Here is a 56,292-nt window from a genome sequence, read left to right as displayed (position 1 = left end):
GAACAGCTCGTCTGCCCACTTTGGATCCGCGCCGACTGTCGCCACGCAACCATCCACGAATTTCTGACGCTGCTTCGCCATCTCTTCGGGCAGCTTCTTACCCATGATCTTGCGCAGCTTGTCAGCTTCGGGGCCGGTGTAACCCGCCACGCTCTGCGCCACCTTCATAACCTGCTCCTGGTAGACCAGAATGCCGTAGGTGGCCTCGGTGAAGTCCTTCGTGTTCGGGTGGATGTATTCGACCGTCTCGTCGCCGCGCTTGCGCTTTGCGAAGCTGTCCATCATCCCGGACTCCATCGGACCCGGCCGGTAGAGCGCGGTGCAGGCGGTAATATCCTCGAAGGTCACCGTGCCGGTCAGCGAGCCGAGGTCGCGCAGCAGCTTCTTCATGCCACCGCTCTCGAACTGGAAGATGCCGGTGGTCTTGCCTTCAGCGAACGCCTTCAGCACATCGGGATCATCGAGCGGGATCTGGTTGATCGCGAGCCGCTTGCCGGTGCCTTCTTCGACGTAATCGAGCGCCAGCTTGATCACGTCGAGCGTGGTCAGCCCCAGAAGGTCGATCTTGACCAGACCCTGATCCTCGATCACGCGCTTGTCCCAGTTGACCACCGCGTCCTCTTTGCGCTTCTCGACCACGGCGAAGTCGGTCAGCGGCTCAGCTGCGACCACGATGCCGGCGGCGTGCTGCGACAGGTTGCGGATCGAACCCTCGAGGCGCTCCATGATCGGCCAGATGTCCAGATACTTGCTGGCAAAGTCGGCAATCTCACTGACGTCCTCGCGCGCCTTCGGCAGATCGACCGACTGGCCGTGCAGCTTCGGGACAAATTTCGACACCGAGTAGTCACGTTCCGGGATGCCCATCACGCGGCCAACGTCACGCATCGCAGACGCGGCGCCGAGCGTGCCGAAGTTAGAGACACCGGCCACCTTGTCAGCTCCGAACTTGTTGATCAGGTAGGTCACAATCTCATGCCGGCGCTCCGACATGAAATCGAGGTCGGCATCAGGAAGGTCGAGGCGTTCGGGGTTGATGAAGCGCTCGAACAGCAGGCCGAACCGGATCGGGTCAATGTCGGTGATACCCATCAGATACGCGACCAGCGAGCCTCCGACCGAACCGCGGCCCGGGCCAACAAGGATGCCGTTCGACTTGGCATAGCGCACGATGTCCTGCACGGTCAGGAAGTAGGGCGAGAACCCGAGCTTCTCGAGGACACCCAGCTCATACTTGAGCCGCGGCAGGTAAACCTCCAGCTGCTCTTTCGGGCTCGGGATGTGGCCGAACATCGGCTCTTTGAACCGATCAGCGAAGCCCTTCTGGCACTCAGCCACAACAGCCTTGAACTCGTCGGCGGCCAGCTTCGGCAGCGACGGCGGTTTCTTCTCCCAGACATAGGTCGAGGCGTTGACGAAGGTCACCGTCTCCTGCAGTGCTTTCAGAATAAGCGCGCCAGCATCAGGGATGCCCCGCCGGACCAAATGCTCACCGCAGGCCTTTGCCTCGGTGATGAAGCTCTTGAGATCCATCGGATGCAGGTCGCGGTTATAACGCGAGCGGAACCAGCCATCGGAGGCTTTCGTGTTCTCACAGACCGCCGTCATAATCTCCTGCGCATCAGCCTCGCCCTCAGCGTAGAGGGTCGGCCGGATCGTCAGCAGAGGCAGCCCGCGCGTCTTATGCAGCTCCATCGAGAGCTTGTTGATCCGGCCATAGTAGGGCGTGTTGACTGCGACGATCGGCAAATACGCGGTGGCGCCGAAGGCGACTATCTCATCCAGAATCTGGTGAAAGTCGCGATGCTGGAAGATACCTTGCTCGTCGCCCAGAACCAGCGCGTAATCGTTATGGTTCAGGTTGGAAATTTCCGCGACCACATCAGCCCAGTCGAGCTTGGCGGTGTAGTAGAAGCGAGGCTCTTCGTTCGCCAGGGTCAGCAGCCGGTAGATCGCCTTCAGGCCATCCTCAGAACGCGCATACATGGTCAGGAAGTAGGCCTTCGGCATGTGCTTCTTGGTCTCCTTCAGATCCTTGTTCGGACGCCACTGAGCGTCTTCCGAGATCCGCAGGCGCACACCGATCAGTGGCTTGATGCCGGCGTCTTTGGCCTTGTTCGAGAAGTCCACCAGCCCGGTCACAGACATAGTGTCCGTGATCGCGACAGCCTTCTGACCGACCTTCTCGGCCTCGCTGATCAGGTTTTTCGCGGAGATGATGCTCTCACCCAGCGAAAAATCAGAGCGAGAGGCAAGCATGGTGAACATAGGTAAGCCCTTACTTAGCTAGTGGCGCAGACTAACCGCGCTGGAGTTTGACGTGATCACCCTCGATCAGAACCGCGCCGCAATGACTCAGGATCTGAAGGGCGTAGCGAGTGTAGACGCCGGCGGTCTCGCCGTTCAGCTTGCGGTAAGCACCGAGCGCCTCAGAGAGCTTCGACCGGGTGATGTTGCCGGTCGCCAGGATCAGGTGACAGATGATCCCAAGAGTGCCATCTGACACGCGATATGGGTTCTGGCCTGTGGTCATGGCGTCACGGATCTCCATTTCGGTCTTACCGCTTTCGTCTAGCATCTTCTGCACTTTTACAGGTAATGCGTCACGGTTGCGGGTGGGAGTTTTCACATTGTAGAGGCTGCGCAGCTGTGCCAGTGCGCGCTCATGGACCGGCTGGCACTCGGCCGCGAACACACAGGCGCCGCAGATGTCATCCTTGGCGAAGGAGAGCGCAGACCCAAAGCAGCCAGGGGCATAGGCGGGCTTTTCAATCATGGGTCGTCAACTCCTTCACTTCATCGACCAGGCGGTATCTGGAGCACCGGCTGAGCCCGAACATTTCCGTTAGCATCGTCAGCGTCAGTCGCCTCGGAGGCAGTGTCTTGATGCCCATTCCAGCACCGTGCGCGGCCTTGGCGTTTGCAGCCTCGACCTCCACCGCCAGCGGCTCTGGCGTATCCTTCAGCAGATCGACCATCAGTCTCATGCGCTCATCCATGTGATCGAGGATGTATTGCGCGGTCTGAGACCGGATAATCTCACTCTCGACCGAGGGATCCTCGGACGCGAAACAGCCAATCAGCTCGTCGCCTTCGGCGTTGACCTCATTCAAAGACTTCTGGCTCAATGCCGTTCTGGGGCCATGAAACCGAGCGAGTTTCACAGCCCTGTTTCGGATCGAGACATAGAGGACGGTCTTGAAATCGGCGCCTCGGTTCGGATCGTATTTCTCGACAACTCGCATCCAGACCAACCAGAACTCCTGTTCGAGATCCTGCACAGATAGGGAGGCGCCGAAGACGTAGTAAAATCGCCGGTGATAGACCCGGGCAAGCCTTTCGACTTGCCCGGACACCGCTTTATGATCGCGGTAATTCATGCTGCAGCGCTACCCGCAGCGCCGAAGACGCGGCTCGAGTATTCCTGGACGACCTTCTTATCGACACGCGGCAGACGGTTCGCAAAGGCCAGCTCGATACCCTGGGTCCAGTCTGCACCGAAGGCGACACCAACCTCCGCGGCCGAGATCATTTCGCGCGGCGAGATCGTCATGCTGATCTTGCCTTCCTTGAAGGCCTTGCGCACGTCGCCGGCGAACTTGACGATCTTCTTGGCGGCCGGGGCAGGGATGCGAACCTTCGACTTGAGGATGTTCTCCTCGATGGTCGGATCCATATACTCGACCTCCTCGGTGATCCCGAAGCGCGAGTAGTTGGCGGCGTTCTGCATCAGCGTGCCTTGATAGAGGCCGGTTTCGTCGCCGCAACCGTTGGTGTTGCCGGTCGCGAAGAAGCGAAAGTCCGGGTGCGGGATGATCTTGCGCAGGTGCGGCGGCGCGTCTTTGATCAGGAGCGCCTGGCCTTCCATCACCGGCTGGTAGACCGCGGTCACCGACGGCATGGCGAAGTCATATTCGTCGGCGATGTAGACCCAGCCGTTGATCATTGCCATCGGCAGCGGCCCGAGCTGGAACTCGGTGGCGCCATCTTTCACGATCCACTGGCCGAGAACGTGGCTCTCTTCCATGTTGATCGTGTGCTGGACGCGCATGACCGGCCGGCGGGTGCGAGCCGCGACCTGCTGGATCACGGTCGTCTTACCCGTGCCGTGCATACCCCAGAGATAGGTCGGCTTTTTCAGCGCGATGCCGACCAGAACCTTTTTCAGGAGGTCGATATTAAACACATAGTCCTTGTCCACCTCGACCAGATAGTTGAGCGAGTCGCCCGAGTGACCCGAGAGCACCTGCACCGGGATCGGCTGGCCGGCCTTATTCATCGCGGCCGGCGCGGTGCCCAGCTCAAAGACCTCGTGCATCGGATGCAGCGCGACCGAATAGGCGGCCTGCAGCTGCGGGGCTGCGCTGGCAGTGTTTGCGGCTGCGGTGGCGCGATCCTTCAAGTCGGCTTGCTCCTTGTCACGACGGCTCTTTTCGAGCGTGTAGATCGCGAACGGGCTGAGCAGAGGAGCGTCAGGCCACTCTTCCTGATACCGCTCGATGGTCCATTCAGTCGCGTGGAACTGCTTGATGTGGCTCTGAACCGCGTGAACCATCACGCCATCAATCTCACACTTGATCTTGTCCTGAATGGTCGGGATGGTCTGTGCTTCGTTCGTCATTTCGTCCTCTTTTTGCTTTGTGCTTTGTTCGTCTAAGTAAGTGTTTACCTAACAGACGAACAGAGCGCTAGTGGGAATAGTATGTCCTTACTTACTTCCTCAGTTCGTAAGAATCCGCTTGAGCTCACCCATCACGGCGCCGGGCAGGTCTTCCACACGGTTCAGGACCAGGCTGCGCGGGTAGAAGTTCTGGACAGCGTTCGAGTTGATGCCGATGCCGACCGTCTCGACGCCGATCCGCGTCAGGTTCTTCACCGTGGCCTTGAGGTGCGGCCCGGAGTTGGTGCCGACCGGCTGACCATCCGACAGGACCAGCATCACCTTACGCTTCTCACGGCGCGGGATGAGCCGCAGGGCTGCATACTCGAGGCTCTCGCCATCGGTGTTGTTGTTCAGTCCATACTGCACGTTGACCTGATAGGCGATGCGGCGCTTGACGGCTGGGGTGACGCGCTCGGCGAACTGCTTATAGATCGGCATCACAATCGTGCTGTTGCGGCAGAAGTGAATGCCCTTGTTATACTCCTCGTGGAACTGCCGCGTTGCAGCCGACGACAGGTTGCCGGTCGTGAACCCGATGATCTCATTCGGGATGTTCACGCGCTCCAGCGTCTGAGCCAGAGCGTAAGCGGCCTGCATCGCAGTCGCCATCTTCGCACCGCCCATAGAGCCGGAGTTGTCGACCAGCAGCATAACGGCCGTGTCCTTCGACAGATGCTCCTCTTTGCGCTGGAACACGCGCGGGTCACCCTGCAGCACCCGGTAGAGCGATGCGGAATGCAGGCGGCCGGTGCGGTGACCAGGCGTGCGGACAGACAGCGACTGCGCTGCCATCAGACGCTCGATCTCCTTCTGCATCGGCCCGATCATACCGCCGACCTTCTCATCCAGCTCCGGCACCCAGTGGTCGCGCATATTGGCTTCGTTGGGCTCAAAGACCTCGATGCGGTCCTCATCCTTGGTGAACACCGAATAGGACGACTCACCGACCGACTTCTGAGCCATCTGCTCGATCTGCTGCGCCATCGCGTTGCTCAGGTCGAGCGGCGTGAACTGAGAGGGGTCCATGTCGAACATCGACTTGCCTGTTTCACCACCGGCGCCGTCATGGTCTTCCTGACCCGCGCTCTCATCGTCCGATCCAGCGTTGGTGTTGCCGGCGATGTCCTCGTATTCTTCCTCATCTTCGCCCTGACCCTCGCCAAGACCTTCGCCATCGTCCTCTTCGCCTTCTTCGTCCTCTTCGGGCTCACCTTCACCGGCAGAGCCTTCTTCCTCACCTTCCTCTTCTTCGCCTTCTTCCTCTTCACCAGCGCCCTCGCCAGCACTCTCTTCCTCTTTCTCCTCCTCTTCGGGCTCACCTTTACCAGCGCCTTCCTCGGCCTCAGGCTCACCCTCTTTCTCGCCTTCTTCCTCTTCGCCTTCCTCGCCGGCACCCGAGCCCTCTTCAGCCTCAGGCTCCTCTTCGGCCTTCTCGGGCTCTTTCTTGCCCTTGCCGGTCGAACCTTCTTCCTCGTCCTCAGCGCCCTCTTCGGCTTCACCTTCACCAGCGCCGGCGCTCTCGCTCTTTTGCGGCTCGCCTTCTTCCTCGGATTTGGTGTGGTCGCGCTCACCAGTGCCGTCACCAGCACCAGCTTCCTTCTCGGGCTTGTCCTCAGACTTGCCTTTCTGGGCCTTCTGCTGCTGTTGCTGCTGCTTTTTAGCCTGCTCCTGCTTCTTCTTCTCCTCCTCTTCCTCCTGACGCTTCTTCATGTGGAAGAGGATGTCGTGGATCTCCTGCGCAACCTCGAGGGTCTGGGTGGTCTTGTCGGCCGTCTTGATCAGCTCAAGCGCCTCGTCAGACATCGCCATGTGCAGGTTCTCGATCATCGGATGCTTCCAATAACCGTTCTTGTCCATGAACTCCTGGAAGATCTCCTGACCGGAGAGCGCACGCATCATCGGCACGATCAGATAGGAGAACTCCATATTCTGATTGCCTTTGGCGCTAACCACGGCCGGTGTGGTGATCTTCTCGAGGAAGTGCTTGTGCAGGCGATCGAGGTTCGCCTGCGAGCCAGGGAAGGTCTTGACGATCTGGCGCTCGATCATCGTGTCCTCGATGATGTTGTGGGACATCATCAGCGCCTGGCCTTCTGGGGAGAATTTGTCGAGCTTTTTGCCATCACCGCCGTAGTTTGCCCAGTCGGTGAACAGGACGTGCGCGACTTCGTGATCCACGAAGCCGGCCACAGCGGAGATGAAGTCAGACGACGCATTGTCAGGGATCGACGGAATGTTCACGATCTCTGGCTTGTTCGTCTTCGGGTTAGCGGTGACGTAAGCCTGAGTGCCGCGCTGCGTCACCTTCAGGCCGCGGCCCGTCAGCATCGGGACCAGCTTGGTAATCACTTCACGGAGCTCTTGGATTTCGCGGTTCATTGTCTTTCCTCTCTCAGCGTGTTCTGTCGTGTTTAACTAAGCACTTAGTTATCACGACACGCAAAAATAGTCGGGTGGAATGATAGCGGCGTGACCCGAGGACGTCAGGATCACCAGTTTGCGAGTTGTTGATCCGTGTTCAGTGACCAAATGAACACTTGCGGACCCAAGATCCAGATTGGACTCGATCATGTGGGTCGCAAGAACATCGTGCGCGACGTCCTGAGAGACGGCCGCGGTTTCGAGAGGGTTGTAGCTTTGATGGTCAAGCATCTTTATTCTCCAAGGAGATGAGTTGAAGATAAAGGCGAGCATCCGCTCGCCCTTCTTTTATACTGGCTACCAGAAGGTTAATCCGCGCGCTTATTTGCCGAGAAAACTTCCTTCAGTCGCTCGCGCGTTTCAAATGCCAACGGCGACTTTGTATTCATGTGCTGGCGCGCGATTGCAAGGATCTGACGCTCAGTTTCGGTCTCATGTGCTCCGAAAGTATCACGGATCGCTCCGATCACATCTTCGCTGTAATATTGGCGCAGTGCCGGCATCATCACAGCTGCAAGGTCAAGGTCCAGGGCTTTCGCCATAGCTTCGACACGATCAAGCGGAAGTTTCGTAGTCCCGTTCTTCAGAAACGTCATGACGTTCTTGGATGGAAAACCCACCTCTTCGGCTACGTCGCGCTGCGTCTTCCTATTGGAAATATCTTGCAACCTTGCAGCGATAAGTGTCGCGACTTCCGACAGGTTTACTTCTTTCATTTCATTCTCCACCGCTGTTTCTAAGATCCTCTGCTACTTTTCTGCTCTCTTGTTTATAAACCGAGTAGCGTAACAAGTCGCATGGGATGTGAAATAAGCGCTTACTTTCCGGTTATCGTTGCCACGTTCTACGAGTTGAAGGAAAGTTCACCAACTCAGTATTTTACATAATTATCATTATGGGTCTCTGAGTATCACTCATCAATAAGCCTAATGCGAGCCTCGCGTCGCGCATCCCGCGCCAAACTTCCGGCAGACTTTGACGGATCGAACACGGCATCCACCTGGCCTGACAGTCTAGCTTTACGACCGACCTTTGGTCTTTGCGCTTCCTTGAACGCCTCCTGCAGCTCTTCGTTGTTCTTCCGCCACCATCCGATCTTGACGCCGGTCACTCGGCGTCCGGTCTTAATAGGAACCATACTGACATTGAAAGGCGCAAGAGCGTTGATCTCTTGAGAGGAAGGCTTGAGAACATGGATATTGAGGTCGCCGAACGCTTCATATTTCCCAACCTCGACGCCCAGGATCGAACGAAGCTCTCCGAGGTCGAAATCTTGGGTGATCTTGTGGTGCAAGCCGGTCCACTGGCAAGCATTCTCGTAGAGGCTGACGGCGTATTTTGATGAGAATGCCATCAGAACAGGCAGTGCGATCTTACCCCAGATCGCCGAGTCTCGAAGGATCTCTACCAGCCTCTTATCGAAGCTGTATGTCAGCGTTCCAGCTGGCCTGTTTGGATCACTCATATCATTACCGCCGAGGAACTGGACACGACGAACAACACCATCCTTGAGTTTCACCGTTAGCACGGTCTGCATAAGCAGCAGAACCGCCTCGTCAACCTGAGCTAAGCCGCGATGTCCGTCTGAGCGAAGATCCGCCAACTCGATGGTGTAGTCTCTTCCCTCTTCGATGCCCTGTCGGTGCGCGTTATGCCAGAGGATCGTGATCGCCCGGCGGGCGTTCAGAGTGAGATTCTGGTGTCCAGTGATCTGTATAAGCTCGCTAGGCTTGATCGCCTCACCGAACTGAGGCTTGATGTCCATCACCCTGCGGGCCAGCGGCTTATCTGACATTCTGCACCTGTTCAGATCCCTCGTTTTTCACCTGGATAGCAGTTCAAGTTGCTCGTTTTTCAGCGAAAGAATTGTTCAAGTTCCTCGTTTTTCGCCATCATGGGACTCACGGATACTCATGAAACGAATCAATACCATCCGATTCGCTCGTTTCAAGCAAGTTTGGAGTGTCTGTGGATAAGAATCCAGCCACGTTCAAGGCTCTCGTTGCTCAGTTCAAACTCCTCGTTTTTCGGTTCAAACTCCTCGTTCTTCAGAGCAGGAACCTCGTCGCACAGCCCAGAAACCTCGTTTTAAGCAAGCTAACTAAATGATTTCAGGGCCAAAATCAGCCCTGAATCTTGAACATCTGAAAAGATGAATCCTGAAGGTTTAACGGTTTACCATAGATCCTCTGAAAAGAGGTCGCGGTCGGAGCGCTCGGCCTCAGAACGAAGCTGACGCTGGCCGGCGCGGTGAGCGATGTGCTTTGCCATCACGCGGTTGACGAACCGGCCTTCGCTGGTGAGGAAGCCCTGGCAGGCAGGGACGATCATGTGCCGGGGAAGCTGCATCGCATCCGCAGCCGCCATCACATGACCATGCCGCGCAGGCTGAGGAAGGGAGATGGTGACACCCTCGACCTGAATAGCGGCCGCGACGATCATTTCAGGCCACTCCACGGTCTTGTTCTGGAGCTGCACATGGTCGGCCGCCAGCTTCTCGACGCGCTCCTTCATGCCTTTCAGAGCACACTCCAGGCACGAGACCGAGCCCTTGGCGCCGCTGAACCGCTCCTCACAGACAACGCACGTGCAGGTATAGAACCCGGGCGCGAAGCCGCCGATCGGCCAGCACTTCATCTTGTCCAGCTCGGCTGTCTTGAAAAGCTCGTTCATTTGTCGACCTCGCCATTCTTGTCGTCGCGGAAGCGAACGAAGCGCGGGTGACGAAGCGAACCATCCTTGGTCACCTCATGGAACTCAACCTCGATCAGCCGGCCGAGAAGGATGCCCGGCTCTGCGATCGGGAAGAAGGTCTCGCCTTCATAACCCACATCAACAGACGTGTTCAGATCCTTGCAGGTCTCGACCCAGAGCTTCCAGATCTCCGCGCGAACATCGTCAGACAGACCAGAGACCCGAACTTTGACCCCGTTCCGATCAACAGTGAGGCCGCCAATGGTGTTGGCATATTTGCCGTCAGCCTGACCCTGGAAGACGCCGATCACGCGCAGATCCTCAGTGTCCTCGTTTTTCAGCTTCAGCCAGCTCCGCGACTTCTTCTTCTGGTAGAAGCCATTCGGGTCTTTGACCATCAGACCCTCCTGTCCCGCGCTGCGCCAGCGCGCATACGCCTCCTGGATCTCCTCGTGCGAGTTCAGGATCTCGAGCGGCGTCTGCTTGATCAGCTCAGCCATACCCATGCCGCTCGCGTGGACTGCGATGCTGTTCACGCGCTTCCGGCGATTGGCGTAGGTGACTTTCACATCACCCACCGCGTCGAACTCCTCCCAGGTGAGGCAGTCGAAGAAATTGAAGGAGAGCCCGGTAGTGCGGTCGTCTTTGGCGTTCAGCGCGCCGTTGACCGCGTCGAAGCCATCGACTGACATCATCTCGCCATCGAGCATAATGTTTGGCACGCCATTGACCGAGCTCAGCTCCATGCCGAAACCGTGCGAGGCTGCGAACCAATCGCGCAGAACCTCCAGCGCCGGCGCCACCATCTTATCGAGCGAGGCGATCACCTGCCCGGTGCGGGTGAAGAAACCACCAGAGCCGTCACGCGCGATGAAGCTCACCCGGTTGCCATCGAGCTTCGGCTCACCGACGACCGGGAACTTGGTCACCAGGCGCTCCTCGTAGGCGTGAGCGCGCATGACGGCGAAGATTGGGATCAGGGTCGGGTCGATGCTCTTGATCGACGCCTCGGCCACGCCGGCCTTCAGATCCTTGTTCAGACACAGCCAGAGGATCTTCGCCGCAGCCGGGTTCAGGCTCTCGAAGGCCGACTTGATCGCTTCCTTGGCTGCGTTGCCGCTCAGCTCGCGGGAGGCGAGGCGCGTCAGCAGGTTGTGAACTACCGGCATCTGGTGCCAGTGGTGCGTCTGGTCGGTCGGCGCGTAGACTGGCTCCTTCTTCTGCGTCACGCCGAAGGTGATGAAGGGGTTGTAGCACCAGTTGATGATACGCTTACCTTCCTCGGTGGCGGCCAGCTCAGCAAGCCGCTCCTCCTTCTCGTTGCGACCGCTGGCATCGGTGATCGCCTGGATCATCATGCCGGGGGCGAGGTCACCTTTCAGGCTGCTCAAAACGAGGTTCATGGTCTCTCCTTATGCTGCGTTCAGCGCTGCGGCGAGGTCGCCGGACGCTGCTGCTTTGTTGATGATGGGTTCGGCCTTGGCGGCTTTCGGCGCCTCGGTCATGTTGAAAGCCCGCTTGGTTTCGGCGCTCGCAGACGTGCGGATCGACTTCGCTTCGACCTTGGCGCGCGGTGCAGTCAGAGCCTGAGCTTCGATACGAGCGCGCGAGGATGCGATCAGGTCGCGCTCGGCCGCCGGGACGTTGTGGTCACGAAGATGCGTCTCCTGCACCAGCACAGCCGCCACACGGTCGAGAAGATCACCGGGCAGCCGGCCGACCTTTGGCTCATTCGAGGAACAATGATCCGATGCGTCATTCGATCCGAACGAAATGCGGCGAACCATCTCTGCAGCCGGGCACTTGCTCGACTGAATGCAAGCCTGACAACCGCGCCGGGACTCCACACGCTTTCCGGCATAGACTTTCTCGCGCAGCAAAACGCAGGACCGCATCTGCACCTCGGCGTCGAAGATCGGACACTTGAAGGAGAACTGGTTCTGCATCGAAAGGCAGCCAAATTGTGCTGTGGACATGTCAGAACATCCCGTAGAAGGGGTTGGATTTGAGAGCTTCGGCCTCGGCCTGAGCTTCGACTACCGCGGCGGCCTGGCGCGCCTCGTCGGTCGCCTTCTGAGCCTCACTGGCAGCCTTGCCGAACTTCGCATCACGCGCGGCCTTCATCGGGTCATAGGTGTCCCGGGACTCGCGATCATAGGAGAGATCGAGCTGCGCCAGCTGGCTGATGAAGAAACGATGGCGGTGAACCATCGGCAACGCCTGCAGCGCATGATCCAGGTCGTCATAGTCGCGACTGCCGTCATGACGCATGTCATAGCCGCTGCTCTTGCGCTCCTTGAGCGCCTTGTTCAGCGAGTTTTGACCAGCGCTTCCGACAGCCTCGATCTTCACCTGGCCGTCAGTGCCGGTCTTACCCCACCGCTTCACCAGCAGAGCGTTGCCGGTCTGCTTCGATTGGAAGAGGTAGAGATGATAGTCCTTCGTGCCACCTTGATGCACGCCGTAGTAATGTGTGACCTCGATCATGGCTGTGTGCTTCGTTTCTGGTTTCTAGGTATGTGCTTACTTATACGCTTGCAGCGCGAGACTGTCGGGTGGGACAGTCAGACCCCGTATCGTTTCCGCAGCGCAGGCGTGCTGTAGGGGCTCTCCAGACGCCAGAGCATGTCGAGCTGAGGGGTATACGCCCGAGCACCGTAGAAGGCCTTCCTGACGGCCTCTGCGGTGATCTCATTGGGGTCTTTCTCGTAGGGCAGCAGAGCAATGCGAACCTTGAGCCCGGCGCCGGTCAGCTTCTTGGCTGCGTCGAGGGCGGCCTTGAGCGCGTTGACCTCGCCATCCCACATGATCGTCACTTCCTTCAACCCGCGCTGCTTGAGCGAGTGGAAGCGGCCGAGCTGGTCGTTGCCGACCGGATCACCATAGGACAGGTGCTTGCCGAAGGAGCCGAGCGCGGTCACGTCCCGCAGCTGCACATCCTCGTCAAAGGCCATCTTGATCGCCGCAAGGTCGAAGATACCCTCGCCCATGCAGGCGCGCGTCGAGGCAACGCAGTTGTGTCCGTTCAGCAGGTAGCGGCCGGTGCCGGGCAGCTCCTTCGGAAAGAGGTATTTCCGGTCGCTGGTTCCGATGATGTCGCGCCCCTGGAAGGTCTTAAGCGTCCCGTCGATGTCGAAAACAGGAATGATCACCCGGTTCCCGAAATTCTGCATCTGGACCTTGCCGTCCTGATCCTTGAATTTCCACCAGCCGAACTCGCAGATCCGCAGCTCGAAGTATTTGGCGATCTCCGACGGGATGCCCCGCTGGGCGAGATATTCGATGTTGGCGCCATCTTCGTCCGGGATCGGTGTGCTGATCGGCAGCTGGATCTCACCGACCTCGACGCGCACCATCGCCTCACGCTTCGGCCGCCAGCCCTGCTCGCGCAGGATCTCCTCGATCGCCTTGAACGTGTCGCCCCAGTTGTCATGGTCGAGCTGGTCGTGGATGTAGCGCAGCTTGGAGAAGCCTTCGCCGCAGACGAAGCAGTTACCCCTGCCCGTCTCGACGCCGAAGTAGGTGCGCCAGCGGTTGTCGCGGCAGCTGGGGTTCGGGCAGTTCTGGATGTGCAGCTGGACGCCTGAGACGCCGCGGCCGACCCGAAACGGCACAGACTCGCGCTCGAGGAAGAACTCCATGTCGAGCTCTTCCAATTCGGCGTCGGTGATCTTAGCCATTCCGATGCACCGGAGTGGACTGGTCACGGAGAGCAGCTGCGGCCTCCCGAAGGATCGACCCTGTGCTGAAATGGTTGAAGACCTGTTTCGCATAGGCATCCTGACCCTCTGCGATAGAAAGCAGGCGCTCGATCAGGTCAGGCCGTCCCGCCTCTACCGACTTGGGGCGAGTGATCGAGCGGCGCTTGTGCGCGGCGGCCGTGAACTCTCTCATCCGCAGAGCCGCATGATCATCAATGCCGATAGCCTTCATCCAGTCTTCGGTGACCCTGCGAAGGAAGCAATCACCAATGATGCCCTCCCGATCAAACTCGTCACCATCGAGGCAGAGCTGCCAAACCTCAGCCTCGCTCAGCTGTGCCACGCGCTTATCCACTGCGCCGAGATAGAAGACGTGTTCAGATTCCTCGTTTTTCGCCTCTTTCGCTTTCAAAGCCAGAACGTGATCGGCGTGGCGCACATATTCGCCTTTCTCATCAGCCACAGGACTGATCGAATACGAAATCGAACCCCAGTCCTCTGACACATTCGCCTTGAAGGAAAAACGCTCAACTGAGGATGCGCTCGCACTCCGCACCAGCTGTTGAGCCATCTGGATTGCAACCTTCTCCAGCTCGCTCTTCCCGTGTGCCCGGGTGCCGGGGAAGTCGTCCACGAAGGCCTCTTCCAGGTGTTTCTTGATCTTCTCAATGTCGATGCTCATGGCTTACCTTTCGATGGCGATCACGTCTTTCAGGAACTGCATCTTCTCGCGGTCCTGCTTGATGCGGAGGCTGAAACCGTCCGCAGTGTTCCGGGAGATGGCCCAGAAGAGCCTTGCCTCGCCGGCGGCCTTCTCAGCCTCGGTCGCGTTGATCCCGATCAGGATGTCGACCGTGCGGACCTTGTTCCAGTCGTCACCCACATCGGTCGCCTTGGCGGTCACCGCTTTGGCGCCGTCACGGTTCGTCTGGGTTGCTGTCAGAAGCGCGATGTTCCAGATGTGCGCCAGAGCGCGCAGGTCGATGTAGATGCGCCGCAGACCCTCGCGCAGCTCGTCTGACGCCCGCTCGGGGTTCATGATGTCCGCATAGTCCACGACAACCAGATCGAACACGATGCCCTGGTCGCGATATTTCTCCAGCACCCGGTTCAGGTGACTGACCTTCAAGGTGCCTGACGGGAAGTCGATAACCTTGAAAACACCGGCGCCTGCCTGCAGACGCTTAACCTCGGCCTCGACCTTGGCGCGGTCATTGACCAGCTCGCGCATCAGGGTGTCGGTCAGCGCGGCGTCGATGCGCTCGGAGATGATCTCCTTTGCCACCTCGAGCGAGACATAGAGGACGTTGTAGCCGGCGAGGCTGGCGTTCTTTGCGAAGTCACCAAGACCCAGCGACTTACCGGACTTGGCCGGCCCCATCAGACACGACAGCTCCTTGCGACCCCAGCCGTTGTGGTAGAGGTGGCAATCGACCTTCGAGTAGCCGGAGGTGATGCCAGTGCGGATCACAGAGCCGGTCGCGATATCCTCGCGGCGGGCCGTCCGGGACTCGACCTCCTTGAAGTAGTCGTAATCTTCCCAGTCGTCCGTCAAACCAACCTGGGTCGCGGTGCCCATCAGTTCCCGGATCTTGTCAAAGTCACCCTTTTCCAGCAGCGGGATGGACTGCATCATCGCGTTCTGGATCGCCTGGTGCTTGGCGAAGGTCGCAACCTCCTCGGCGACGAAGGCCGAGTTGGTGATGTCCGCTTTGGTCGACTTGATGAACGCCTCTTTGACGCCATCAAGCAGATCGTCGCGCAGCTTCTTGGCGGCCACCAGATCCTTCAGGATCTTGACGAAAGTCACCTTGTCCGGGACGTTCCCGAACTTGCGCATGTGGTCCTGACAGATACGAATGAACTCGGCCGTGCCGGCGTTGCTGAAATACTCAGGCTTGACCAGATCGGTGACACGCTTCGCGAAGGAGGTATCGCGGGCGAAGATACCGGCGATCTTATCCTGAAAACCCTCATCGAAATCGTAGGTCGCTTCGACCTCGATCACTTCCTCATCACTCATGTGGTCCTCGTAGGTATGTGCTTACTTATCGTATAGCACAGAAGAAAAACGGTTACGTCAGGGACGTAAGCACCCGCTCGCAGATCCCTTGCTCTGCGTGAGCGGTCAGATATTCGATCGGCATACGGTCGTCGCGGATCATATCGACCAGCGTGGCCGTCCGGTCGGTGGTGCGCCCTGCCCTCTCAAACAGACTGTCGAAATACAGCTTCTGGATCGGGGCGCCGACATAGTTCTGAGCCAGATAGGCATGGTGGTCTGCGTAGAAGATCCGGGCCTCAGTCAGCTCGCTCCAGCGCTTCGACACATGCTCGACGTCCCGGTCGCGATAGACCTGATTGGGCGTCGGGAGATGGGTGCGCTGCCAGGCCCGCATCCGAGAGTTAAGAGCCTCAGCGAGGTAGATCGCATACGGCATCCCGAGAGCATCAGCGACCTGCCGGCCACGCCAGAAGCCGCTGAACGACTTCTTGGCCTTCTCCTCGTTTTCCAGCAGACCTTTCTTGATCGTTTCCGCGGTCACCACGCGAATATGCTTAGCCCGTTCATAGTCGATGTCCCGCGAATAGACCTTGCGCGCCTCGATACCGAAAGCGTCGATATAGACAAAGGTCGCCTCGGTCGGCGACATGAAGCGATAGTCCCACCACTTCACACCGAACAACTCCTTGTCATACTGACGCCATTTGTCCTGGATCGGGCTCATCAGGATGTCGTCGATGGACAAGTCGGGATGCTCCTCTTCAGAGGGTAACTTGATCAGAACTGCCATTATGTCTCTCGCTGCTTCTCTTGCTTATACCGCAGCAAGAGCGCTTGTTCTCATGGGAAGCGAGAGACCGTTTGATCTCCCGCTTCAACCGTTTCTCAGCCGTCGTAAGCCTCGAGGATCTCAGCAACGATGTCATCCCGGACCACATCCTCACGCGAGAAACAGACGACCTTGATGCCGTCGCGGCCGCGCAGGCGCTTGGTTGCATCCTCGAGCCCGGAGCTGGAAGGGCTGATGTCGCACTGTTTCGGATCGCCGTTCACGATGAAGCTGGAGTTCTTGCCGATCCGGGTCAGCAGCATCTTCATCTGACTCTTGGTGGCGTTCTGCATCTCGTCAGCCAGCATCCAGGCGTCCTTGATGGTCGAGCCGCGCAGGAAGCCCAGCGGGACGGGCTCAATCTTGCCCTTCCTGATCAGGTATTCCATGTGACCCTGCCCGAAGTGGTCGATCAGCGCGTCTTTGAACGGCCGCAGATAGGGCTCGTATTTCTCGCTCAAGTCACCGGGCAGGAAACCGAGGCTCTCGCCTGCCTCGACAGCCGGCCGGGTCAGGTAGATCTTCTCGATCTCGCCGCGGTCGAGAGCCTCAGCGGCAAGGCGCGTCGCGAAATAGGTCTTGCCGGTGCCCGCAGGACCGATGCCGAAGGTAATGCGGGACTCGTCGATGGCGTCACCATAGTCAGCCTGGCGCTCGGTCAGAGCCACCAGAGGCTCGCCTTTCGCTTTGGCCGGCGGCCGGGTGCTCAGGTCTTCAAAGGTGGGCTGAGGGCTGCGGGCAGACCGGCGTTCTTCACGGACCTGAGTGCGCGCCTGACGGCGGGCTTGACGTGCGGCTGTCTTGGGGGATTTGGGCATCGAGGGCTCCGGGACTTAGGTTGTGGTCGTAGAGAAACCCTAGCCTAAGTCCCGAAGATAAGTAAGGGATTACTTACCGCAGATCACACTTTATCCGCGAGCGAGATCCCGAGCGTCGCCAGCGCCATCGCGACATCATCACCGACCACGGCAGCAATCTTGTGCGGCGATGCAAAGGGCTCGCCCTCGAGGGACTCGACGTCCGTATCGAACACGACATCAACGAGAGCCTGAGCGCGGTTTGCGGCCTCCATGTCGGCACCCCACTCCGGCTCGGTCAGCGGCGAGATCGCGGCATTCACGAAACCCGGCGAGACGATACCCGAGGCCATCGAATACCTGTTGCCATCAGCATCGACAAAGGTTGCCTCGCCATAGGTCTCACCATCAGCTTCAGTGAAGCCTATGCAGAGCGCGAGCTGGTTTGCATCCCCGATATAAGCCTCGGGGCAGGCGATCGTGATACGGATCATGCCGCATACCTTTCTTTCCAGTATTGTGTAATCTTGGCGATCTCTGCTGCCGTGAAGGCGCCACGGCGAAGAACAGCGTCTGCTTGGCGTTCGGTGCGCAGAATATTGATCGGCGTAGTGCCGTCCGAGGTTGCGGTGGTGACGGTCACGCCGCCCAGGGCATCGGCATAAGCGAGGCCATAGGTGCCTGCCGGAAGCGGTGCCGCATTCAGGCTGTCGCCGCCGTCATTCCAGAGGTGCCAGATGTCGGGCTTACCGGCTTCGGTGATGTCGTTGGCGGTTGTGACGCGCTGGTAGCCCGGGAAAGCACCCACGAGCGGGGTATCGGCCACAATGAAGTTGTATTCGCTGACCAGAATACTCTTGCCGTTAAAGGCGAGATTTCCCCATGTGCCGAGCCACTGACGAACAGCACTACCACTAGCCGTAGCCCTCCTCCGTTCGTGATATACCCACTCGTTTGTAAGTGTTACCGTTTGCTGTTCCAGATTGCCGAACAGTGTCACGTTTTGTCCTACAGCATCCGGTGAACCCGCTTTAACCCAAAGACCAATGGAGCCATATCTTCCAACGATCTGAGCGGGCGCTGGAAATCCCCAATCCTGACCAACTGATCCCGCCGCAAAGGTAATCAGTGTTGCGTCAGAGCCATTCGGACCTGCACCTGGCTGAACGGCAGCTGTGGCAGCACCAGCGAAGTTTGCAGTCCAGCCACCAGAGGCGACATCAACACTACGAACAGCCAAGTTCCGCCGCCCGCCCTTCGGCCAGCGCGCCAGTGTCGGGCGTGACAGCGCGACAGCCTGCGAAGCGTCGACCGATCCCGCGAGGCGCTTTGCAAGTCCCACGGGCTGGTCGGGAAGGGTTACTGGGGTGGTGCCGGCGGTGTCCTGAAACATGATCGTCATTGCGTTACCTCGTAGCCTTTTGAGTAGTGTCCAGCTGTGCCTGCCGCAAACAGATCGCCGATCATCCACATTTTTATGACGTTACTGTTTCCACAGCGGATCGCCTTACCTTCGTAGTCGCGCGTCATCGTCCAATTTGTTCCGATTGCACCTGCGATCGCCACGTCATCGGCGAACCACTGCGCAGCCAATGTCGAATTATAGACAGAGCCTGCGTAACCAGAGCCGCTAGCGACGGCCAGTGTTGCGGCGGGATCAGCGAGATGACTCCAGTAAGACCGGATCTGAGCCTTCTCACCTTCAGAGAATGCGCCGGGACGGATAATCACGTCAGCCTGACGCTCAGTGCGCAAAGCGTTAATCGGGTTAACACCATCTGAAACCACAGTGCTAAATGAGACGAAGCCATAGTGATCGACAGAGGCGACACCGTAAGTGCCGGCCGGAAGCACGGTCGCGAGAGTATCGTTTCCGTCATTCCAGAGATGCCAGATATCTGGCTTTCCAACCTCGGTGATGTCGTTGGCGCTGACAACGCGCTGATATGTTGTCTTAACAGAGCCGATCTCAAGCTGTGGCATAGCAATGGCGAAAGTCGAGGCGCTCACGGAACCGCCGTAATTGCCCAGATAAATCACTCGGGCGCCAGGCTCAGAGCCACCACTTACAGCGGTGGTGAATTTGGCGGTCAGCTCATACCATCCGTCGCCGAGCGCGATAATATCACCGATGGCGCCAGCGCTGGCCTGCTCGATGGTTCCGGTCAGCATGTTGAACCTGACTGCGGAAGTTGCAGACCCCAACGACTGTTCAAGGGCAATAATGTTGGTTACCGAGCTGGCCGGAGCAGCGGCTATCAGTTTTGCGCGGATGCTCCGTATGTAAGTGGTTCCTCGAAGGAGATTATCTCCTCCTGGGGGCCTGAGAAAAGTCGACGTTCCGGCGGTGTTCGTAAAAAGGTATGCCGGTTCATCTCCCCAAGGAGACGCAGTGGCTCCACCTTGGATAGGATTACCATGCATCTGCCACCCTGCGGAAGTTGTCATGTTATTGGTCTGCAAATACAGGTTCCGCCGACCGCCGCGAGGCGAGCGCGCCAGCGTTGGGCGCGAGAGCGCCGTCGCCTGCTCCAGCGAGTATTGCGGCAGCAGCTCGAAGCGAACGCGAATGCGGCCGGTGAATGTTCCACTATCAACCCAAAGGCCGGTATTTGCGCCTGTATTACCAGTCCCGGAGTTCGCCAACACACGCGCAACCGTATCAAAAGACCCGACGACCGAAGAGGACCGGACAACCTCATTGGTGGCCGACTCCGCTCTGCGACGGTAGACCTGAATTGTTCCTGCGGTGCGCGTAACAACCTCAACCACAACGCGCATACAACTGCCAATAGCAGGCGACAGAAGTTCTGACTGACTCACGCCGCTAAACCCAGGCGTCGTCTTCTCGTAGAGACCCGGAGACACCTCGGTCCAGCCAGAGCTGAGAACAATAGAACCGAGTTGACGCGCCTGACCGGAGGCGGTGTTCAACACGAAACCAACAGGATCTCCAGCAGACAGAGCGAGCGCGGACACGCCACCAGTCGCCTCCTGATAAACACCATCGGCGCGCATTCCGCGCGCCCAGACAGATGCGCTCCCTTCCGGGAACAGACGGCCTGGAGACCAGCTATAAAGCATCGTCGAGGCGCGATAGATCGCCTCGACGGGACGCTTACCAATGAAGACGGACTGGAAGTGATCCATGCTTATCCCACAATCAGGTAGAGTTTGCGCGGATCGGGGTTAGCGATCGCGGCGTATTCAGCGCTCGAAAGCACCACGGTTTCAGAGATGCCAGGCAGCGGCGGCAGAGCCATCAGGTCGGAGAGACTCGCGCTCGCAATGTCAGGCACGGTCAGGTAGCCGATGAAGGTGTCGCCATAGACGATACCCGGCGAGGAATTGAGGGAGACGAAGACCTCGTAGCGCGTGCCGCGCATCCCGCGCGAGTTCGGCCAAAGTCCAGTCGTCATGACGCCATCGGCCACCGGCGCAACAACGACATGCGGTGGCACGATGATTCCGCCATCGCTGTCGATACCATTGAAGGCGAACTTCATGTGGCTCTGGGACGGAGTGCCGTTCGCTTTCGACAGCGTGGCGGTTACGGTGCAGGTCTTCAGGGCCATTGTCTTAGCCCATACGCTCGACTTCGGTGTAGAGCCGGGCGCCGCGCTTGTAATAGACGGTCTGGCCGGCGCGGAACGGGGCCGCCTGGAGCGGGCCGATGCGCGAACCGGAGCGCGTCTCCGCGGTATCGGTCGAAACCAACAGAACGCCAGCGTTCACGACCCAGATCTCATCCTTGGTAAGCGTGACGCTCGCCCAGGTGTCGGTCACATTCTTGATTGCCATGACAGCTTCCTATGCTAAGTAAGTCCATACTTACCATCCTGCATAGAGGCGGTCAACGTCCCGAGCCGGGTCTGGTAGTATATAATCAGCTATCTAGCTATAAACAAAGTATATACTACCAGAGACGGATCAGGATTGGTCACTTGTCCGGTGCGTTTGCCAGATCCTTACGCAGATCCTCGTAGAAACCGACAAGAGCATCACCGCGCCTGGCGCACTTCACCGCGACAGTCCGGTCCTGAGCCCACCAGGTCTTCATCTGGTCATCGCCGATCTCGACGGCACTCCCTGCCCGCTCGCTGATGCTCTGCAGGCGCGGACATTTCTTCAGCTCCGCCGGCAGCTCTGGCAGATCGACATTAGTTGGCGATGGCGTCGAGGCCCCGCAGGCGCTCAACAGAGACAGTGCAAACAGCACCGACAGCAGCCGCAGCATCTTCGATCTCCTTCAGTTTCGCGTCATCGTCGCGCTCAGCGACCGATACGGTTTCGGCGAGCTCAGAGAGCGCGTGAGAAGCGCGAGAAACCGCATCCTTCACAATCTGAGCAGCAAGGGTAGCTTGAGCTTCAAAGCGCGTCTCAGCGACCTTGTAGCCGGTCTTGTAGGAGGCGAACGCCACAGCCACGAGAACGATCACCGCGATCAGGAAGTCCTTCATTTCGCGTTCCCTTTCACGAGCTGGTCGATGGAGAGCTTGACGGCGTTGCGGAAGTCCAGATGCCCGACGCCCGCATAGACGCCGAACAGAGTCGCGATCAGCGCGAAGCCGGCCGCGATCACATGCTCCGCCTGCTGGAAGACGACCGAGAAGAACATCAGCAACCAGGCCAGTGCCACGTTGACGAAGACGAACCGCTTGGAAAAGGTGCGGTTCGATTTCTGAGGCATCGGGTCTTTCATCACATAGCCTCTTTCACGCGCCGGCGGAGATCGTCACCGCAAGCCTTGGCGTTAGTGAGCCCCGAGCCGAAAGTCAGCTTGGCGATGTCCCACTTCCCATTCTGCTTGATGCCCAGGTTTGTCTGAACCTCGGCATGGGTCAGCACAGTCTTGTCGGTCACCGGGATGCCGTAGCGCTTGCACAGCGAGGCCATAGCCTCAGCCATGCGCTGCCACTGCAGCTCACGGATCGGGAAATTGCCGGGATGGAAAGGCGCCTCGGTCGACCCCGCAGCCCCGCACATGGAGATGCCGATCGCGCCCGTGTTGGTGCCCTTGGTGTGAGCGGCGTATTCGTCCTGCGACTTCGAGCCGATCACCTCGTTGGCTTTGATCGAGTGCAGACCGCGGATCACTTCCGCGTCGCCATCGACGACGAAGTGGTAGTGCTCCTTGTCGAGCGAGGACGCGACATAGCTGCCGCCGGTCCAGTGACCAATGATCCGCTTCATTTTGGCGTCGGGCATCCACAGGGCCGGAAGCTCATAGCGGTTCTTTCGCACGCCGATTTTGGACAGAAAGCTCATGTCAGTTTCCTTTGTCCTGCCGCACCTGGATCTCGCGCAGCACGAGGTTGAGGTCGGTGATGGACTTGTTCAGGTTGCGCAGTTCGGAGGCGACATCCTTCTGAGTGCCCTCCATTTCAGTCCACCGCTCCTCGAGCCGGGAGATCCGGTGGTTGGTGTCGAGCAGGAATTTAGAGCCCTGGAATCCAAGCCCCAGAAGCGTCACAATGGAGAGCACCAGAGCAATCTTACTCTGGGTCACGAGAAATCCAGGTTTAGCCTCATCAGACATCGCAGCCCCCAAATAAGTAAGGACTTACGTATCACGTGCTAAGCCTAAATGGAAGTCAAATAATGACGGCAGTCATCAGGCAGTAAGTGGCGTCGATCGGGCCGAGGCTTATCGCTGGCCCGTTGGCTACTACAGCGCTATAGATCTGTATATTTGTCGCCGTGGTTCTTCTTATAGCAGGCATATGAACACGCCCAACGTTCTGTGGCATTACAGGCTGAATAGCTCGCAAGCTCGACGACCAAAAAACATGGGTCACATCTGCGGAGATTGGAATATCCATTGTTATACCTGATGCCGGGAAAACTCCGTTTACGGCCTGTCGAATAGCCAGAAGAGGAGCGCTGGAGCTAAATGTGATATCACCCGCTTCGTTCTTTACGACTATGCCATACCCGGTTGGAGGGCCGATTTGATCGAACCCCTTAATATATGCGATATTATTGGGTCTGCCGATGGTGTTTATGTAGTTGAAATAGTTCGGATCTGAGAGGCCATATGCCAATGAATCATTGATGTTAAGATCAATGAGCGGCAACCCATTCTCAGAAGGAATATTAACTCGGCCATTGCTATCCGTGATAACAGTCTGTCTGGATGCCAGTGCGAACCCCGGACGGTTGGAGTCTAATATTACTTCGCCAGAGTCATTTTTCACTTGGAATCCAAACATATCAAATCTCCACAATCAGTATTTCAAAGCTATTGGCGCCTGAATTCATAGTGCTCACCTTCCATTCAACTGTATTGTTGGAGGTATTAATTGATACCCTTGCGATGTTCATGTGACAGAAAACCCGGCATTTACTGGAATCAAATCCTGGCGGGAGTGATACACTTCCATCTGCTAATACTGTAACAGTGTGTCTCATCACAATACGCAAGCCTACAACCGTGGAGAGATCCGTATCTCCGCGACTGGTTTGCACACTGATTCCATATGACATTTTAAATTCCGACTTTCATTGTCAAAGAGCCATCAACACCTTCCTTACAAACTGGTAAAGGCAAAGATTGATCTGTTTTCGTCCACATAGATCATACCTCTTTCAAGATAAGTAATGGAATACTTATCATCACGTCCTCGCAAGGTTTCCGATTATCACAGCGATGGTTCCGTTTGCATGATAGACAATGATCGCATCGTCCTGGATTTTCACACGCGCTCCAGAGGTTGCACTTTGGAACGTCCCGATATTTGCAGAGACAGCAGAAAGGCTAGTCACGTTGATCTTGTCAGCGGTCACTGCGCCATCAGCGATATCAACCGTCCCTGTTACGCGCTGAGCGCGAACCTGACCGATGTAGAGGATCGTCGCAGTGGTCTGGTTGCTGTGGTTGATCACCCGAACTTCAGCGGTGGCAGCACCGACAGGAACAGTCACCTGACCTTCCCATTTCGTCCAGGCGGTCGTGATCGGCCGACTGTCAGGAACCACAGATGAAATCTGGTTCGGCGCGGGAAGAATGGTGCCGGCCGCGTTATACCAGTAGACACGCAGATAGAAGCCACCCGCAGCCGAGGCGTTACCCTTAACGACGGCGGAAACAGCGAACTTCTCACCCTCAACAACTGGAAAGCGCTTAGCTGGCGGAACGTAGACGCTATGCGAAGAGGAAGCTACTGTTTTGGTCGCCATGAGACTTGCAGACCCCATATAGGTCTCAGTCGTATTCCAGGCGACCGTTCCGGCGGCTGAAATCCAGTAGGTTCCAGGCAATACACTGGTGTCAGAAAAGTCACCATTCTGAACGAGGTTTTGAAGCAGACCAACCTTGATTGCGCGGGCGTTGATCGAGTCCGTCTCGATCTGCCCGCCATTGATCGCAGTTGTGTCGGTCGAGCCCCGCCAGTTCGACAGAGTAGCCGAGCCCGAGATCAGGATCTTACCCGGGTCAATGGTCGTGGTGCCCGAGTTGATGCGGGTCGCAGGGTTTTGCGCGCCCAGAGAAGCGTTGGAGTTGATCGTGGACAACGCAGTGCCAGAGACCGTGATCGTCGCGGCCAAAGCGCTGCCAGCCGTCAGCTTGGCAGCAGACAGGTTCGCAACATGGGCATCGGTGATGATTGCATTGCGGATCTGCGCGCTGACCGTAAGCAGCTCGCCCGTGGTGACGTGCGCCGAGGTGACCGCGCCATTGACCAGCAGCGAGCCTGTGGTGCGCCGCATCACGCGCATCGCGCCCATACGCACGGAGGTTGCAACCGTGCCGCCGGCGCCCGCAGCAACGAGCTTGAACCTGAAGCGGTCCTCATTGGCGCCAGCGGTGACGTTCACAGTAGCGACATTTGCAGCTGTCGTATTGGTCGCGGTGTGAACCTGAACCTGACGGGTGATAGTGACAGAGTTGCTCGAGCCGACATAGGTGCCAAACTCGATATAGAGCGTGCCAGTCCGACCGGCGGCGGCTGCATTGTTTCTGGTTGAGCCGGCAACCATCAGTTCCGCATCACCATCGACCGACACCCAGCCGGAATACAGCTCGCCGTTGCTGTTGATCCCGACATCGCGCGCGCCATAGGCGGCTGCGGTGGTGTTTACGAAGGAGATCGCAGGACCGTTCGATGTGTAGAACTCGGGATCCATGCAGTCATAGTCAGGGAAGAGGTTCGACAAATCGCCGATCGCCATCTTGGATGCGGTGATCAGACCAGCCGCGAGGTGCGGGGTCTTGATCGTGCCATCCATGATGAATTCGTCGGCGCTCATGCGAATGGCAGACGCCGAGCCGGTTGGACTCGACGTCGCAACCATTTCGAAGCCGGCCGACGCACCGCCAGCCTTAACCCTCATCAGGTAGGTCGAGGACATCAGACCGTCGAGCGAAGCCTTTGTGGAGAGCTGCTGGTCGATATAGGAGTCAGCCTTGATCTCCTGAGCGTCGAGCCTATGAATGATCGTGTTATTGACCGAGCGAACACCGCCTGCATTGTTGTAAGATGGCAGGATGCGAACCATCAGGTTCGTGATAGTGGCGCCCGCCAGAGAAGCCGGACGCTCAAAAACACCCTGATATGTTTGAATACCGCCACCTACCGTGAAGGTGGCGCCGATGTTCTTACTCGCAAAAGTCCAGGCGGTGCCATTATGCCAGCCGACTTCAGCAATCATGCCTGTCAGAGTGCCAGTCAACGGCTCTGCTTCCAGCGTGAAGAGAACCTTAGACGGATTAACAAGTCCATTCATATGAATGGACTGCATCTGGAGGTAAGGCCCAACGGCGGTATTTGCGGTGGTATCAAGCTGAACGCCATTGCCGTATTTGCCAGCAACCTTGGCAAAGGCGCCAACAGTGCCGGAAATAACTTGCCAGTTCGTCGGGGAGGTGTTGGCGGCGCCAGGCCATTCCGTAAAGGTAGGGTTTTTCGCCATACCTGAATTCATTGCAAGTGCAGCGAGGCTCACAGACGCAGCGGCGGCCGTAGCAGAGCCGGCCGCGTTCGTTTCCGAGGCTGCAGCGTTATTGGCGCGGGTCAGCGCAAGGCCGGCCTGAGTGCTCGCCGTGGTGGCGCTGCCAGAGGCCGCAGTTGCAGAGTTGCCCGCGTTGGTCGCGCTTGTCGATGCCTGACTAGCCGAGGTGCTGGCGGCGCTGGCGCTGTTGCCCGCGTTCGTGGCATTCGTCGCAGCCACGCCAGCCGAAGTGGCGGCCGCGTTGCGATGCCCTAAGGCGTCAGAAGCCGAGGTTGCAGCCTCGGTTGCCTTCGTCGAGGCGGTGCCGGCCGAAGTCGACGCCTCGCCGGCGCGTGTGGTCGCGATACCGGCCTGTTGACCCGCGGTGGTCGCCGATGCGGCGGCATTGGTCTCAGAGGTGCCAGCCGCGGTTGCTGAACCGGCAGCCTGCCCGGCAGCGGTCTGGGCATCGTTGCGCGCCGTGACGGCCAGTCCCGCCTGAGTGGTCGCGGTAGATGCGGCGCCGAGAGCATCAGTGCGAGAGCTGGCTGCCTGACCGGCCGAGGTTGCCGCTTCACCTGCCCTGGTCGTTGCGGTCGTCGCGGAGCTGGCAGCGGCATTGGCGCTTTGGCTTGCCTCGGTAGCCTTCGTGCTTGCCGTGGTGGCGGAGCCTGCCGCGGCGGTGACCTGAGCTGCCATCTGAAGCGCGAGCGTCACATCGCCCGCTTTGAACTCATCGACCTCAAACGAGGCAAGAATGTCGGTCTGCGTGATCTTCAGGATCGCCGAGGTGACGCCGGCCGGAATCAACACGTTGCCCTGCGTCTCGGTCCAGGATGTCGAGGTAATGATCTGTCCCGACTTCGCCCATACGGTGGTGCCGTTGGACAGCTCGAGGCCGATGCTGAATACCGGATCGCGCATCGACATAACGGAGCGAAGGCGCGCATAGACCGTATAGGTGCTGCCGGGAGTGACCTCGATCGGCTGCCCCCAGGTCAGAGTCTGCACGCCATAAGCGCTGTAGGCGCCGAGACCAGTGTAGACGGGCATAGTTCACTCCAGACAGTCGAATTTACGGGTGGACTATAAGTCCACCCCGGTCCTAAGTAAATACATACTTATCCACTACAAGGTGCCGGCAGGCCAGACCACAACGGAGAAGTAATCACCAAAAGCCGGCCACCATCCCGTCGCAAGACTGACCCCTTTCTGGGTTACCTTGGCGCCCGTGCGCGGCGTGATCTCAACATCGACCGTGCCCAGTGCAGAGGCGAGTCCCATCGTCTCTCCCGAAGAGGTGCGCAGGAAGCGACCTTCAGCTGTAACGAAGAAGCGCGGCCTGTTCGCCGGAACCGTGTGGCTCGCGCCGTTGATGGTCACGGTCGAGGTGCTGGCCCGGGCAAAGTTTACCGCGATACCCTGATGGACGTTTTTGTTCGGATCAAAGATGAACAGGGCGTCCACCGAACCGCGACGGTATTCGGAGAGCCTGGTCAGCCGGCCGCCAGTCATAGTCCAGCCCTCCAGCTCGAACTGGAAGCGCTCGTTGCCCGAGGCGAGCACACTCGTCGCCTTGGCAGCCGAGACCACCCCGGCAGTTTCCGTGATCTCAGAGGCGCGCTCCTCGACGGTATTCTTCAGGGTGATCGTCTGATCGCGATACCCCTCCGCAGCGGTAGCCGCGGTCTGAGCCGCAAGACGTGCCGCGGCGGCGGCGGCAGCGTCAGCAGCAGCGCTCACACCCTGCGTCTCGATCAGCGAGCGCAGATCCGTGGCTATCTTTTCGGCCGTGATCAGCCCGTTCGGGATCTGGCTCAGATTAAGAGAGCCAGAGACCACATCAAAGGTCAGATCCTCGAACCCGCTCGCAGATACATACGCAGTGCCGTTCCACGAATAGAGCTTGTTGTTCCAGGTGATCGTCTTGCCGATATAGCTCGCCGGCAGGTTCGCGCCCTCCCACGGGATGATGAACCCCAGCTCGCTCGCCCAGCTGGCATTGTCGATCTCTTCGAGGATCCGCTCAGAAACATCGGTTGAGCGACCGCTGCGCACGTCACTCCAGGCACTCTTGTTGCCGCCATAGTCCACAGCGCGCACAGCGAAGTAGCGCATGGCGGTGTCTTCGATACCTGTGACCATGAGCGAGAGCGCGGCGGTGACGACAGAGGCAGGCGTTGCAGCGACCGGCGGTGTCGCAGTCATACTCTGCCAGACCTCGTAATGGCTCAGATCTTTGTCGCTGACAGCGGCCCAGTCCACGACAAGCATACCGATGCCGCTGCGCACGCGCAGGTTCTGCGGCACGGCCGGCGGCACGGTATCCGACGGGCTCGTATAGGTCACATAGGGCGACCAGTCGGACCAGTTGAAGGTCTTGTCGTTGACCCGCACCCGGGCGTCGATGGTCGTGTTCTGGACAACAGAGAACTGGACACGGTTCTCGTTGGTGGTCAGCACCTGCCGAATGGCATTGATGTTCACCTCGAACTGATACTGGTCGATGTCCTCTTCAGGCGAAGCGCTCCAGAGCGCCTCGACATCCACCATGCCGGTATCGGCGTTCACCGTGCCGGTCAGCGTCAGGCCGGTCGGCGGATCGGGCGGGACCAGATCGGCGCCGTCAAAGCTCGTCGTCGCCTGAAGCGGATTGGAGTAGTTGAGCGCGTTCAGACCAAAGGCGTCATAGCCAACAATCGTGATCCAGTAGTTCGTCATCGAGACGCCGCGGAAGCGGTAGCTGTTCGTGACCGTGATCTCCGTCGGCGTGGTGCCTTCGACGGCCGCGCCGTTCGGCCGGACGTAGACCAGATAGCCCGCAACATCCTCATCCGTGCTGGTCGGCCAGGTGATGTTGAGGAAGTTGGCTTCCGCAGTCACCGAAGGCGCGATCGCCGGCGGCGCGTTGTTGATCAGAGAAATGGTGGTCACAGGAGACACCCGACCGTCCTTATCGACGATCGAAGCGTGAACGCTGAAGGAGCGCTGCGCGTTGGTATAGCCCATCACCGCGGCGTCTGCCCGGTTCATCTCGAGGGTATAGGCGAAGGAGTTTCCCTTCACCCGCTGGGTGCGGACCTTGGTCGAGCCGAAATAGAACTCCAGGTTGGTGTGCGAATAGATCGCATCCTCGCTGTCGACTTCCTCGATACCCGCAACCGAGGAGACCTTCATCATGTTGCGCCAGCTGAGCCGGGCCGCCGAGCCTTTGAACTCGACATTGGAGCCGCCGACCAGCGTGTCAGCGTTCACGAGATCCATCACAGAGCCGACGGCGATCGAGGTCGCACCCTCGACCGTGTAATCGAGGGTTGCCGGGTCGGACGCGCTGCCGGTCACCGACACCGCGACAACGCGGAAGCTATAGGCGCCAGCCTCGTAGGTCGGGTAGGTGAAGGACGTCCGGCCGGTGCTGCCGAGCGGCACATTCGATGCGGTCGGCGTGTCTGCGTAGATCCGATATTCCACAACCGACAGAGACGGCGAGGCGTTCCAGGTCAGCTCGAGATCAGTCCTGATCCGGCCGCCGTCGGTATAGGCGCGCCCCTCGATCGCCAGGTTGGTCGGCGGCTCGAGGGTGTTTACGTCCAGCTTGACCGGCAGAGGGTCGAAAGAAATACCGTGCTCGACCCGCGCGAACTTGTTCGGATCAAACTGCAGGCCCGTGATCTTGAACTGGTTGTTCGCCTCTTCGTCGATGGTGAGGATCCGGTAGAGCCGCGGCGCAACCTGGTTCGAGGACAGGATGTAGACCGCGTTCTGCTGCATCTCCTCGAAGGGCGTCGACTCATTGCAGACGACGACAGAGCGGTCGCTCTCCAGAATAACCCCGGTGAGCTGCTGCATCACGCCATTCTTACCCTGCACGCGCAGCGTGACCGGGCCTGAGATCGCGGGATTGACAGGCTGATCGAGCTTCACATTCCGGTTCGAGGCGTTGAAGTCGGCAATCCGGCCGGACAGGCGCACGCGCGCACGCCGCGGGTCGTTGATCGCGATGACCTCGCCCGGCAGCGCGTGGATGGAGTCGAGCCCCACGGAGAAGATGACCGTCTCGGTCTCGCTCTTTTCGGTCTCGGTGACCCATTTGCCATAGCGGTGCGCCAGCGAGCGCGAGGAGCAGCCGGTCAGCTCGAGGGTCTTCTCCCGCCAGCCATACTTCTTCAGCAGCTCATCATCCACATAGGGCTCAATGGCGGGCTCAAAGAGGTTGTTCGGGTCGTTGAACCGGACCATGACAACCGAGTGGCGCGCCTTGATCGAGGAGGTCGAGTATTCAAACCGGCCATCGAGCACGTTGGCAGGCCCGTAAACGTGCGCGGCGTCCTGCGGCATGTCCACGGTGGTGAAGAATTGGTTCAGCGCATAGAAGCCCATGCCGCGCCAGACGGTCGTCATGGAGCGCAGAGCGTCAAAGGCCTCCTTCTTGGAGGTGATCACGCCGTTGAAGGTATAGCGCGGCTCGGTGGTCGGGTTGCCGTTATCGTCTTTGTAGCCTGTCGGCACGTTCTGATCGCAATACTGGGCGATCGTGTAGAGGCGCCATTTGTTTGCGGCCGAGATGTCAACGTGATCGCCGATCCCGAAGACGTTGTTCTCCACCATGTCATAGTAGACCCAGGCGGGGTTATTCGACCAGACGCGCTTGAAGGTGCCGTCCCAGACGCCGGTGTATTCCCGGGTGAGCGGGTTGTAGTTGGTCGGCACGAGGATCTTGCGACCGTCGATGTGATAGTGACGGGTCGGCGTAGAGGAGCCGACGTGTTCTGAAGAGAGCGCCAGAGCCACCATAGAGGTGTGAGGGTGGGTAAACTTGCCGGCGGTGATCAGCGAGTAGCCTGTCCAACTGATACTTTGCTCCACATTATCGCGCTCGGCATAGTGCGCGCGGATACGGATATCCCAGGGGCCGTCGCCCGTAAGCGGCAGGATATGCTCGAACTGGACAGGAGACGTCGCCTTCTCGCCCTTCAGCTGGAAGTCGACGACATCCTCCCATGAGCCACCAGCGCGCCGCACGGCAACGGTCCAGCCGGAGTTCTCGGTCTTCAGGCCGCCCTTCTTCGTATCGACCCGGTAGAGGGCGTTCAGTTGCATCAGGATCTTGACGCCATCGACGCTGTTGTCGGTGATCGTGCGGATCACCGGCCCCAGTTCAGTGCTGACCTCGGCACCGACGGTCTGGTAAGCCTCAGTTGTGTCGATGCCGACAAAGGGAGCGTCATCAGGCAGACCGGCCCGAAACTGCCAGGCTGACTCCTTAACGTTGGTGATCGGCGTCTTGTTGATCAAGATCGAGTTTTCGCCATCAACCAGACCGGCGATCTCACCCTCGGAGACCGCATCGACGAGGCGCGCATAGGCGAACGAGCGAAGGGTATCATCGGCAGACTGACCACCACCCTTCTTGCCGCCACCACCCTGACCCTGGATCAGAAACTCATCATTCGTAATCTTGTTCATCACTTCACACCCGAGAAGATGCCGAAAAGGCCACCAGGAGAGGATTTCTCCCCCTTCTGCTGGATAGAGATCGCGCCGTTGATCATGGTGCCGCCGGTCCAGACGCGGCCGTAGGCGATCGGAACAATGCCACCTTCGCGCATCGTCACTGTCGGGCCGGTCATAGTGAAAGACTGCTCAGTCTCCTCGACCTTCTGTTCAGGGGCGAGGAAGGACGCCACGCCGCTCAACAGCAGTCCGGTGCCGATCGAACCGACAATCGAACCCACCGTGGTGCCCGACCAGAGCGCGGTGCCCATCAGACCACCAAAGGCGCCGCCGGTGACAGCCGAGAGGCCGATCAGAGCGATGCCGGCGATGATTTTGCCGAGGCCACCCCGCTTCGAGCCCTTGATGACCGGAACAATGTGCAGATCCTGGCTGCCCAGCTTGAAGCCCGGAAGCATAGCCTCGTCGAGCTCCATGCCGTTATTCTGGGTCTTGCCGACGACGATCCGGTAGTGACCGTGCCGGATCGCCTCGAAGAAGCGACCGAAGTTTGCCCGCAGCGCGTCGATGGCATCGACGATGGTATCCACGTCGAAGCGATGGCTCTTGCCAAATTCCTTGGCGAGGGCGCCGTAGAGATGAACCTTACGAAGCATCTGTCACTCCGACATAGCGGATCCACTTCTCTGCGCAGCGCGACCACAGGCCGGCCGGCTCACGACGCGACAGGCGCCGGGGCAGATGATGCAGGATCAGGTTGTTTTCCAGCAGCACGCCGCCGTGGTTCAGACGCTCCGAGCGCACCTTGCTCAGGAACACATCACCCGGGCGAACCTCGCTGGCGGCGATCTCGATGAAGCCGATCTCTTTCGGCTTGTCCTCGTAGAAGTTGTCATCGCCACCTTCCCACCATGCGTCCTGACGCGGGTAGATCGGCAGTTCAATGGGAGGCAGCGGCCAGCCGATACCCTGCTCAGCCAGTCTCTCGCGGCCGAGGGCGAAGGTGTCGCGGATCGTGGAATAGCAATCTGTGACGCCATGAATGAACTCGCGGCCGATCAGCGGCTCCAGCGGGCAGTCGCCACCCCAGACCGTCACCGGGCCGAAGCGCACCTCATCGAGCGTCACGATGAGCCAGGCCACACCGGAGCTCTCCTGATGCAGCATGTCGGACTTCGACGGGTAAGCCGGCCCGTTCGGGTGCGAGTGAACAACCATCTGGATCTTGTCGGCGTGCTTCAGGTAGTCGGCATCAGAGATCGCGAAGGAGCACAGACGACACGGGCAGTTCGGCTCATCCTTGACGTGATCGAACGGGTCCGCGGCCTGGTTCAGCATCGGCAGGTATTTCCCGCCGACGATGAAGCCGCAGCTCTCTTCCGGGAACATGCGGCGAGCGTGCATCTTCGCAGCCTCGACAGCCTCGGTGAATTTGGACAGATAGGTGTCAGCAGCGGTCATCACACGCCCCTCAAAATGCCAGGGAAGCCGCCGAACGGCAGTGGCGCATCAGCACCAAAGCGCGCGCGGCAGCAGCCAATATTACGGGAAGGCACATCCTGTCCGGCGCCCGTCACCTCGTTGTTCTCGCGGTCGAAATAGCGATCACCCGCATAGGGGCACGTCGCCTTCGCATAGCTGAAGGTGTGCGTCAGAGGGTTGTATTCGCGGTAACGCCACATGCAGGTGTCGCGGATCACGGTGCGACCGATATACATACCCTGCGCGTCGATGATCGCCGACATCTCCCATTGCACCTGCTCAGGGGTGTCGCTCGACTTACGGTCGATCAGGTAGACATCCGGGCCGTAGAATGCCGTGAAATCTGGCGTGTCGCCGTTGTCGAGGAACCGGCCGAAGGTGCGCCAGCGCGTCACCTTGCAACCTTCGAGGTCACCAAAGGAGTTCAGGATCTCCTGGATCAGGCCGTCAGTGTTCGATACCGAAAGCGTTGGCGTCTGAAGCGAGCCGGCGCCGGAGATGGACATGCCGGAGATCTCGACCGGAACGCAGGTGAACGAAATGCCTCCAAAGAGCACCGCGCTGCCCGCCTTCCCTTCTGTCGTGAAATAGAGAAGCGAGCCGCCAACTGACGTCATGTCCAGCTGGTAGAGAGCCACGAGCGCGTCTGCGTCGAGCTTGATCGTTTCTTGGAAGAAGGTCTCAGCGGACATTGGATCGCATAGATAAGGAAGTGCTTACTTATCTATGGACCCGAGGCGGTGGAAATACAAGGCGGATCAGGAAACCAGCGAGAAATTCTCCACGAAGGTTGCCGACACCTTGGTCGGCTTGCCGTAGTTGATTGTCCAGTCTGCGCAGGTCCATTTGCGGAACGTGCCGTCAACCGGGTGGGTGTAGTAGAAAGGCCGATAGCCGCCCTGGTCCACGAAGAACTGCTCAATCATCTTACCCTGCGCTTCGGTCAGGACGTCCCAACGAAGCGCAAACGAGCGCCGGATATGGTTGAGACCCTTTGGCGACGACTGGGTATATCCGTCGCCAAAGGGCGTGGTGTTCAGGTTGACCTCAGGCGTGTTCGAGGTGCCCGGCGAGGGCTGAACCGGAGGATTGAAAGTCGCGATCGCCATATCAGGCCCTCATCATCCCACCCGGCCGCATCTGCCGGGTCATTTCATCACGCACCAGGCCGCGGAACATCTGCTCCGACTGTTGTGCAACTTGTTTCGCCAGATCAGCGTTCTGCTCGGGCGTCCCGGCGCTGCCATTCACCGTGATCGGCGCGCTGATCGTGATCGGGTTGTTCATCACAGTCCCGCCGAGATGAGCCATCTGATCCTTGGTAAAGACACCCTCGCCCTTCTGCGCGATGATCGGCACCTCGGAAGGCATCAGACCCTTGCGCAGGTTCGACGCGCCGCCACTGACGATGCCGCCAGTGTGGAATTTCGGCGCCCCGATGAAGGCAGAGGCCGGCGCCGACCGGCCCCAGCCGCCGCTCTGACCGACGATACCGCCGGTGTGCTTGACCGGGAAGAAGCCCGACTTCGAGAAGAACGACGAGATCCACTTGCCGACACCCGACAGAGCACCCGACAGCGCGCTGGTAATGCTCGACATGAGACCACCCTCGCCGTTCAGGCCGAGAGCTTTGGTGATCATCCCTCCGATACCGCTTCCGGCTGAGCCATCACCGGCGATCAGCGTCTCGAACGGCTTCATCAGGTAGCCAGCGGCCGCATCCGTGAAGCTGCGAGCCATCGTCTCGCGAATTGCGTTGCCGAAGGAGCTGAAGCTATTGGTTTGACCGGAGACGAAATCATAGAGGTTATCCGAGAGCGACTGCACGCTACCGGCGAAGCCTTCATTGATATTCTCGCCCAGTTTCATCGCCTGGTCGATGTTCTTCTGGAGCGAGGTCTTGTTTTCCTCGTCCAAAGCCCGCCGCTCAGCTGCCACAGCCCGGTTGAACTGCTTGTTGGCCTCAGCAACAAGGGCGCCATCCCGGATCGCCTGATCGCGCAGAGCCTCGAGCTCCTTCACGCGCTCTGCAAACTCATTCTTCCGCAGCTCACGCTCATTCTGGATCGCGCGCTTGGTGGCCTCATTGGCCGCCTCGGTCAGCTCCTGAAGCGCTTCCGCACTCTCGGCGCCGGTAAGGGCGCCGCGCTGGCGTGCAAAGCGCGACTGAGCTTCGCGGTAGCGGTTATTGTCCTTACCACCTTCGGCCTTCTCGATCAGAGCCAGCTGCTCGGCCTCAAGGGCGATCAGTTTGCTCAGCTCAGAGGACTGACCCTTATAGTTCGGGTCTTTGGCGCGAGCGAGAGCCTCCTGCCGGCGGCGTTCGATCTCGACCAGCTCCTCATCGAGCTTCTTCTGGTTGGTCTTAGCTTCCTTGTTTGCAGCGTCACGATCCTTCAGCGCCTTGGTCTCGGCGTCGTAGGCGTCGGCCTTCTTATAGATGTCAGCGATGACCTCGGGATCTTCGCCAAACTCGCCAGCAGCTGCCTGCTTGCGGACCTTGGCGCCCATCGTCCCGAATTTCTCCGGGTCGCCGTCCTCATTCTTCAGCGCGGCATTAGCCTCGTCGATCTCACGGTTCGCCTTGGCGATCGCAGCCTTCCGGGCAGCCTCTTTGCGCTCAGCTTCGAGCTTCTCCAGATTTTCGATCTCATCGCGCTGCGTCGCCTGACGACCGTCGATAGTCTCAACAATGCCGTCGGGCGCTTCCACGACCGGACGCGGTGCGTTCTCACGGGTCGGCCCGATCATCGCCGGCATCGGCGTGTCAGCCGGCATGTCGCGCAATGCAAGATTGGTCTTGGTCGGGCCGGTCATAGAGCGGCCGAGCGCAGAGGTGATAGCCTCGTCGCTGTAGCCTTTCAGGCCTTCCCAGGTGCCGCGAATGCGGCTCGGGCTACCACCGCTCTCCTTGACAAGCTGGAGCGCCAGGCGGTCCTGCATTGCCTCGTCAAACAGTTCATCACCCGACAGGCCGAGGTTCTTCATCAGACCTTCGAGGGTCTGGCCGACGATCTGGTAGCGACCGAGGGCAGACGATCCGGTCGGCTTACCGTTCAGCCGGTAAAGATTGCGGTTCTCCTCATGCGACAGCATGTAACGCTGAAGCTCGCGGATTTCCTTGAGCGTCATGCCGGTCAGGTTCTTCGCCCCGCCGGTCCAGCGGCCGTGGTCGAGGGTAGCGTTATAGTCACCGCCGCTCTCCGGGCCGGCGATCAGGTCAAGGATGCCACCATCGACGTTTCCACGGATCAGCGGCATACCGGCCGGGCCGCCGGGCATACCCATCGCGCCGAAGTTGATGGTCGAGAGGCTGGAGTTGATCGCGCCGGTCGAACCCAGCACGCGCTTCAGCGCCTCGTTAACCTCGTCGATCCGCTTGACGGAGCTGTCACCGAAGGCGTTCTGACGGATCTCGTCGCCGAGCGTGCCCAGAGAGAGCATCGTCATGTCGATGCCCTGTGTCACCTTCTCGGTGAAATTACGCCAGGTCTCCTCGCCGGTGACGCCGATATCCTCGAACAGACCGACGCCGTTCTCCATCTGGTAACGGAGCATGGCGTATTCGTTGTCGATGTCGATCCCGGCCGCCTCGGCGTTGCTCTTCAGGATCTCATCACGCATCGAGTTGCGGATGCTCTCGATGGACTTATCCACCTTGTCGAGAGCCTTGAACGCACCGTCGAGCGCTTCAGCCTGGATGGTCGTAGCCACCAGGATATCCATCATCTTCTGAAGCTCGGCTGTCGCGTGATCGAAGTTGCCGAAGTCACCGCGCTTGATCTGGAAGACCAGCTTGCCGACAGCGCCCGAGGCACCATTCAGCTCTGCGGTCAGCTCAGCCACCTTATCCTGTGCGGACTTAAAGTAACGCTGCAGCCGCTCGGATTTCGACTTCTCATCTTCCGGCGCGGTCAGAAGCTGAACCGTCAGGTCTTCAGGCTTCATGCTCTCCAGTTGATCCTGAAGCCGGATGCGCTCCTCGATCGCCAGGGCGAGCTGACCATGCACGTTCTCGCCGGCGTCGGCCGCCGCGCGCATCTTCAGGATCTCTTCGTCCCACAGACCGATGATCTCGCCCATGCGCCGCGCACGCAGCTCAATGGTGCGGTCCTTATAGGCCTGCTGAACCTCACGCACCGGCATGTTGTTCGCGGCGGCGTCGGCCAGCTCGCGCTCATACTGCCGGGCGCTCTCGTTCATCGCCATATCGTATTCGCGGGAGCTCAGGCGTCCGCGCTCGGCGATGTCGTTCTTGACGATGTTGAAGCGAGCCTCGGTCTGGTCAGCGACCAGCGAGGTCATCTCCTCCTCGTGCTTCTTCTCCAGCTCACGGCGACGGCTCCAGAGGTTCTCAAGCTCTTTGAGGAAACCCGGGTTGTCGCGGTTGTAGTTGTTGACGTAATCGTCGATCCGCTTTTCGGTCGCCCTGATCTGCTTGTCGATCTGGCTCAGCTCAGCATCCTGCTGCTCGCGCTTCAGACGAACCGCAGCATCAACGGCGCTCTCCAGGTTCTCCTTGGTCTCTTCAGCCCCGGCAGCCCAGTTGTAGATCCCTTTGCCGATATCCCAGGCGATCGGCGCGAGGACACCCAGACCGAAGGCGATCGGCCCCAGAAGACCGAGGAACCGGCCACCAGCCGCCAGCAGCGGACCCATGATCTTGTTGCCGCTCTGAGCGACCGCGCCGGCCATGTTCTGCGTTGCCTGAGTCGCGCCGCGCGCCTGAGCCGCCATAGCAGCGGCCGCAGCAGCATCAGCGGCCGTGCGAACCCGGCCGGCAGCCGACATCGCGCCGACAGCTGCGCCTGCATTCAGGTTCTGGATCGCAAGAGCGGTCGCTTTTGCCGAAGTAGAGAGAGAGATGTAACTCGTCTTCATCGACTGGATCATGCGCAACATGCGCGTGCCGGCCGCAATAACAGCGGCGCCGCCAAGCATGAGCGGAATGACCGGGCCGAGACCCACCACGACATCCTTGATGGTGCGCAGAACCGACACCACACTCTCGCCGAGACCGATCATCAACTGGAAGCCGCGGCCGATGAGGTCGAAGAACTCCTTGGCATCCTGAGTGCTCAGGTATTCCGAGAAGCCTTCCATCGTCTCCTTGAGACGATCAAAGGCCGAGCCCATCTCACCGCCGGTGATGAGCTTCTGGAAGCCGGTCTGGATCTTCGCCATCTGACCGGAGAAGGTCTTCATCATCAGCTCGGACATGCCGCCGTAGCTAAGCTCGACCTCTTGGAACCAATTATCCAGCGCTGCCTTGGACTCGACCATACCGGAAGAGACCAGCTTCGACAGCTCGCCGACAGAAACACCCATCGAACGCGCCATAAGACGCATAGCCGACGGCATGGACTCGCCGAGCTGTTGACGCAGCTCCTCCATACTGACCACGCCCTTCCCTTGCATCTGGGTAAGCGCCACGGTCACGCGGTTCAGTTGTTCGTCAGAGGCACCAAACGCGGCCAGGCCGTTCGTCAGAGCGCGCAGAGATCCATTCAGCGGGTCGATACCGGCCGCCTTCAGCTTCACGAAGGAGTTGGACAGAGCTCCGAGCGAGAAAGGCGCAGAGGCGGCGAAGCGTTGCAGCTCCGCGACGCTCTCCGCGGCATCCTTCATGGGATCGGCCGCTTCAGACATACCCGCCATCTGGTAGCGGAGCTTCTCCAGCTCGGCATTGATGCGGACCAGGTTACCGATGGTGCTCGAGGACGCGCCGGACAGTGCCTGAAACGCGAGCGACACCCCGCCGACCATGATGGACAGGTCGCGGAAGCGTTTGGTCAGGGACTGAGCAACCTCTTCCTGACGCTTGAACTGAACGAAGCCATCCTGACCGGACTGGGCGAGCTTGCGGAAGTGAGGGTCGGTCCGCTGAAGCTCCTTCTTGAACTCGGCAAGAGATTGTCCGGCACGCAAGATGCCGGACGTAAAGGAGCCATCCTCCAGCTGAAGCTCAATGCGGATGTTCGACACCTAAGTAACTCCTGACTTACTTCAGGCGCCGTGCTTTGCTTTGAGTGCGCGGAGCCCTGCCCTATCAAATTCGGGGTCCATACGCTCGTCGTTCATCAGCTCGAACTTGGGAGCGACATATTGACCCCACTCGTAGATAACCCCGAGTTGCTTCTCCAAATGCTCCGATGATGCTACGATCGCATCGGGGCTCTGGACTGCACCAAGAAGCCGAAGTTGCCGCTGATCCTCGAAGGCATTGAGCCTTTCCACCTGATGAAGCATCCAGAAGAACTGGCGCTTCGGTGTTGCAAGGACTGTGCTGAGGTCTGTGGAGAACGTCCTCATCACCAAGGCGATGAGGAAGCCCAAATCCCAGGCGTTCAGCTCGCGGCCGGCACGTTTCCCTCTTCGGTCTCGGTCACCTCGGCTTCGGTCTTGTCGAAGCCCTGGATGATCACGAAGAGCTGCTCGATCGCCGCGACAGGCCACTTCTTCACGTCTGTCTCATTCAGCGTCGGGAAGGCGCGAACGATCATGCGGATGGTGGCCTCAATCTCTTTCCCGAGATCCGGCGCGGCAGCGAGTGCCTCGAGATCCTTCAGGTTGGCGAGGAAGTCTTCCACCGAGGGCTGCTTGGCGGAATGCTCCACGCCCTTGATGACGATGGTGTAGGCAGGCTCTGCTTTGGCAAGCAGTTCGTCGATGTTCAGAACCTTGGTCATTTCGTTCTCCAGAGGAATTGTGGGTGAGTAAGTGATTACCTACTAACCCGATCAGGATCAGGCGGATTTGCCGACGGTGAACAGGGTGCCTGCGGCGTCCGCAAAGCCCTTGAACGTCGCCGAGTAGATGCGCTCATTCTCGCTCGCGTAAGCGAACTGGAGGGCACCCGAGCAGCCTGCACGGTGGACGATGAAGTCATCCTCGCCGAAGGTGCCGCGCGGACGCAGAACCAGAACCTTCGCCGAATTGATGAGGTTGATATCCATGCCGGTCGAGACCACGACGCGGGCAGCGGTCGCGTTCACGCCGCCGGCCAGTTGGGTCACAACCACGTTCGCCGCAGTGGTAAATGCAGCCGAGACAGCCGCGTTCCAGCCAGCGCCGGTCGCCTTCGAGGTCACGGTGATCACACCAGCCGCGTTCGACGCGACATAGCCGATGTCGGAGGCCTTGATCGCCTCGACCAGGTTGAGCGCCGAACTGGTCACAGCGGCGGCGCCGGAGCCGGTGCCGATACGGACATCACCCTGCACAGACGGAGTGGTGCGGAAGGTGAAGCGCTGACCGGCGATGGTCACGCTGTCGCCATTGGCCGGAGCCGCGGTCGAAAGAGTGATGGTAGCCGAAGCCTTCACGCCGTCAGTCACCAGGGTCGAGCCCGGCATGATCAGGGCGAGGTTTTCGAGGGTCGTTTCAGCAAGCGGAACAGTGGCAGTCACGGTGCGGCCGGTGATAAGCTCCGAGATCGGCGTGTTGCCGAACTGGTCCACAGTCACCTCATGGGTGGTGGTCGCGACCTCCACCTCAACGCCGCCCTTGGTGAAGCCCAGGTTCACGCCGTCGAAGAGAACCGAGCAGACGCCCAGTTTCACGTTTTCGGTGGTCGATGCCATTGGGAGTCTCCTTCAGGGACATAAGTAAGCATCTACTTATGTGCCTGAAGGTTGGCGGCATTTCAAGAGCTAGTTGGCTATTTAGCTACCAGATAAGCCAGAAACGCCGAAAGCGCAGCGAAAATGCTGACTCCACTCGTAGCCATTGCCGCTCAGACGCGGAAAAGAGATCGGCAGCGTTTCCGGGAAGAAGAGGTCAAGATGAACCCGACCGCGCTCCGAAGTCGCCTCATAGATCTCGCGCGCTGTCTCAAGCGTCAGGATCTTCTGCACGCGCGCCGCCATTTCGGTGCCCTCGCGAGGATCCTTGTGACGGGCGATCACCTGCATCCGGCCGCGGTAGTAGCCGAGGATGTTCTCGTTGATCGGCAGACCATCGAGCGGAATGCGTGTCATGACCGCAATCGTGCTCTCGGCCGGGATGTAGTCGCGAAACAGCGTGCTGCCAGGCACGAAGCCTGCGTCCTGCAGCTTCTTCTCAAGGATGTCGTGGATCATGCCATACCTTCGCTTTTGATGACTCTGGCAACGGCCTCAATGATGGCGCGGTCCAGTGATGCAGCCTCTTCCTCAGAGGCACGGGTGAGAAAACCCGAGCCAACCTTGCCCGGGAATTGGTTCATCTTCGCCTGTGTCTTCTCGCCGGGACCGTAGACCAGCATGTTCTCGTAGGCCTCATGGACGATCGCGGCATACTGATCGAGGTCGATCTCTCTGCCCTTCACGTTCACCACAGACTGGCCGCCGACGACCACGTTGATCTGAAGACGACCGAAGTTGCCGCGGGATGCCTCGAGCCGGATCGAGTCCTTCAGCGCGCTGGTGTCTTCCGGCACATAGTTCTTCGCCCTGGCGACGATGCGCGCGGCGGCCCGGCGCATGGTGCGCGCAGCGTGCTCAGGCACGGTGTAGGCGATGTTCTTCAGCCCTACCTGCACCCTGCCCCACGCCACCGCATCTACCAGGAACCGACCCCTCATTTTGGCCGCACCTGGATGTCGCACTCGAAATGGTCGATGGCGCCGAAGACATTCCGACGGATGTGCTTGGAGTTAACGTCATAGCTGTCGCCGTCGAAGGTGAAAACGTCGCCGATCTCGATACGCTGGTGCTTCGCCACCAGAATGCAGCCGAGGCCGGTGGTGATCTCATCAGCGTTACCGCGCGAGGCCGAGCTGTCGGCGCGCACCGAGGTCTTCTCCTGCTGACGCTTTGCATTCACGACTGCGAATTGGCACGGAACAGCCGGCCCGAAGACCGACTGCCCGTAGATGTCTTTGCCAGTCGCGCGCTGGAGCTGGCCGACGAGGTTCGGGGTGAACGCCATATCAGGCCCTCGCCAGCTTGACCGTCCGGTCGATATACCCGCTCAGATGACCCAGGGCAGCAGAGCTGAGCCCGAAGCTACCTGCACCGCTGAAACCTTCACGGAGCGTCACAGACGACTCACCAATGGTCTCTGACACGATACCCTGAGCGTGTTTGCGCGAGATAACCTGACCCTGCAGAAGATCGTCGGCCTCGGTCAGCTGGGCGATGCGCAGCGCGCGCTTAAAGTGGCTCGGGAATTGGGTCTTGAACACATCATCATCGACATAGTTCCAGGTCGAGGCGCCGATCCGGTGACTGTCTTCCACGACGCCATCGACCGTCACGATGGAATAAACCATCGCGATGCGGGTGATACGCCGATAAGCCTCGACCAGAGCGGCGCGCTGGCGCTCCTCAGTGTCTGACGTGAAGGCGGTCAGGTTCACGAAGTCCCGGGACATCATCTGAGCGGTCTCGAACGTCATGAAGGAGTTGCGCATGATCTGGAGCGACTGCTCAGCCTCGATCGCGTAGGAGTGCTGGCGGGTGAAGACCCCGCCAGCATGAGTAATCTGGACCTCGAGGCGACGAACCTCCTGCATCTCGTCGCCCTGAAGCCGGTTGAGATCCTTGTGGATCATCAGCTTCGCTTCTGCCCCGGCCGGATCGAAGACCAGGGACTCGAAGAACGCGAGCTGAGTATCCTCACCGTCATAGAGAGCGGCGGTGATGTCGGTCGGCACAATCGCGGCGCCGTTCACATCGGTGAACGGGATCACGATCTCGACGATCTGGTTTTCGGGGTAGAAGTTCATGGCTTACTCCGATGCGGCGACGGTCGCGGTGGAAGCCGGCGAGATCGCAATGCTGACCGGGCCGGAACCATCCGTCGCGGCTGCAACAGCAGCGGTTGCAGAGCCAGCCGATACGGTCGCGCTGGTGACAGACGTTGCGGCGTTCTCAGCCGAGACCGACACGCTCTCAGCGGAGACATCAGCGGCTGCAGCCGCGGTGATCGCAGCAGCAAGATCGCCGGTGATGGCCGCCGTTGCGACATCATTCGTGGAGACAGCTGCAGGATCCGGGGCAGCCTCGACCTTCGAGGCCTTGACGATGTTCGGCTTCACTTCCTCGGTGACCGGAGCCAGCAGACGCTCGATCTCTTCATCCGGGACGCCGCGCTCCTTCAGGTAAGCAGCCTGGGTCACCGCATACTTACCCTGCGCGTCAAGGATGAGCTTCAGAAGCGCCGGGATCGACTTGCTCTTGACGTTCCAGTTGGCCGCGACGTCGCGCAGGCCAGCGATGCCACCCTTCGACGCGATAGTCTCAAGAGCCTCTTCGGTCAGGATGATCTTGCGCACAGCGCCGCCGGTCACGAGGGCGATATTCTCATCTTCCTTCTCGGTTTCGCTCTGACGGGCCAGCGGCTCGCGGTGAGCGGTCAGGTGCTTGCTGGCGAGCACCGTATGAGCCGGGCTCGGGTTCAGCCCTTCCGAGCCATCCTCCTCGATCTCGACGCAGGAGAAGTTGCCAGCGATGCGGATGCGCTCGACCTGAGGAATATCCTCAACCGAGATTCCGTCAACGAATTGGTAGCGACCGATCAGGCCAGTATAGCCGATATGGGTGCGCTTGGTCAGTTTCAGCTTTTTCATGGTCCACCGTGTTCAAAAGCAAATGGGCGAGAGTTGCCTCCCGCCCACCATAAGTAAGCACTTACTGATCTACAAGATCAGACAGCGACACCCTTCAGGCGCGACAGCGAGGTCCGGGCCTTCAGAGCGAGGGCCGCATACCACAGAACGCGGAAGCGGGTGACGTCCTTGTCAAGGTGCAGACCGATCTTCTCCATGCGGAAGCCGGCCGAGCCGTTGCCGCCGTAGATGCCATGCAGACCATCAGCCTCGTTTGCGCGGAGGCAATAGATCGAGGTCGTGGTGTTGCTCGAGCCCTGCACTTCGTTCACCGGAATGAACTCGTTGATCAGGACCGGCACGCCGTCATAAGCACGCATCGGCTGGCCGAAGTTTTCAACCATCACGGTCTCAGCGGTGTTGCCACCCATCGCCCGGTTCAGCGCGCGGATCTGACGCCAGACTTCCTGACGCATCATCAGAAACTTGCCGTCTTTCTGGCGCACCGAGTCCACCAGCTCGTCGAGAGCCTCGAAGTCAATCGGAGCACCGTTGGCGCCCATCGTAAGAGTCTGAGAGGCCGAGGTCAGCTTGCGGACACCATCGAAGCCTTTGGCGTTCACGGCGACGTCGCCGTTGACGACTTCGTTGCGGAACTGCTCGCCCATACCCTTGGCCTTGGCGCGCATCTGGACGGCGACCTGATCATACCAGTCCGCTTTGGTCTGGATGATGAAGTTGTCGATGTCCGTTTGACCAGCGATACGCTTCAGCTGGACGCTGACGTTTTCGTTGGTCGAAGCGCTTTCTTCCAGCACTTCGTATTCCGAGAACCAGGCGCCGGTCGCGTTGGTCTTTTCACGGGTGTAGAGGTAGGCCAGGCCTTCCGTCTTCACGAAGGGCAGCAGGTGGAAGAACTCATCCTGCTTGACCATCTCTTCAATGATACCCTTCTGGCGGTCGTTTTCCGACAGCAGGGCGGCTTCTGCACCAAGAAGGGGCATTGATAGACTCCTTGCAACAAATGACGCCCCATTGCGTCACATAAGTAAGCACATACTTACGTTAAGCGATGAGGCGCCATGTTTCAAGGGGCAAAGTAAGCCATTGCTTACTTTTTGGCTCAGAGACTGCGGATCGAAGCGGAAATGTGGTCCACGCCGCTCAGGCCGGCCTTCTGCTCCTTGCCTTTCTCGACATCCGAAGCCGAAGACGAACCGGCCTTCGCGCGCGATTTCACGATGCCTTTCTTCTCGGGATCAGCATCGACAATCCGGGCCAGAGCCTGCTCGAAGGGCAGCGGGTCACCTTTCGCGTCCACCAGCAGAGTGCGATCCTTGGCGCCGACCGGCTTGTCATAGCCGACGACCTTGCCGTCCTGGCGCTCGAAGTGGTCACCATAGATCACCCGGGTCTTGGCCGCGGAGATCGTCAGGGTTTCGCCGATGAAGGTCGAGTTGCCGAACGCATTGCCGATGGTCAGCTCGTCGATCAGGGCGAGATCACCGCGGCGGCCTTTGCGCTCAGCCTCCAGCTCGTCCTTCACGACCTTCATCGCCTTGTCGTGCTCGGCGACCATCATGTTCTTGACGCGCTCGAAGTCACCTTTGGCTTCGGCATCGCGGCGCTCAGCCTCGATCTCCTTGCGCAGCAGCTCCTTCACCTTGGCCGGGTCGACACCTTCATAGGCCTCGACAGCCTTACGGGCGTCCTCGAGATCCTTGGTTGTGGTCTTCAGCTTGTCCTTCTTGTCCATGACCTCGCGCAGAAGCTCGGCCTTCTCGGCCGCCAGTGCTTTGACTTTCGGGTCATCGGACTCGGCAGCGGCTGCAGCAGCAGCATCAGCGGCCTTTTGTGCATCCTCGATCGCCTTCGCGGCCTTGGCGGCTTCTTCCGCATCAGCGGCAGCCTTGGCAGCGGCTTCGGCCGCACCAGCATCATCGCCGGCAGCGCCCTCATTGGCCTTCTCGTAAGCACGCATGTTGGCATATTTCGCCATCACGGAACGGTAATACATGGTCTTCTCCTTCGCCCAGTATCTCGGGCAGTCTTGTGGGTGGGTCAGTGTCTCGACCCGGGGTAACTCTGGCAGAGCGACCAGCTATCTTAGGCTGCTCTTATTTCGTGGCTGAGGTAACGGAACCCTGGCGGCTGGGCGCGGCGGCAGCTTTAGAGCTGTTCTGCGCGGGACTGGCGGCCGCTTTGGTCTCGGCCGTTTTCTCTGCGATCTCGAGCGGCGTCAGAAGCTCCCAGCTCATGACAGCAGCTTTGAGCTCCGCGTAGCGCTCCTCGGTCACCTGCGGGAACATCTTCTCAAGGATGACCAGCATCTGCTCCTTGCGCAGCTCGGCAGGCGCCTGGATCTTGGAGAGTGCTTCGGCAACCACCAGCTCGTCAGCCAGACCCGCGATGTCGAAGGACTCTGGATAGGTGACCAGCGGATCGACCGGAGCCTTCTCGCCATGCCAGGCGAGGACGGTCTTGACGATCCAGTTCTCCAGCGCTTCGCAGCGTTGAGCCTTCGACAGAAGGAGCGAGTTGACCCGCTCGAAGTCGTAGGCTTTTGCCACACCAGACGAATTGTCGATGCCGACGGCATTGTCCTGCTTCGTCCGTTCACCGGCGAGGCCGATGGTGTGGTAGATCTCGTTGATGTATTTCTCCACGGCCTGCATGATCACGCCGGCCTGCTTCGGGTCGGGCGACAGGTATTCTGGCTTGCCCTGACCACTGCCGTCGTAGGTGAAGATCCGCTTCGTGCCCATCTCGCGGATGTCTTCGGTCGCCTGGGTCTTGTCACCCGAGAGCGCCTGAGCCGGGATAGCCAGCTGCGAGAAGGTCTGATCCTGGATGATCGCATCCAGGTTCGACATGTAGTTGGCGATCTTGCCGTCCAGATAGGCAATGTCATCGACCAGAGCCGGCGGCACATACTTGCTGTCGGAGACCGAGTGGTCGAACAGGAAGACGGGCACGAAGCCGAGGTTATGCTTGCCCGACTGAACCAGACGAACAGGCTGCTCTTTGCCCTGACCATCCATCGGCGGCCGGTCGAACAGATACCATTCGGTGCGGGTCCAGAGGCGCTGGCGCTCGTTGACCGTGCCGGAAGCCTCCAGCGGGTTGCGGTCGTCACGCACGAACTCGCGCAGCCGGATCCACAGCAGCTCGCCGTCGCCGTCCTCATCGAACGCATAGTCCATGATGTTCTGCGGCTTGACCACATAGGCATAGACGTTGAAGCCGCTCTCCTCGACCTCTTTCACGGACAGCTCAGCGGCGGCGTCGACCTTCGTGCGCAGGTTGTTATCCACGACAACAGCCACGCGGCCGAGAACCGAGTTCTTGGTCGAGCCCATGCGGACCAGCTCGGAGATCCCGAGCCCGTTGCGCATCGAGCGCTTCCAGAACTTCTTCAGCGACTCCGGCGCCCCTTCCACGTCACGCTTGATCGGCGCCTTGAACAGATACTTCTGGACCAGATCGACGGCTTCGCGGGTGTGGTTGAAGCGAGAGGCGCGATTTTTGCGGTCGGCGAACTCTTTCTCGCCTTCCTTGGTGTAGCTGTGGAGATGATCCTCGAACCAGTGGCGGCCACCACGATAGGTCGCCTCGCAATAGTCCCAGTGCGCCACCGAGTCTTCATACTCGGGGTGGCGCAGCGCGTAGAGGCTATCGTAGGGCGTCTTTTCCATCGTTCTCACCAGAAATCCTCACCGAGTATAAGTAAGCACATACTTATTCGCAAGGTTAAATCGACACACCAAGGATCAGCGCCTTCCGCATCGGGTGGCGATAGTCGGCAAAGTAGCCAAAGGCGTCGGCCGCGTGCTCGGTGCCCTTCTTCTTGTCCACGTCGTTGGTGCCCTCCTTGTAGATCGTCTGCTCGAGGCTCTCGATGAACTTCTTGCAGCTCCGGTCGATCTTCAGGATGACCTGGCCATCTGCGGTCTTCAGCAGCCGGTTGACGGTGTTTACCCGGTCCTGCACCAGCGGGTGCTTGCGCTTGAACAGGATGTTCGAGAAGCCAGCCTCGCGCAGGATGTCGAGCGAGGTCTCGCCGCGGTCGTGGTTGCGGTTGTTGCCGGCCGGGTCAGGATAGATCGTGATGGCGGCCATGTGCTTGTAGTAGCGGCGCGCGATCTCATCGGCTGTCTCCTGAACGTTCGAGCTGTAGAGGACAACCTCGTCGATCACCCAAATCTCGCCATTCGGCTGTTCCTGGATCAGAACGGCCGACATCGGGTCGATGTTAAAGTCCATGCCGATATGGATCGGCAGCCGAGGGTTAAACGGACAGTCCTGGACGTGGATGTTCCGGTCGAACGGGTAATAGACCCGGCCGCTCATCGTCTCGAAGCTGGCCTCAAATTCCTGGCGGAAGGACTTCGGATCCATGTCGCGCCGACGGGCCTCGATCTCCGGCTTCGGGATGAACGGCGAGGTGACGGTCGGGAACTGCCAGCTGCGCCACTCATTGGGCACCATATTGCCGCGCTCATCCTTCACGAAATCGCCGCGCTGACCCAGAACGAACTTGTCGTAGAGCCAGTTGAAGGCCTTTGGTGTGCCGATAAACAGAGCCTTACCGTTGGTGGTCGCCAGCGTCGGCTGAAGCACCATCTCCCAGGTCTCTTCCTTGATATCCTGAGCCTCGTCGATGACAACGAAGTGCAGACCGACGCCGCGGAGCGTGTCGGGTTTATCAGCGCCCTTCAGCTCGATCCTGGATCCGTTGACCAGGTGGATCGACATCCGGGTTTCATTGATCTTCAGGCCGTTCTTGCCGCGCTTGATCCATTCACGCGGCACAGATGCCTTCAGGTCGTCCCAAAGGATCGTGCGTGCCATCTGATAGGTCGGCGCCACATACCAGACGAGCTGCTGCTTCTTCATCGCCGCGGAGAGGATCAGCGAGATCTTGGACAGCTGCGACTTACCCCAACGACGGCCGGCCACGATCACGCGGAAGCGCCGCGGATCATGGTGAACCACCTTCTGCAGGCGGTGCAGCTTGAGAATTGGGGTCATCATCATGATCAGATCACCGCGCTGTAGTCGAACTTCTTGGAGCGCTGGTCGAAGACCATCGAGGAGAAGATCCGATGCGACAGATAGCCGTGGCTGGCCGCGTGGTGATCGCGCGCCGATCCGGCCGACAGCTGCTTCCAGATGACACCCGGGAACTCGTCTTCCTTCAGGTGATGCAGGTGGCCGGTCAGCAGCATCCGATAGGAGGTGCGGCCCCAGACCTCCTTGAAGGTGGCGGCGCAGAACATGGAGATGTCGCGCGGCGTGCGCTTGTCGCCGTGGTGGATGAACAGAGCCACCTCGCCGTGCTCAACCACACTGAACTCATCCCAGCGGACGTCGATCTTCACCCGCTTGTTGTCGCGGTAGCGTTCGCGCAGCGCGAACTGCAGGGTTTCCCAATTCTGGACATCGTGGTTACCCGGCACCGAGTAATATTCCACGATATCATGCTTGCGCAGGGCCATCTCGATCAGGGTGCAGAGGATGTCGAGAGCAACACCGACAGTCGGCGCATTGCGGCCAGCCACGTCCAGAATGTGCCCGGAGCGGCGCGTCATATTGCGGTCGTCGGTCTGGTGGGTCAGGTCACCGCCATTGATGATAACCCCGCGGCGCGCGTCGGGCGTGCGAGCCATAACCTCTGCCATCGTGGCGAGGATCTCCTCCTTGGCGCTGTCGAGATCGACGTTCTTGCCGGAGACCTCCTGGTGAGCCCGCAGACCGATATGAAGGTCGAACAGCGGATAAACCGCCATCAGCTCTGTGTTGGTCTTCTTCGGCTTCGGCACCGGCAGCGCGGCAGGCAGCGCAGAGAAGACCGAGCCCAGCCGGTCGGTGAAGCTGGCCTCCTCTTCGGCGTCAGGCTTCACCTGGACCGAGAGGGTGTCGCTCTTGAACCAGATCGTCTTAGGCACGGTGGTGATGCCCATTTCGTTCATCGCAGCCTTCACGGCCGGGTCAATGTCGACATCCATCGCGCGGCGCGCCCGGGAGAGGCGCTCGCGGATCGAGCTTTCATCGCGCTTGAGGCGGCGTGCGATCTCTGCAACGGCAAGGCCGGACTTATGGAGATCCCAGACCTCCTGCTGATTGGGGGTCAGGGTCACTGTTCAATCTCCAGATTGAGGTCTTCGATGGTGGCGTCCTCGGGCAGGGCGCCAGTCGAGATGTGGTGCTTCAGGATCTCGTCATTGGTCAGATCCTCGAGCTTCAGGGTCGGCAGATCTTCATCATCCGTATGCTCGTCGGCATTCAGGATGCTCAGCGAGGACGCCAGGTTGTCGATCAGGATCTTGTTGAACCGGCCGAGCGCGCGCAGATCGTCATCTACGGCCGAAAGGTTCGGGGTGCTGCCAGCCGGAGTTGCCTTGACCGCCTCGACGATGATCTTCTGGCCGATCAGACGCGCCTGTTTGAGAGCCTTCAGACCCTCAATCCGCGTCTCTTCGATCAACTCCGCCCGACGATCCGAGAAGCGCTCTACGACCGCCTTTACAGCCGCTCCAGCTGCGGCGCTGACTTCATGGGCACGCGAGCCCTTGGTGACGCCCGCATCCTTGAAGCGCTTGCTCAGGGTCTGCCGCGAGACGGAGAACATATCGGACAACTCGGCGATGCCGGCCTTGCCCAGTTCATAAAGCTCTTTAGCGGACGCAAATTCAGCATCCGAGAAGCGCTTCCTCGAACCGGAGTCCTCATTCTTATCTTCGTCTTCAGCAGCCATTCACTCGCTCCGGGAGAGCTCATCCTGATCCGTGTCTGGTAATATATACATAAATAAGCACTTACTTACCATATACTATATATTACCAGACACGGATCAGGATGAGACGTCTCCGGTTAGGATTTCACTTCGCCGGCCGGAACCAGTCATACCCGCGTTCGGTAGGAACCAGGTCTTTCTGCCGGCCGTTCGCCACGCGCATCAACATCCCCTGCTCTTCGAGGAAACGGATCGAGATGCGGATGGCACCGTAGCTCACCCCGGCCGCATAACTCAGCAGCCCGGGTAGCTCCTTCTGGGTCAGGAACCGACCATCATTCGCGGCCTTGATAACCAGACCCATGATCTCAACCTGATGCGGCGTGCGCTTCGGTTTCACAGCACCAGCCTCTCATTGGGCCGCTGCCGGTTGAACGCGGTCAGCGGCAGGATCTCAGGAATGTCGGTGCGGCCGTGATCCGGGTTCTGCCAGACGCCATAGAGCGGCGACGCCAGGCCGATCTGCTGGATACCCTTGATGATCCACCTCATGCTCGCGTCCTCGAAGCGCTTCTCGGCATCGAAGAACCCGGTCGTGGTGTTCTCCAGAGCCGAGTTGCGTGCGTAGAAGTCGCGGCAGATGTTGAAGAGCTCCTTCTGCTGCTCGGGCGTGCGGGACTCCGCCTCGATCAGGATGGCCTCGAAGTCGGCCGGGTTAGCCTCGAAGTGAGCCCGGAAGAACTTCATCACCGCGTCGAACTTGTTGGCGTTCATCGGCTTCACGAATTTGAAGCCTGCCTTCTGGCCGAAGGCGTTGAACTTCGACATCGACGACTGGATCTCCATGAACTTCTCGCCGCTCATGCGCGAGACGAGGTTCATCATCCGGTAGCCGGCGCCGATACCGCGGAACCGGGTGTCGATGACGAACCGGCTGATGACGCGGAAGTTGGCGTTGATGAAGTGGTAGCGGTTGGTGTTGGTCAGCTTGGTCTCACCCGCGCCAGGCTTCAGCTTCGGGAACGCCAGGTGACGCTCACGCAGCAGACCCTTCGGCGATCCGGTCACCAGAGTGCCGATCGTCTCGCCGCGCAGCGTGAGCTTCCAGAACCGCGGCCCGATCGGCAGCTTCTCGGCCTTGTAATGGAGGTCGTGAAGAAGATCCCAGTCGGACTTAGCACCGCGCTCCACCAGCATCTCATCCACGAGCGCAAAACGCTGCACAGGAGCGTCGTCACGCTTCACCAGTGTCTGCGCACCGGGATAGTCATGGAAGCGCTCAGTGAAGCTCTCTGCGAGCCCCAGAGGGTATTCGATGGTCATGCTGCGACCTCATGCTCGCGCGCACCACCGAAGACATAGCGAACCCAGTGCTTCAGCTCAGAGAGCGTGCCTGAGTTGGCACATTCCAGGTCTGCAGTGAGCCCGGACATTGCCTCGGACGCATGGCCGCCAGAAACGACCATATCCTTCGCCCGGCCGGTCACCTTGACCATGATTCCGTTCAGACGCCGCAGCTCATCACCCTCGGTCTCGAAGCGGGCGTCCTCAGCGACCACCCGGCCGCCGCGAGCAACCACGCCCTCGGCGCGCGTGCGCCAGGCGTTCGACCAGATGTCCTTCGAGATCAGCTCGCGGCCCCATTCAGTGCCAAGCGTCTGCATGGCGTAGCGCGGCGTCTTGCCACCGAGCAGCTGGTCCGGCTCCTCCTTCAGGTCGCCCTCGATCCGGCGCTCGATCTCTTCTTGCGAGAGCCCAGCCGCGCGGAAGAAGGCACGGAGCATGTCTTTGAGCGGCGCCGAGAAGCGCACGCGCTCGTAACCCATCTCCTCCAGCTCGTTTGCCACGACGCTCTTGCCGGAGCCGGCGGCGCCAAACAGACCGATGACGTTGCTCATTCAGGATCCTCCTCACGCGGAACGACGATTTTGACCTTCTCGCGGAACATCTTCTCGACGTAGACGTCCGGCGCGAGCTCCTCGATCATGTCGGAGTGGGTGGTCGCCACCATGAAGGTCTTGCCCTCTTTGCGTGCGACCTTGGCGATGTTGTAGGCAACGACCCGGGCCGTGGTGCGGTCGAGCACGGCGCCGAACTCGTCAGCGATCCAGACATCGGCGCCGGAGTTGAGCACCAGGGCCAGCTTCAGCCGGTAGCGCTGGCCGTCAGACAGCTCCGATGGCTTGCGGATGTAGATCCAGGCGTCCGAGATCCCGGCGCGCGACAGCAGCTCCAGTGCTTCGCTCGTGGTCTCTCCCAGCAGCTCGACAACCGGCTTCTCCTCGAGCACCACTTCGTTCAGATCGGCCACCTTCAGGCCGTCCGCGCGCATCTTGGCGGTCAGGTCGCGCAGCAGGAGCGACTTACCCGAGCCAGACTGGCCGGTGATATAGACGACATCGCCCTGGCGCACATCGAGCTCCAGGTTGTCATAGACCACGAACTCCTTGTCCGAGAGCCCGAGGCCGAACGCCTCAGCGACTTCGAGAACGCGCTTGGTGCGCTCCACCGAAGTGGTGAAGGCGCGGGAAATGGTATAGGTCATGCTTCTTCCTCAGAACGATACGGATCGAGGATGTCTCCGGTCAGAGTCATGACCGGGGCCATCATTGCTTCATCGGTGATTTCGGCTTTGAGCGTCTGCAAAACGCCAATAAAACCAAAGAGATCACTCCGATCCAAATCTTCCTGAAGACACTTGTCGGTCAGGAAGTGGCCTGTGAGGGGATCACTCGCAACGAGGATCAAACCACCAATCCGACCAGCAATCACCAAATGCCTCAACTGGTCGATTCGATCAAGAATGTTCTTCTTCTGTTCTGGTGTGACGAACTCGATCGGCTCTGTCGTTTCGACCTCCGCGAACTCCTCTACTGGTTCAAACTCGGGAAACCGCTCGGTGAGCGGTTCTCCCTCAGGAAATGAGAGGATGATCGCAGACATCAGGCCGCCACGAGGTATTCGATGAAGGCGTCGATGCCCTTCTTGCCCGTCTTGGCCTCGATCCTGACCATCGCGTCACGAATCTGACGACTCTGGGCGATCGTCACCCGCTTGAAGCCGAGCGCGTCAACCACCGGCGCCGCGGTCTCGTCGGCGGTCTCGATGGCTTTTTCGTTCTGCGCCTTCTGCTCTTCGACGGCCGTGGCGACGTCATCGACGAACAAGTCGTCGTCAAGCGTGCCGAGATCGGCGATCGAGAAGTCAACCTCCTTGGCGTCAAAGCCGAGATCCGTCAGCTCGAAGCCGGCGCCCGCCAGCTCCTCGTTGAGCCGCTGCAGCTCTGCCTGGATCATCTCCTGGTCGTAATCGGTCGAGGCGACGCGGTTATCAGCCAGGCGCAGAGCGTCAGCTTCAGCCTTGGTCAGATCGCGCCGCACGATGACCGGCACCCGCTTGAGCCCCAGCTCGATCGCGGCGAGCCGGCGGCCGTGGCCGGCGATGATGTCGCCGTTACCCCAGACCACGATCGGCGATGTCCAGCCGAACTTGGTGATGGCGGTCGCCAACTTCTTCACCTGCTCAGGCGGGTGCTTCTTGGCGTTCGCCTCGTAAGGGATCAGCTTCTCGATGTCCCAGACTTCGATCTGACGGGCTTCTTCAGCCATTGTCGTTCTCCTTCTGGGCCGCCGCAATCGCGTCGAGTTCAGCCTCCCAGCCTTCAGGTTGAGTGGATGCAGCCGCCGCGGCGTTCAGATAGCCGGCGGTGGTCAGCAGGTGGACGATGGCGTCGCCGGCGTTCGTCAGGTCATCCGCAGTTGTCAGACCCTGCTCTTTCTGGGTCCGCGCGATCAGCGCGGTCAGACGCTCAGCATCACCGAGGCTGGCCTTGAAGCGCATCGTGGTGTGAGTTTTCGTGACCTTTGGCGCCGGGGCGGCCTCTTCCGTCGTGGGATCAGCCGAATTAAGCGCATCCTCCGGGATAACGAGGTCATCCAGGTCTATAGAAGAAGCAGAGAACAGCGCGCCGAGATCGGTCTCACCATAAGGGAGGAAGGTTTGGATCTCTTCGATGTCACCAATGTCCTTCAGGATAGCGCTCAACGAAAGTGTGTCGTCGGCGCCATAGCGGGCGTTGTCGAGCAACCCGATCTCTTTCGCGCGCCGGTCGTCGATCAGGCCGAGGTTCGCGACGGGAACTGTCTCAAGACCGATCGCCACCGCTTGTTCCCAGCGGTGCTGACCACCGATGATCTCGTAACCTGCAACAGACTCGACCTCGCGCACGATGATCGGCTTGAAGATCCCGTTCCGGCGAATGCTCTCGCGGATCTTCATCTCATTCTCTGCGGTGACCCGGTTCGAGTTGAACGGGTTGGGTCGAAGATCCTTGACCTGGACCTGAAGGTATTGGACTGCGGACATCAAGGCGCCTATAAGTAACCACTTACTTAGGACATAGCCAAGAGGAGCTCCCTTGGCAACTGATAAAGGATTTAGCTAAATGGCTATCGTTCAGATCGCCCGCAATGCAACCGTAGCCAAGCTGGTCAATGAGGACCGCGGAGTTACCTCGCTGGTCAACAATCTGCTCTCCTACAACATCGACCAGGGCGTCGGCTGGTCGGGCAAGTCTTCCTTCCTCGACGTGCTAACCCGCACCTTCCCGGCTGGATTTACCTATGTGATCCAGGAGGAGTTGCAGAAGGCAGGTCATACCGTCCAGCTGGTGCAGCATCCCCTGCCCGCTCCGCTCGGCCCGGAGAACCCGATCGTGGATGAGTTCGGCAACGACAACCCGAACTACGACTACCAGATGATGGCGGTGCGCCAGGTCGAGAAGCACGGCGCCGGCATCATCCGGGTCGCCACAGGCGGTGGAAAGTCCAAGATCGCGAAGCTGCTGATCCGCCGGCTCGGCCGGATGACGCTCTTTCTGACCACCCGCGGCATCCTGCTCTACCAGATGAAGGACCAGCTGGACTCGCTGAGTATGAAAACCGGCGTGATCGGTGACGGTCAGATGTCCTTCGTGAAGGAGGCAAACCTCGGCATGGTGCAGACCTTCGTGGCTGCGCTCGAGGAGACGACCATCGACAAGGAGTTTCGGGCTCTGGTCAAGTCGCTCCACCTCTCGAAGAAAAAGGCCGCGACCGCGCATCAGGTGGCGCGTGAAGACCTCATGGAGGAGGCAAAGCGCGTCTTTGAGCGCAAAAACAACCGCCGCAACGCGATTATCCGCTTCCTGAGCATGGTCGAGGTCGTGATCGGTGAGGAAGCGCATGAGGCCGGCGGCAACAGCTATTACGAGATCCTGCGCCACTGCAAGAACGCCCGCTACCGGATCGCGCTGACTGCCACGCCGTTCATGCGCAGCTCGGCCGAGGACAACATGCGGCTGATGGCGGCCTTCGGTCCGGTGTTGATCGACATCCCGGAGAAGCTCCTGATCGAGCGCGGCATTCTGGCCCGGCCGTATTTCAAGTTCCGCAACAGCGCCGCGCACCCGAAGCTGCACCGGACCTCGCCCTATGAGCGCGCCTACCAGCTGGGCTACATCGAAAACGAAGCCATGTTGCGGGACATGGTAGTTGATGCGCTGCGCGCGAAATCCTACGGTTTGCCGACGCTGACTCTGGTGCTGCGTAAGGCTCACGGTGAGGCGACCAAGTCGGTCTATGAGACGAACGGGTTGAGAGTGGCCTTCCTGCGCGGTGAGAACGACCAGGAGGAGCGCCGGCGGCACTTGAAGGCTCTGATCGAGGCGAAGACTGATGTGATCATCGGCACCACGATCCTCGACGTTGGTGTTGACGTGCCGGCAATCGGTCTGGTGCAACTGGCCGGCGGTGGTAAGGCCGAGGTTGCGCTGCGCCAGCGGATCGGGCGCGGTCTGCGCTCGAAGAAGACCGGCCCGAACATCGCCTTCATCGCGGATTACAGCTGCAATGCCAACTCGACGCTCTGGGATCACGCCCGCCAGCGCGAGAACATCGTCCGGCTGACGCCCGGTTTCGCTGAAGGCATCCTCACCGACGACGAGGATTTTCCGTGGTATCGCTTCGACGCGCTGAAAAATGCGGCGTAAAAGTGAAATAGTCCTTGCAA

57 protein-coding genes (1 of these 57 only partly in view) are annotated in these 56,292 nt (G+C 59.6%); 1 reads left to right on the top strand and 56 read right to left on the bottom strand.

The annotated features are described in order from the left end of the window. The 56 genes from dnaE to AC4FS3_RS18380 all read right to left on the bottom strand — a co-directional run. Positions 1–2,268: the 5' portion of a DNA polymerase III subunit alpha gene (dnaE, locus tag AC4FS3_RS18655; protein ID WP_491021779.1), read on the bottom strand. Its footprint begins 1,101 nt before the window's first position; only the first 2,268 of its 3,369 coding nucleotides appear in the window; it begins with the start codon at positions 2,266–2,268; the stop codon falls past the left edge of the window. Positions 2,269–2,299: 31 nt separating this feature from the next. Beyond that, entirely contained in the window at positions 2,300–2,776 is a 477-nt protein-coding gene (locus AC4FS3_RS18650) for a hypothetical protein (protein WP_491021778.1), read from the bottom strand. Continuing rightward, entirely contained in the window at positions 2,769–3,380 is a 612-nt protein-coding gene (locus AC4FS3_RS18645) for a sigma factor (protein WP_491021777.1), read from the bottom strand. Before AC4FS3_RS18645 ends, AC4FS3_RS18650 begins: the two co-directional genes overlap by 8 nt. Beyond that, on the bottom strand, positions 3,377–4,621 hold the full coding sequence (locus tag AC4FS3_RS18640) for an AAA family ATPase (RefSeq protein ID WP_491021776.1): 1,245 nt from the start codon (positions 4,619–4,621) through the stop codon (positions 3,377–3,379). The genes AC4FS3_RS18645 and AC4FS3_RS18640 overlap by 4 nt, the downstream gene beginning before the upstream one ends. Before the next feature lie 99 nt (positions 4,622–4,720). Continuing rightward, a complete protein-coding gene (locus AC4FS3_RS18635) occupies positions 4,721–7,042 on the bottom strand; it encodes a cobaltochelatase CobT-related protein (protein ID WP_491021775.1) in 2,322 nt (773 codons plus the stop codon). A 51-nt stretch (positions 7,043–7,093) separates the two neighbouring features. Continuing rightward, positions 7,094–7,315, bottom strand: coding sequence for a hypothetical protein (locus AC4FS3_RS18630; protein ID WP_491021774.1), 222 nt, complete (start codon positions 7,313–7,315; stop codon positions 7,094–7,096). Between the two features lie 77 nt (positions 7,316–7,392). After that, positions 7,393–7,800, bottom strand: a complete 408-nt coding sequence (locus tag AC4FS3_RS18625; RefSeq protein WP_491021773.1) for a hypothetical protein — start codon at positions 7,798–7,800, stop codon at positions 7,393–7,395. 194 nt (positions 7,801–7,994) lie between these two features. Next, the gene (locus AC4FS3_RS18620) at positions 7,995–8,879 is read right to left on the bottom strand and encodes a replication initiation protein (protein ID WP_491021772.1); all 885 of its coding nucleotides are present in this window, start codon (positions 8,877–8,879) and stop codon (positions 7,995–7,997) included. A gap of 380 nt (positions 8,880–9,259) precedes the next feature. After that, positions 9,260–9,757 (bottom strand): Y16D family protein, encoded by a 498-nt coding sequence (locus tag AC4FS3_RS18615; protein ID WP_491021771.1) that lies wholly within the window; start codon positions 9,755–9,757, stop codon positions 9,260–9,262. Further along, entirely contained in the window at positions 9,754–11,181 is a 1,428-nt protein-coding gene (locus AC4FS3_RS18610) for an ATP-dependent DNA ligase (protein ID WP_491021770.1), read from the bottom strand. Before AC4FS3_RS18610 ends, AC4FS3_RS18615 begins: the two co-directional genes overlap by 4 nt. A gap of 9 nt (positions 11,182–11,190) precedes the next feature. After that, positions 11,191–11,754: a hypothetical protein gene (locus AC4FS3_RS18605; protein ID WP_491021769.1), complete on the bottom strand. Its 564-nt coding sequence runs from the start codon at positions 11,752–11,754 to the stop codon at positions 11,191–11,193. A 1-nt stretch (position 11,755) separates the two neighbouring features. Next, positions 11,756–12,265 (bottom strand): WGR domain-containing protein, encoded by a 510-nt coding sequence (locus AC4FS3_RS18600; protein WP_491021768.1) that lies wholly within the window; start codon positions 12,263–12,265, stop codon positions 11,756–11,758. Positions 12,266–12,342: 77 nt separating this feature from the next. After that, positions 12,343–13,458, bottom strand: a complete 1,116-nt coding sequence (locus tag AC4FS3_RS18595) for a hypothetical protein (protein ID WP_491021767.1) — start codon at positions 13,456–13,458, stop codon at positions 12,343–12,345. After that, positions 13,451–14,161 (bottom strand): hypothetical protein, encoded by a 711-nt coding sequence (locus AC4FS3_RS18590; protein ID WP_491021766.1) that lies wholly within the window; start codon positions 14,159–14,161, stop codon positions 13,451–13,453. The genes AC4FS3_RS18595 and AC4FS3_RS18590 overlap by 8 nt, the downstream gene beginning before the upstream one ends. Positions 14,162–14,164: 3 nt before the next feature. Beyond that, positions 14,165–15,502 carry a DnaB-like helicase C-terminal domain-containing protein gene (locus AC4FS3_RS18585; RefSeq protein ID WP_491021765.1) on the bottom strand — a complete coding sequence of 446 codons (1,338 nt, stop codon included), beginning with the start codon at positions 15,500–15,502 and terminating at the stop codon, positions 14,165–14,167. Between the two features lie 52 nt (positions 15,503–15,554). Further along, positions 15,555–16,274, bottom strand: coding sequence for a hypothetical protein (locus tag AC4FS3_RS18580; protein WP_491021764.1), 720 nt, complete (start codon positions 16,272–16,274; stop codon positions 15,555–15,557). A 95-nt stretch (positions 16,275–16,369) separates the two neighbouring features. Further along, the gene (locus tag AC4FS3_RS18575) at positions 16,370–17,131 is read right to left on the bottom strand and encodes a PhoH family protein (protein ID WP_491021763.1); all 762 of its coding nucleotides are present in this window, start codon (positions 17,129–17,131) and stop codon (positions 16,370–16,372) included. 83 nt (positions 17,132–17,214) lie between these two features. Then, entirely contained in the window at positions 17,215–17,604 is a 390-nt protein-coding gene (locus AC4FS3_RS18570; protein ID WP_491021762.1) for a hypothetical protein, read from the bottom strand. Beyond that, positions 17,601–18,512, bottom strand: coding sequence for a hypothetical protein (locus AC4FS3_RS18565; protein WP_491021761.1), 912 nt, complete (start codon positions 18,510–18,512; stop codon positions 17,601–17,603). The genes AC4FS3_RS18570 and AC4FS3_RS18565 overlap by 4 nt, the downstream gene beginning before the upstream one ends. Further along, positions 18,509–20,260, bottom strand: a complete 1,752-nt coding sequence (locus AC4FS3_RS18560) for a phage head spike fiber domain-containing protein (protein WP_491021760.1) — start codon at positions 20,258–20,260, stop codon at positions 18,509–18,511. Before AC4FS3_RS18560 ends, AC4FS3_RS18565 begins: the two co-directional genes overlap by 4 nt. A 2-nt stretch (positions 20,261–20,262) precedes the next feature. Continuing rightward, positions 20,263–20,685: a hypothetical protein gene (locus AC4FS3_RS18555; RefSeq protein ID WP_491021759.1), complete on the bottom strand. Its 423-nt coding sequence runs from the start codon at positions 20,683–20,685 to the stop codon at positions 20,263–20,265. Positions 20,686–20,689: 4 nt separating this feature from the next. Next, positions 20,690–20,911 carry a hypothetical protein gene (locus AC4FS3_RS18550; protein WP_491021758.1) on the bottom strand — a complete coding sequence of 74 codons (222 nt, stop codon included), beginning with the start codon at positions 20,909–20,911 and terminating at the stop codon, positions 20,690–20,692. Between the two features lie 139 nt (positions 20,912–21,050). Continuing rightward, positions 21,051–21,347, bottom strand: a complete 297-nt coding sequence (locus tag AC4FS3_RS18545; RefSeq protein ID WP_491021757.1) for a hypothetical protein — start codon at positions 21,345–21,347, stop codon at positions 21,051–21,053. Then, positions 21,271–21,570: a hypothetical protein gene (locus AC4FS3_RS18540; RefSeq protein ID WP_491021756.1), complete on the bottom strand. Its 300-nt coding sequence runs from the start codon at positions 21,568–21,570 to the stop codon at positions 21,271–21,273. Before AC4FS3_RS18540 ends, AC4FS3_RS18545 begins: the two co-directional genes overlap by 77 nt. Continuing rightward, complete coding sequence (locus AC4FS3_RS18535) at positions 21,567–21,812, bottom strand: hypothetical protein (protein WP_491021755.1); 246 nt, start codon at positions 21,810–21,812, stop codon at positions 21,567–21,569. The genes AC4FS3_RS18540 and AC4FS3_RS18535 overlap by 4 nt, the downstream gene beginning before the upstream one ends. Continuing rightward, positions 21,812–22,378, bottom strand: a complete 567-nt coding sequence (locus tag AC4FS3_RS18530; RefSeq protein ID WP_491021754.1) for a peptidoglycan recognition protein family protein — start codon at positions 22,376–22,378, stop codon at positions 21,812–21,814. Before AC4FS3_RS18530 ends, AC4FS3_RS18535 begins: the two co-directional genes overlap by 1 nt. A gap of 1 nt (position 22,379) precedes the next feature. Further along, a complete protein-coding gene (locus AC4FS3_RS18525; RefSeq protein WP_491021753.1) occupies positions 22,380–22,649 on the bottom strand; it encodes a hypothetical protein in 270 nt (89 codons plus the stop codon). Positions 22,650–22,704: 55 nt separating this feature from the next. Further along, positions 22,705–23,322 carry a hypothetical protein gene (locus tag AC4FS3_RS18520; protein ID WP_491021752.1) on the bottom strand — a complete coding sequence of 206 codons (618 nt, stop codon included), beginning with the start codon at positions 23,320–23,322 and terminating at the stop codon, positions 22,705–22,707. A 403-nt stretch (positions 23,323–23,725) separates the two neighbouring features. Next, positions 23,726–27,094 (bottom strand): hypothetical protein, encoded by a 3,369-nt coding sequence (locus AC4FS3_RS18515; protein WP_491021751.1) that lies wholly within the window; start codon positions 27,092–27,094, stop codon positions 23,726–23,728. Between the two features lie 75 nt (positions 27,095–27,169). Beyond that, positions 27,170–31,507, bottom strand: coding sequence for a TipJ family phage tail tip protein (gpJ, locus tag AC4FS3_RS18510; RefSeq protein WP_491021750.1), 4,338 nt, complete (start codon positions 31,505–31,507; stop codon positions 27,170–27,172). Next, positions 31,507–32,151, bottom strand: coding sequence for a tail assembly protein (locus AC4FS3_RS18505; RefSeq protein ID WP_491021749.1), 645 nt, complete (start codon positions 32,149–32,151; stop codon positions 31,507–31,509). Before AC4FS3_RS18505 ends, gpJ begins: the two co-directional genes overlap by 1 nt. Further along, positions 32,141–32,956, bottom strand: a complete 816-nt coding sequence (locus AC4FS3_RS18500; protein ID WP_491021748.1) for a Mov34/MPN/PAD-1 family protein — start codon at positions 32,954–32,956, stop codon at positions 32,141–32,143. The genes AC4FS3_RS18505 and AC4FS3_RS18500 overlap by 11 nt, the downstream gene beginning before the upstream one ends. Then, positions 32,956–33,669 carry a phage minor tail protein L gene (locus tag AC4FS3_RS18495; RefSeq protein WP_491021747.1) on the bottom strand — a complete coding sequence of 238 codons (714 nt, stop codon included), beginning with the start codon at positions 33,667–33,669 and terminating at the stop codon, positions 32,956–32,958. Before AC4FS3_RS18495 ends, AC4FS3_RS18500 begins: the two co-directional genes overlap by 1 nt. A 66-nt stretch (positions 33,670–33,735) precedes the next feature. Continuing rightward, positions 33,736–34,086 (bottom strand): phage tail protein, encoded by a 351-nt coding sequence (locus AC4FS3_RS18490; protein WP_491021746.1) that lies wholly within the window; start codon positions 34,084–34,086, stop codon positions 33,736–33,738. 1 nt (position 34,087) lies between these two features. Then, positions 34,088–38,962, bottom strand: a complete 4,875-nt coding sequence (locus AC4FS3_RS18485; protein ID WP_491021745.1) for a tape measure protein — start codon at positions 38,960–38,962, stop codon at positions 34,088–34,090. A gap of 21 nt (positions 38,963–38,983) precedes the next feature. Continuing rightward, complete coding sequence (locus AC4FS3_RS18480; protein WP_491021744.1) at positions 38,984–39,313, bottom strand: hypothetical protein; 330 nt, start codon at positions 39,311–39,313, stop codon at positions 38,984–38,986. Between the two features lie 11 nt (positions 39,314–39,324). Next, on the bottom strand, positions 39,325–39,666 hold the full coding sequence (locus tag AC4FS3_RS18475; protein WP_491021743.1) for a hypothetical protein: 342 nt from the start codon (positions 39,664–39,666) through the stop codon (positions 39,325–39,327). 57 nt (positions 39,667–39,723) lie between these two features. Next, positions 39,724–40,560, bottom strand: coding sequence for a hypothetical protein (locus AC4FS3_RS18470; protein ID WP_491021742.1), 837 nt, complete (start codon positions 40,558–40,560; stop codon positions 39,724–39,726). 81 nt (positions 40,561–40,641) lie between these two features. Next, the gene (locus AC4FS3_RS18465; RefSeq protein ID WP_491021741.1) at positions 40,642–41,058 is read right to left on the bottom strand and encodes a phage tail terminator protein; all 417 of its coding nucleotides are present in this window, start codon (positions 41,056–41,058) and stop codon (positions 40,642–40,644) included. Further along, on the bottom strand, positions 41,055–41,540 hold the full coding sequence (locus AC4FS3_RS18460; protein WP_491021740.1) for a hypothetical protein: 486 nt from the start codon (positions 41,538–41,540) through the stop codon (positions 41,055–41,057). The genes AC4FS3_RS18465 and AC4FS3_RS18460 overlap by 4 nt, the downstream gene beginning before the upstream one ends. Beyond that, the gene (locus tag AC4FS3_RS18455; protein ID WP_491021739.1) at positions 41,537–41,887 is read right to left on the bottom strand and encodes a hypothetical protein; all 351 of its coding nucleotides are present in this window, start codon (positions 41,885–41,887) and stop codon (positions 41,537–41,539) included. The genes AC4FS3_RS18460 and AC4FS3_RS18455 overlap by 4 nt, the downstream gene beginning before the upstream one ends. Position 41,888: 1 nt before the next feature. Further along, positions 41,889–42,686, bottom strand: a complete 798-nt coding sequence (locus AC4FS3_RS18450) for a hypothetical protein (protein ID WP_491021738.1) — start codon at positions 42,684–42,686, stop codon at positions 41,889–41,891. Positions 42,687–42,689: 3 nt separating this feature from the next. Next, positions 42,690–43,529 (bottom strand): hypothetical protein, encoded by an 840-nt coding sequence (locus AC4FS3_RS18445; protein ID WP_491021737.1) that lies wholly within the window; start codon positions 43,527–43,529, stop codon positions 42,690–42,692. 77 nt (positions 43,530–43,606) lie between these two features. After that, entirely contained in the window at positions 43,607–44,512 is a 906-nt protein-coding gene (locus AC4FS3_RS18440) for a major capsid protein (protein ID WP_491021736.1), read from the bottom strand. A 119-nt stretch (positions 44,513–44,631) separates the two neighbouring features. After that, positions 44,632–45,507 (bottom strand): DUF6651 domain-containing protein, encoded by an 876-nt coding sequence (locus tag AC4FS3_RS18435; RefSeq protein WP_491021735.1) that lies wholly within the window; start codon positions 45,505–45,507, stop codon positions 44,632–44,634. A gap of 118 nt (positions 45,508–45,625) precedes the next feature. Further along, positions 45,626–47,203, bottom strand: a complete 1,578-nt coding sequence (locus AC4FS3_RS18430; protein WP_491021734.1) for a phage portal protein — start codon at positions 47,201–47,203, stop codon at positions 45,626–45,628. 55 nt (positions 47,204–47,258) lie between these two features. After that, on the bottom strand, positions 47,259–48,539 hold the full coding sequence (locus AC4FS3_RS18425) for a phage terminase large subunit (RefSeq protein WP_491021733.1): 1,281 nt from the start codon (positions 48,537–48,539) through the stop codon (positions 47,259–47,261). A gap of 8 nt (positions 48,540–48,547) precedes the next feature. After that, positions 48,548–49,648 (bottom strand): RNA polymerase sigma factor, encoded by a 1,101-nt coding sequence (locus AC4FS3_RS18420; RefSeq protein WP_491021732.1) that lies wholly within the window; start codon positions 49,646–49,648, stop codon positions 48,548–48,550. Then, a complete protein-coding gene (locus tag AC4FS3_RS18415) occupies positions 49,645–50,265 on the bottom strand; it encodes a hypothetical protein (protein WP_491021731.1) in 621 nt (206 codons plus the stop codon). The genes AC4FS3_RS18420 and AC4FS3_RS18415 overlap by 4 nt, the downstream gene beginning before the upstream one ends. A gap of 124 nt (positions 50,266–50,389) precedes the next feature. Further along, complete coding sequence (locus AC4FS3_RS18410) at positions 50,390–50,644, bottom strand: hypothetical protein (protein WP_491021730.1); 255 nt, start codon at positions 50,642–50,644, stop codon at positions 50,390–50,392. Then, positions 50,641–51,567, bottom strand: a complete 927-nt coding sequence (locus tag AC4FS3_RS18405; RefSeq protein ID WP_491021729.1) for a hypothetical protein — start codon at positions 51,565–51,567, stop codon at positions 50,641–50,643. The genes AC4FS3_RS18410 and AC4FS3_RS18405 overlap by 4 nt, the downstream gene beginning before the upstream one ends. Continuing rightward, positions 51,564–52,142: a nucleoside/nucleotide kinase family protein gene (locus tag AC4FS3_RS18400; protein WP_491021728.1), complete on the bottom strand. Its 579-nt coding sequence runs from the start codon at positions 52,140–52,142 to the stop codon at positions 51,564–51,566. Before AC4FS3_RS18400 ends, AC4FS3_RS18405 begins: the two co-directional genes overlap by 4 nt. Further along, on the bottom strand, positions 52,139–52,789 hold the full coding sequence (locus AC4FS3_RS18395; RefSeq protein ID WP_491021727.1) for an ATP-binding cassette domain-containing protein: 651 nt from the start codon (positions 52,787–52,789) through the stop codon (positions 52,139–52,141). The genes AC4FS3_RS18400 and AC4FS3_RS18395 overlap by 4 nt, the downstream gene beginning before the upstream one ends. After that, positions 52,786–53,187 carry a hypothetical protein gene (locus tag AC4FS3_RS18390; RefSeq protein ID WP_491021726.1) on the bottom strand — a complete coding sequence of 134 codons (402 nt, stop codon included), beginning with the start codon at positions 53,185–53,187 and terminating at the stop codon, positions 52,786–52,788. Before AC4FS3_RS18390 ends, AC4FS3_RS18395 begins: the two co-directional genes overlap by 4 nt. Next, positions 53,187–53,852: a ParB/Srx family N-terminal domain-containing protein gene (locus AC4FS3_RS18385; RefSeq protein WP_491021725.1), complete on the bottom strand. Its 666-nt coding sequence runs from the start codon at positions 53,850–53,852 to the stop codon at positions 53,187–53,189. The genes AC4FS3_RS18390 and AC4FS3_RS18385 overlap by 1 nt, the downstream gene beginning before the upstream one ends. Beyond that, positions 53,845–54,609: a ParB/RepB/Spo0J family partition protein gene (locus AC4FS3_RS18380; protein ID WP_491021724.1), complete on the bottom strand. Its 765-nt coding sequence runs from the start codon at positions 54,607–54,609 to the stop codon at positions 53,845–53,847. Before AC4FS3_RS18380 ends, AC4FS3_RS18385 begins: the two co-directional genes overlap by 8 nt. Positions 54,610–54,688: 79 nt before the next feature. Here AC4FS3_RS18380 and AC4FS3_RS18375 point away from each other — a divergent pair, with 79 nt between their 5' ends. Then, on the top strand, positions 54,689–56,272 hold the full coding sequence (locus tag AC4FS3_RS18375; protein ID WP_491021723.1) for a DEAD/DEAH box helicase: 1,584 nt from the start codon (positions 54,689–54,691) through the stop codon (positions 56,270–56,272). The last annotated feature ends 20 nt before the right edge of the window (positions 56,273–56,292 follow it).

Source organism: Pseudogemmobacter sp. TB195, from assembly GCF_058313095.1.
The sequence above is the reverse complement of the archived record's forward strand: the minus strand, read 5'-3'. Positions and strand labels throughout refer to the sequence as shown.

What these genes read in the sequence shown, in the direction of transcription:
- AC4FS3_RS18590 (WP_491021766.1), bottom strand. Translation starts at nt 14,161, where the DNA reads ATGAGCATCGACATTGAGAAGATCAAGAAACACCTGGAAGAGGCCTTC.
- AC4FS3_RS18640 (WP_491021776.1), bottom strand. Translation starts at nt 4,621, where the DNA reads ATGACGAACGAAGCACAGACCATCCCGACCATTCAGGACAAGATCAAG.
- AC4FS3_RS18525 (WP_491021753.1), bottom strand. Translation starts at nt 22,649, where the DNA reads ATGTCTGATGAGGCTAAACCTGGATTTCTCGTGACCCAGAGTAAGATT.
- AC4FS3_RS18385 (WP_491021725.1), bottom strand. Translation starts at nt 53,852, where the DNA reads ATGGCTGAAGAAGCCCGTCAGATCGAAGTCTGGGACATCGAGAAGCTG.
- AC4FS3_RS18570 (WP_491021762.1), bottom strand. Translation starts at nt 17,604, where the DNA reads ATGATCCGTATCACGATCGCCTGCCCCGAGGCTTATATCGGGGATGCA.
- AC4FS3_RS18615 (WP_491021771.1), bottom strand. Translation starts at nt 9,757, where the DNA reads ATGAACGAGCTTTTCAAGACAGCCGAGCTGGACAAGATGAAGTGCTGG.
- AC4FS3_RS18650 (WP_491021778.1), bottom strand. Translation starts at nt 2,776, where the DNA reads ATGATTGAAAAGCCCGCCTATGCCCCTGGCTGCTTTGGGTCTGCGCTC.
- AC4FS3_RS18455 (WP_491021739.1), bottom strand. Translation starts at nt 41,887, where the DNA reads ATGGCGTTCACCCCGAACCTCGTCGGCCAGCTCCAGCGCGCGACTGGC.
- AC4FS3_RS18560 (WP_491021760.1), bottom strand. Translation starts at nt 20,260, where the DNA reads ATGGATCACTTCCAGTCCGTCTTCATTGGTAAGCGTCCCGTCGAGGCG.
- AC4FS3_RS18580 (WP_491021764.1), bottom strand. Translation starts at nt 16,274, where the DNA reads ATGGCAGTTCTGATCAAGTTACCCTCTGAAGAGGAGCATCCCGACTTG.
- AC4FS3_RS18565 (WP_491021761.1), bottom strand. Translation starts at nt 18,512, where the DNA reads ATGACGATCATGTTTCAGGACACCGCCGGCACCACCCCAGTAACCCTT.
- AC4FS3_RS18620 (WP_491021772.1), bottom strand. Translation starts at nt 8,879, where the DNA reads ATGTCAGATAAGCCGCTGGCCCGCAGGGTGATGGACATCAAGCCTCAG.
- AC4FS3_RS18625 (WP_491021773.1), bottom strand. Translation starts at nt 7,800, where the DNA reads ATGAAAGAAGTAAACCTGTCGGAAGTCGCGACACTTATCGCTGCAAGG.
- AC4FS3_RS18500 (WP_491021748.1), bottom strand. Translation starts at nt 32,956, where the DNA reads ATGACCGCTGCTGACACCTATCTGTCCAAATTCACCGAGGCTGTCGAG.
- AC4FS3_RS18395 (WP_491021727.1), bottom strand. Translation starts at nt 52,789, where the DNA reads ATGACCTATACCATTTCCCGCGCCTTCACCACTTCGGTGGAGCGCACC.
- AC4FS3_RS18595 (WP_491021767.1), bottom strand. Translation starts at nt 13,458, where the DNA reads ATGGCTAAGATCACCGACGCCGAATTGGAAGAGCTCGACATGGAGTTC.
- AC4FS3_RS18400 (WP_491021728.1), bottom strand. Translation starts at nt 52,142, where the DNA reads ATGAGCAACGTCATCGGTCTGTTTGGCGCCGCCGGCTCCGGCAAGAGC.
- AC4FS3_RS18475 (WP_491021743.1), bottom strand. Translation starts at nt 39,666, where the DNA reads ATGACCAAGGTTCTGAACATCGACGAACTGCTTGCCAAAGCAGAGCCT.
- AC4FS3_RS18445 (WP_491021737.1), bottom strand. Translation starts at nt 43,529, where the DNA reads ATGAAAAAGCTGAAACTGACCAAGCGCACCCATATCGGCTATACTGGC.
- AC4FS3_RS18430 (WP_491021734.1), bottom strand. Translation starts at nt 47,203, where the DNA reads ATGGAAAAGACGCCCTACGATAGCCTCTACGCGCTGCGCCACCCCGAG.
- AC4FS3_RS18505 (WP_491021749.1), bottom strand. Translation starts at nt 32,151, where the DNA reads ATGCTTCGTAAGGTTCATCTCTACGGCGCCCTCGCCAAGGAATTTGGC.
- AC4FS3_RS18600 (WP_491021768.1), bottom strand. Translation starts at nt 12,265, where the DNA reads ATGATCGAGGTCACACATTACTACGGCGTGCATCAAGGTGGCACGAAG.
- AC4FS3_RS18550 (WP_491021758.1), bottom strand. Translation starts at nt 20,911, where the DNA reads ATGGCAATCAAGAATGTGACCGACACCTGGGCGAGCGTCACGCTTACC.
- AC4FS3_RS18605 (WP_491021769.1), bottom strand. Translation starts at nt 11,754, where the DNA reads ATGTCCACAGCACAATTTGGCTGCCTTTCGATGCAGAACCAGTTCTCC.
- AC4FS3_RS18465 (WP_491021741.1), bottom strand. Translation starts at nt 41,058, where the DNA reads ATGATCCACGACATCCTTGAGAAGAAGCTGCAGGACGCAGGCTTCGTG.
- AC4FS3_RS18435 (WP_491021735.1), bottom strand. Translation starts at nt 45,507, where the DNA reads ATGGCGAAATATGCCAACATGCGTGCTTACGAGAAGGCCAATGAGGGC.
- AC4FS3_RS18380 (WP_491021724.1), bottom strand. Translation starts at nt 54,609, where the DNA reads ATGTCCGCAGTCCAATACCTTCAGGTCCAGGTCAAGGATCTTCGACCC.
- AC4FS3_RS18530 (WP_491021754.1), bottom strand. Translation starts at nt 22,378, where the DNA reads ATGAGCTTTCTGTCCAAAATCGGCGTGCGAAAGAACCGCTATGAGCTT.
- AC4FS3_RS18495 (WP_491021747.1), bottom strand. Translation starts at nt 33,669, where the DNA reads ATGTCCGCTGAGACCTTCTTCCAAGAAACGATCAAGCTCGACGCAGAC.
- gpJ (WP_491021750.1), bottom strand. Translation starts at nt 31,507, where the DNA reads ATGAACAAGATTACGAATGATGAGTTTCTGATCCAGGGTCAGGGTGGT.
- AC4FS3_RS18515 (WP_491021751.1), bottom strand. Translation starts at nt 27,094, where the DNA reads ATGCCCGTCTACACTGGTCTCGGCGCCTACAGCGCTTATGGCGTGCAG.
- AC4FS3_RS18610 (WP_491021770.1), bottom strand. Translation starts at nt 11,181, where the DNA reads ATGAACCTCGTTTTGAGCAGCCTGAAAGGTGACCTCGCCCCCGGCATG.
- AC4FS3_RS18440 (WP_491021736.1), bottom strand. Translation starts at nt 44,512, where the DNA reads ATGCCCCTTCTTGGTGCAGAAGCCGCCCTGCTGTCGGAAAACGACCGC.
- AC4FS3_RS18645 (WP_491021777.1), bottom strand. Translation starts at nt 3,380, where the DNA reads ATGAATTACCGCGATCATAAAGCGGTGTCCGGGCAAGTCGAAAGGCTT.
- AC4FS3_RS18460 (WP_491021740.1), bottom strand. Translation starts at nt 41,540, where the DNA reads ATGAGGGGTCGGTTCCTGGTAGATGCGGTGGCGTGGGGCAGGGTGCAG.
- AC4FS3_RS18375 (WP_491021723.1), top strand. Translation starts at nt 54,689, where the DNA reads ATGGCTATCGTTCAGATCGCCCGCAATGCAACCGTAGCCAAGCTGGTC.
- AC4FS3_RS18555 (WP_491021759.1), bottom strand. Translation starts at nt 20,685, where the DNA reads ATGGCCCTGAAGACCTGCACCGTAACCGCCACGCTGTCGAAAGCGAAC.
- AC4FS3_RS18390 (WP_491021726.1), bottom strand. Translation starts at nt 53,187, where the DNA reads ATGTCTGCGATCATCCTCTCATTTCCTGAGGGAGAACCGCTCACCGAG.
- AC4FS3_RS18575 (WP_491021763.1), bottom strand. Translation starts at nt 17,131, where the DNA reads ATGCCCAAATCCCCCAAGACAGCCGCACGTCAAGCCCGCCGTCAGGCG.
- AC4FS3_RS18425 (WP_491021733.1), bottom strand. Translation starts at nt 48,539, where the DNA reads ATGACCCCAATTCTCAAGCTGCACCGCCTGCAGAAGGTGGTTCACCAT.
- AC4FS3_RS18415 (WP_491021731.1), bottom strand. Translation starts at nt 50,265, where the DNA reads ATGGCTGCTGAAGACGAAGATAAGAATGAGGACTCCGGTTCGAGGAAG.
- AC4FS3_RS18470 (WP_491021742.1), bottom strand. Translation starts at nt 40,560, where the DNA reads ATGGCATCGACCACCGAAAACGTGAAACTGGGCGTCTGCTCGGTTCTC.
- AC4FS3_RS18535 (WP_491021755.1), bottom strand. Translation starts at nt 21,812, where the DNA reads ATGAAAGACCCGATGCCTCAGAAATCGAACCGCACCTTTTCCAAGCGG.
- AC4FS3_RS18545 (WP_491021757.1), bottom strand. Translation starts at nt 21,347, where the DNA reads ATGCTGCGGCTGCTGTCGGTGCTGTTTGCACTGTCTCTGTTGAGCGCC.
- AC4FS3_RS18630 (WP_491021774.1), bottom strand. Translation starts at nt 7,315, where the DNA reads ATGCTTGACCATCAAAGCTACAACCCTCTCGAAACCGCGGCCGTCTCT.
- AC4FS3_RS18450 (WP_491021738.1), bottom strand. Translation starts at nt 42,686, where the DNA reads ATGAACTTCTACCCCGAAAACCAGATCGTCGAGATCGTGATCCCGTTC.
- AC4FS3_RS18540 (WP_491021756.1), bottom strand. Translation starts at nt 21,570, where the DNA reads ATGAAGGACTTCCTGATCGCGGTGATCGTTCTCGTGGCTGTGGCGTTC.
- AC4FS3_RS18490 (WP_491021746.1), bottom strand. Translation starts at nt 34,086, where the DNA reads ATGGCGATCGCGACTTTCAATCCTCCGGTTCAGCCCTCGCCGGGCACC.
- AC4FS3_RS18520 (WP_491021752.1), bottom strand. Translation starts at nt 23,322, where the DNA reads ATGTTTGGATTCCAAGTGAAAAATGACTCTGGCGAAGTAATATTAGAC.
- AC4FS3_RS18405 (WP_491021729.1), bottom strand. Translation starts at nt 51,567, where the DNA reads ATGACCATCGAATACCCTCTGGGGCTCGCAGAGAGCTTCACTGAGCGC.
- AC4FS3_RS18585 (WP_491021765.1), bottom strand. Translation starts at nt 15,502, where the DNA reads ATGAGTGATGAGGAAGTGATCGAGGTCGAAGCGACCTACGATTTCGAT.
- AC4FS3_RS18635 (WP_491021775.1), bottom strand. Translation starts at nt 7,042, where the DNA reads ATGAACCGCGAAATCCAAGAGCTCCGTGAAGTGATTACCAAGCTGGTC.